This is a genomic window from Halococcus sp. PRR34, assembly GCF_028617175.1.
In the GTDB taxonomy this organism is placed as follows: Archaea; Halobacteriota; Halobacteria; order Halobacteriales; family Halococcaceae; genus Halococcus; species Halococcus salifodinae.
This window is the reverse complement of record NZ_JAQJDA010000023.1, coordinates 1-53,807: the sequence shown is the minus strand read 5'-3', so window position 1 is coordinate 53,807 and position 53,807 is coordinate 1. Positions and strand designations below refer to the sequence as shown.

Genomic DNA, 53,807 nt, shown 5'->3' with positions numbered 1-53,807 from the left:
AATCTTGTTCAAGCACCCATCCACAGCCTTGTCGATTGCGTCGCCGTCAACGTATTCCGCTAATCTACACAAGAGCGACCGCGTCAGACTCACCGAACGCGGAGCGGCCGCAACAGCCCTGCTCGGTCCGGATGGACGCGCCCACCATCCCACTCAGACACGCCTCGATAGCGACCTTACTGCGACCCCACACTCCAGTACAAGTGTAGTGTATGGGGCCGCTCGGGAGGCCCCTACCACCGGCGTCACCAACGCCGACGGCGTGGCGGCCACGGAATGGGTGGCCGAGACCGGCCCCGCAGCCACAGCGGGCTATGTCCAAGAACTCGGTGGCCCCGAGAGTCGACTGAGCGAGCGGGCGATGCACGAACGTCTGCTCGCCGGACGTCGCGTCGAGGGCGTCACGGTCGTCGACGACCCCATCGAGCGTCTCGAGGACGGGCGGGTGAGCTACGTTAGCTGTTTCGACGAGCACGCCCAGACCGTCGTCGAGTGGGGCGGGCCTCTCGTGACCCTGGTACGGATCACGAGCGCCTTACTGAGCGAGCGGATGTGGGAGACGGTCCTCACCCCCGCAGCACTCGGCGCGGATCTCGAAAACGTCTACGAGGGCACGTTCGAGGAAAGCGAGACGATCCTCCGGTTCGGAGCCCAGCTCGGGTGGTTCAGCGAGGATGAGGCCACCTACGAGTCGCTCCGTGAACGCTACGAGAGGGTCCGGCGGCGGCTGCTGTCGCGGGTTAGCACTATCAGGGGAAACCGGTCGACAGACCAGTGGCGTGAGTGCTGTCGTGACGCCCACGGGCTTCTTGCGGCCACCACTCAGCTGTATCGTGCGATCGGTGTCGAGCTCACGCTGCACGTCCGGGTTCCCGACACCGCCCAGCTACGCCGGAACGAATCCCAGTATCGGGAGTTCCTCGGGTTTTTCGAGCATACCGTCCCCAAAAACGCCGCCTACGGCATCCACTCGGCGTATCGACTTCTCTACGAGAAGCGCGAGCACAAGCTCAAACACCGCCTCGGGGTCGCATTCGACGACTCTGTCCCTACAGCCGACCTCACGGCAAGTTGGGTCGTCACTGGACCGGCGGCGACGGACTGTCGGGCAGACATCGAGGCGGCGATCGGCGGAAACGCCGAAGCAGTCCGGGAGGCGATCCAGATAGGCGACGAGCAGGGAATCGGGTTCGAGGTGCCGGTCGTCGAGGGGAACGGATACGCCGCGATCCGGAGCGTCGTCGAACGCCAGTGCGCTCGGAAGGGTTACACTGCGACTACATCACGGGATATCCGCCGTCTCACCCGAATCGGCATGGCACTGCTCGGAACGCAGCCGGGGCGGTGTTCGCCGTACGCCGTCGCCGAGGCGGTGCTCTCGATGCCGCCCGCCCGCGCCGGCGAGCGAGGGCTCGCGGCGACGGATATCGCTGCGGGACTAGCCACCCTCTCGGCCGCCCGGCTCGTGCCGTCGCTGCCGCCGACCGCCCGAACAATGCTCCGGACGCTGCTCGCTGCCACCGGGCCGCTCGGTCGGACGGCCGTCCTCGAACGGACCGCCATCTCCGGGCGGTCGTACGATCGTCATATCGGCGTTCTCGCCGGGCTCGACATCTTGTGCCCGACCACCGAAAACGGCCACCGACGATGGGAGCTCACCCTTGAGCCGTGGTGGCTGACAGCTACCACCACCGAAAGCCCGGGCACGGATCGAACGCCCGGAACGTGCGCCGCGAACCAAGAGGCCGAAACTCGACCGATCGGACCGGAACAGCGACCCATCCATCCCGAGTCAAGCACTGCTCCCGATAGCGGTTCGAGAGTGGTGAGACACCAACCAGAATTCCATCGGCGAGCGACCATCGGGGAGCCCCACGAGCATGGCAGGCCAGCGGACGAATCCGACCGCCTCAGCGTCGAGATCGGCGTCGCCCCGGCGGGCGGTCGCCACGAGCAAATCTCGCTCGCATCGGTCACTGAACCCTCCTAAAGCGACTCCGTCACCGCGGACGGCGAGGATAACCCAAACACCGCCGAACCACCGCACGCGATCGCCGACAACGGCCGCCCGGCAGCCCAGGGCCAACGCCCGAGCAAACACACAGCCCCTGCCACGACAGCCGCTCCAAACGACATACGCGAAACCGCCGACCGAGCGATCGCTCAGGAACGCTCCGACTCCTCCAAGTTCGCCGATTGCTCGACGTAGCGGTCCCTGATGTCGGTGATCCAGCTGGGATCGAACGTCGTCTCGACCTGTTTCGCGCGGCCGTTGCTGCCTTTCGACTCGACCCACGTCTCGACGAGCCCCATCGTTTCGAGATCGGTGAGAGTCTCGCGGATCGCACGGGTACTGATCTGATTGTCCTGTGAGATGAGCCGCGAGTACGAATCACGAACCTGTTCGGTCGTCACCGGTTGAACGACCTCGCCCGTCCGGGTGTTGGCCCAAGCGGCGGCTCCATGTAGCACGAAAAAGTGATGAGCTGGGAGGCTCAGGAGCTTCTCGACGGTCGATTCTCTGTCGGTCGTCTCGATGTTGGTGTCGAGGCAGTCTTCGGTGACCTGCGTGAGCCCTTCGTCGTTGGCCGTTTCGCCGGCCTGTCGAAACAGTGTCAGCGTCTTTCGAGCGTCACCCCATCGTGTGGCGGCCGTACCGATTCCGTAGTGGGCAACCCTCTCGAGAACGGCCCCCTCACGAAAGGCTCGCTGGAGGCGCGGCCTGACGATCGCCTGGAGCTTCGCTTGATTGTACGGTGGGAAAAACACTTCCTCGTCGCTCATTGCACTCTGGACCCGGCTGTCGACCCGGAGGTCGACATCGATCAACTCGTTGCTGAGGAGCCACGCCGAGAGCTGGATGTCCCGTTTGAGCTTACTCTCACCGCGTAACAGCCGATAGAAGAAATCGTTCGGGTCGTGTGGAGATGTCAGCGATGAGCTTGCCAGTGCCGTCGGGTCGGACCTCCGAAATCCAGCCGTCGGTGATTGCGACGGTGGTCCCGGCGTCCTCGCAGCGCTCAAAAAATCGTTGGTAGATGCTGCCGAGTCGCGCCAACCACGAGATCTCCCAGACCACGACGTACTCGTACTCACCAGTATCAATCGCATCGCTGAGCTCGGAGAACTGCTCGCGGTCGGGATCCGAACCCGAATAGCCGAGGTCGGCGTAGCGGTCGACGTCGTCCGGGCCAACGTCGTGGTCGTCGAGCCACCCGTTGATCGCATCGCGCTGGTGGGTGGTCTCTTGGGTATCGGTCGAGGCGCGAATGCAGGTGGCGTAGCGGGCCATTTGTGGGCCGTCTTTGCTTCGAGTGCTCAATATATAAAGACCAGAATTTGTTGCAAGCTGCAATAAGCCGCCTGCGTCATTGCAGGGGATGGTAGGAACTCGGCCGGTGTCGCGTGTCAAATGAATAGCGAGAATCGATTCACACCTTGGTGTCACAAACTTCTGGGCGATATATTGGCGAACCAACTTCTACGATATAGCGACATACAATGCCCTCGCCATTTCGTCCTCCCGACAGTTTTATGACTTTCTGTGACTTTCTATGACACAGAGGTCGATACGAGATGCCAATCAGTCGAGACGAGTTCGAGCACGATCCGACCGAGAGTATCCCCTTCGGGCCGAGTACGCAACCCCGAACGGTTCTCCAGTTCCTATTGGAGCACCCCGAAACAGCCTATACACAGACAGAACTCGCCGACGAGACCGGGATTCAGCGCGGGAGTCTTGGGAAAGTTCTCTCACGGCTCGAAAGTCACGATCTCGTCCGCCACCGCGACCGCTACTGGATCATCGCTGACGATGACCGGCTTGCGTCAGTCTCAGCAGCCAGTACTGGACTCCAGTCGGTTGCCGACACCTACGATGATGACTGGTACGCCCAAAACTCCGATTGGGCCGACGACTTTGACCCCGAACAGGATGCATGGACGCCCACCGATCATGACACTTCCACTGACACCGAGGATGATGGATGATCCCGCCGCGTGGCACGGTCGTCACGGCTACTGACCCGTTCGGTGAGACACCAATCCGGCCGTTTGTTCTCGTCTCGGATGCGACGACGAGTCATCCATTCCCGGACAACGAATCCGTCGGGATCGTCGTGACAACGACTCAGCGAGAGCAGGCGATCCCGATTTCGGCAGCGTTCGATGAAGGTGGGTTGCCGCGTGAGAGTTTCGCGTCACCGTGGAATCCAGTTACCCTCAAAGAAGAGATGCTACGCGATGCGTTCGGGCATATCGCCACCGAAACGGTCGATCAGATTGCGGACGAAGCCGCACAATACATCCAGACTAACGAATGACCGACGACATCCCTATCTCGACGACGCCGAAAACCGTTCCGCTGACCACCAGCACGCGGTCGAAGCGTGTGAGCATGCGCTTGACGGACGATAGCACTCTTGACATCCTCCCCGCCCTAAAGGGCGAGGATTCCCCGAAGGGGATATTGGGGTTGCGCGTTTCCTCGGCACTCAAGTTCCCGTTCGGGAGGTGCCTCACAGGTTGCCGCCCAATTGTGACCGAGGGCGTGCGTTCCAGCGCGTACAGCCGTGTCAAAGCGGCCTTCCCACCCACACACGGTGGGCGTCAAAGACGGCAGGGTATTCAGCCTGCTGGGGAGCACGGTTCGACTCAGCCGAACTGTTAGCCCGTGCATGGTTCTCCCTCTCTCATGGCGATGTTCGACGCCGCGTTCAAATCTGCGTGTCGTTCGTACCCGCACGACGAACACGCGAAGTGGTCGCCGTCGCGGTCGCCGCGTTCACCACACCGAGAACAGGTCTGGCTCGTGTACGCGGGGTCAACGCTTTCGACACGGATACCCTCACGTTCGGCCTTGTAGGTGATGAACCGGCGAAGTTGGTCAAAATACCACGAGTGGACACCCGACCATCCTGTCCGGTCGCGTATCCCTTCGAGGTCTTCGAGACGAATCAGCGGATTGTCGAACTGTGCGGCGAACTCCACGAGGCGTTTCGAGAGGGTGTGATTCAGGTCACGGATGCGGCGGTGTTCTTTGTCACCCACGCGGTTACGAGCACGAAGTGCTCCCGCTTCCGCAAGCGAATCGCGCAGGGAACGAAACTTCCGCCGAACGTATCGTGCCTCTTTGCCCGAAACCAGCATCGACTCGTCGGAGTCGGGTTCGTGGACGGCGAGGATGTGCCGCTCACCAATATCCACACCAACAGGCGTCTCACCGTCCATTTCGGCGTCGTACTCGACGGTGAACGAACAGAACCAGTCGTCGCCACGACGGTACACTTGTAGCCGTGACCGCTCGGCTTCGCCATTCACGAGGTGTTCGACGGGTTCGCGGATGTGGTCGTGTACCTCGATAGGAGTGTACCACCACTGGTTGATGCAGGGGAATCCAACGACGACCGAACCGTTCTCGGTGCGGTCAATCTCCCAGTTCTGATTGTTCGTGGCGAAGGGTTGTGCTGCCGTGTAGGTGAGCGCACCGTCGCGGCTGTGATCGGCCTTCGCTTCACGGATGGCTTGATTCTGGATAGCTGAGTATAGCGGCGAGTCGATGCTTCCGGTCGTGATGGATTTGCCGAACTCGTCGGATTCCCAACCGTCGATGAGGAACTGCTTCACATCACGGTATTCGTGCATGGCCTGTTGCCACTCGCGGCGGCGCTTTCGCGTCGGGCGCGAAAACTTCGCCGTCACGGCCATTACAGTTGTAATTAGAGACGATGTTACTTAATACTACTTCGGCGGTTGGGAATGGCTGCCGTTTCGAGCTGATTCACGACCGGTGCCGTACCGGTCACAGGCCCGACTCTCGTGCGGTTTCGGTGTGGTCAAAGTCGAAGTGTTCCTCCGCGTGTCTTTCCACGGCTGATTGAAGCCACCACCGCTTGCACCCGAAAAACCGCACGACTGCACCAACTTCGAGGGAACCATGCTACTCGCTCAGCGGCAACCGCCGAAGTAGTATTAAACGCTACGACCAATATCCGGTCGCACGGCACACGGGAACCGGCGGTTGAACAGCCACAGAATCAGCTTACGGCGCGTATCCCCGCCGTGAACGGCGAGGCTTTGCGCCTGTGTTTCACGTAACGACCGCGTCGAGAGCTGATCGCCCGACCGGCTCGGGAACGCTGTGGGATGTTCCGCTATCGGTCGCGGAGGTAGTGCCGGAACAAGCGAACCGTCATGGCATCGAATGCGAGAGTCGCGGGCGGTGGATCTCACCAAGGCGGTCAAGCGCGGATGCCCCTTCCTCAACGAGCGCGGACGTTCCGACATCGGTCGGAACGGAGCGTGGCGTAAGGAGGGGAGAAGCGCAACGTGACCTTCCGAAAACGCCGAAAACGAAAGACTTAGGCCGTCTGCACCCATTCTCTCGGATACTGCTGTCCTCGCATACGTCGGGGTCAGTAGGAGTCTCCGTAGGCAGACTCCTGCGGTGCGAGGCCGTTCGGCCTCGCATCCTGAACTCGGGCGCGCACGCTGTTTTGGCGTGCAATCACCGGGAATTAAATCGGCGTGAGACAAGCGGACACGACGCGAAAGCGCGTGTCGCATACCTCCGTCCGCAAGGGCGGTGTTCCGTGCGTGGTTCGCAAGACGGGGCGAAAATCCTTCGCCCCGTCGCCACGGGTGGAAAGGCTGCCGTGCAACCGAGCCACGTCCATGCACGGGGATTGGGGCGCAATGGCGGTGCGGGAAAAGCCCCGTCCTCAAGGAGTGACCGACCGCCGCAAGGCGGGAGGGAGCGAGTAGGGCGGGGTAGTTTACTCGGAAAGTCTACTAAGTACATCCAGTACAGAGGAGTCGTTCCCTCGTCCTCGAATCATTGACTTGTATCTCGACTTCATAGGCGATTTCTCCACAGCCATCACACACATGAGGAACGTCGTGCGAGAGCCACTCCTCTATCACCACGTGCGAAAGACCACACGCGGAACAGATCGCTGCCGCTGGGGTGTCTCGAAGTTCTTTGATCCCGAAATCGTGCTCACGTTCTGCACAGGCCTCCGAAACCGGATCGTTCGATTTGCCTGATTCGATACGCTCGTATTGGTCGCCTTCTGCTATCGTCTGCGCGTTCAAGTCTGTGAGTTCGAAACCGTGCTGGACGTGTGCGATCATCCCGATTTCTACCGATCCCATCGGCCCAAGCCCAAGAATCCGTATCGGAAGACCTCTGGGCCCACGATACTGAGCCCCGATGAACGTCTCATCGAGATATTCTATTGCATCATCTGCATGAGTTTCGAACTCATCAAGTAGCCCCTCCCGTTCAAACTGGTCCGCGAGCCGGAGCCCAACGTTTGCAAGACTGATCTTCGTTAGAGCGGAACCTGGACCATCAACCACCCGGAGTTCGAGGAGATATCGTACTGCCTCCAGTGTCTGTTCATCCTCCTCGGCCATCTGATAGACCTCCATAAGCTTGCTGAGCGCTCGTTCGATGCGGCCTGCACTGGCGATATCAAGTGCATCTTCGACGACTTCGCGTTTATACTCACGAACCTGTGTAGAAGATGCCACATCCATCTTCGCTGGGTGGTGTAGCGTCCCTCGACGGGCGGATGCGACGTAATGCCGGGTCGAGAGTCGATGTTCCGCCTCTTGGAGTGCGCTTCGGAGTTCAGAGAGCTTGATCGAATCGGAGAGCGGCTTGCGCTCGATTCGGACACGGACCTCCGACTGTTCTCGCCATTCATTACGTTCCTCATCAAGCACATCCCAGCAGTAACTCTGGAGAACACACCAGTAGAGTTCCTCCCAATCACGGTCACAAATCACAAGAACGACCGGAATGGACGCCTGCAAGCAATCTTCTATGAGAAAATCTGTGTCGAGATCATGCCAAACTGACTCTTGATCGTTAAACTTCTCAGACGATTTCAGTTGTACATAAAATGGCGAGGGGAGCACCTTGTTCCCGTGCTTATCTCGTGAATCGGTCTCAAACCCCTCAGTTGGACGGACTTCAAAATCGAACGCGTAATCCTCATCCAGCGAATTCACGACCCATCTCGACAGCGTCATCTGCAACCGTCCCCGCGAGTACCGCTCTAATTCGTGTTTCCGATCCTTTCGTTTCCCCATGTCCAGTAGACACATTCGATACCCCTGAACACTGCGGTAACGTTAGACAGCTCAGGTATAAATACTGCCATCTACTGACTCGGTTGGAGATGCAGGTGATCACCGGCGGAGCCACATCAGTCTCGCCAAGCATCTCCTGATCCACGAAGACAGCGAATAGCCATACGAACAGGATGTCATAGAACTCTCCACACACCTCAGTAGGATCCCGAGAAACGGTGTATAAGAAGCAGTCAATATCGCCGCCATTCAGAAATGGCGACAGTAGATCTCTCGGCCGATAGCTGAAATCCGTGCCAACCGTTCTATGACATCGCTGAGAAACCCGCTGCGTGAATAATCGACGAGGAACGTGATAATCGTTCGGGTCGATCTACGGTACTATCGCTGAACGTCATAATCCACAGGGGGCGAACGAGTCGAACCTATCCATTCCACCGGATGGTACACCGTGAAACGCTTTACCATCCGCTCATCGCTCGTCGCTTGGCCGGAGAGAAACACCTATGCGATCCTCAGGCTCTCACCTCCGCTGGATTGTCTGGCTTTGTGCTGGTGCGGTGCTCCATCATGACTTCTTCGCTTGGAGTCTGGACGCGTGAAGCGGAAAGACATCGCTACGGACTTGCAGCCACTGACCTGCGGTCAGCCGGCTGCGATTCCACTTCTCCTGTTCCTTCGCATCCAAGGTCAGTCACCCTCACACGCTCTACTGTGCATGTCATAGATCGGCCTTTGTGACTCCTTGACGTACTTCACGTTCCAGTGACTTCAGCGGGGTTCTCATGGAGTCACCCTCTAGAGGTGTTATCTCTGAATCGCGACCACACTGACTGCGTCTCAGACATCGTTTCTCAGGCTGCTGGTGAGGTGGGTGACGGATTCTGTGGCCTCCGGTAGTTTTCCTGTCAGCCGTTGTGGCCGGTGTCGATTGTCGGGGACCTCCTCTGGAAACGACGGTGGATCCTGTAAACAACGACGCGTCGCCAGCCGCTCGGAACCGTTCTGTGGGTGCGACGTTTGAGGCGAACGCCGTCTGTGGACCTCGGGTGTTCGATTGGAAGCACCGATTATTATGGTGCTTGAACGACAGATTCGACACTCAACGTTCACACACGGTTCTACCAGCTGACATGGTTCGAGGGGTTCGCTACTGGTCGCTTAGCGACTAGTCCAGTGTTCACAATCGGCCTCAATCCCCGCAAGAAGCACTGGTGCGGGTGAATCGGATCCGAGTGTGAAGACCGGTTTTGGCTACTGATCGACCCTTGCGGAGGGATCATCGAACAGTGCGGCCGATTCTGAGACGGCCGTTCGCAGGCAGTTGAGGTCCTCAAGGAGTGGTTTTGAGAATCGGTGTTATCTGCCTGCCGATGCACGCAACCGCTGGACGATCGCCGATCGCACTCACACACTGCACACCGAAACGAAAACCACCAGACGGTAACCGTGTGCGAACTTTTGGCTGGTTCGAGTCCCGCCGCTTGAATGATTGCAATACTGGATCGATCGAGTCCTCAGGACGCTTCAAGGCATCTCGCAGGCGCTCTAAGACGGATTTCGCCGATCGGCCGTTGGATTGGTTTGGTGTGCGCGGTAGCGGTGATCCGGTTCACACTCGCATTCACGAGTAGTACATTGTCTTCCTTGCGGGCGGAAATACTATTGTGAAACGGTCAGCAACGGGTGAGAACGCACGAACAAAACTCTGCGTGTCGCTCACCGAGTCAAGACGACTGTGACTCGTATGTCAAGGATTCATCTGTTCGACTGAGCGGCCATCCAGAAGAGATCATCGAATGGGGATCACAGATGCTAGCTCGCCTCTCTGAGTGGACTCGGTCATGGATACAGGAACATGGAACTTCCCCAAAGACCTATATTACTCTGGGACGACGGTGGCATATGACCGATCCCGCCCCCGAAGAGTTCTCCAATGTCAACGAGGCGGTCGGGGAAGACTGGGAAGCCGAAACTACTCCCTACGAGCGTGTCCGTGAAGTCATCACCCGTACATATACCCCGCTTTCTGCCGATACCGTGGCCGGGGACGCACGAACGTCGCCGAAGACCGCACGAAAACACCTCAACGCCCTCGCTGACGAAGGGTTCGTTGCCACAGACACCGGCGAGAGCGGTGGAAGGTACTACCGTCGGTCACCGGAGTCGCTCGTGGTCGAGCAGGCAGCCGACATCCTCGCCGGCGTCTCAACCGACGAACTGAGGGGACGTGTCTCGGAGATGCGCGAGCGCATCAGCGACTTCCAGGCCGATTACGGCGTCGAATCGCCCGAGGAGTTGGTAATCGACCGAACGAATCAGGCTCTCTCCCAAACTGCGGCAGACCACGAGGAGCTCGATGCCGACGCGATCCGGGAGTGGCAGACGACGCGCCGGAACCTCGCGTTCGCCAACGCTGCGCTCTCGATCGCCAACGCCGAACGCTTCGTCGACGGAGAGTCACGCTCGCCCGACGAGAGCGTTCCTGTCCAGTAAATGGGTGGAAACACGGAGGCGGATGAATCGCATTCGCTCAGAGGGCCGATTGACCGGCCAGCCCTGATCGCTATTCGTGACGTGTTCACCGCCGAGGAGCCGCTCGCAACCGCGCAGTTGGACGACTTTCTCGATCCGAATACGCTCGAAGTACGGTTTGATGACGGTCTCTGTGGAGCCGAGACCGCACGACTCGACGTCCAGTGGACGACACGTGACAACTACAAATTCCACTACACGGATTCTCAGGGAGTGAATCTTCGTTGGGGCAAACATCCCCACGGCGGCGACTACGTTCGTGTGAACGGGCTCGAGCACTATCACCCACCACCCGATGCATCCTCCGATCGCAATGCCGTTGAGGACTCCTGTATCACGCAGTCGCCAGAACCACTCGTCACTCGTGCAGTTTGCAAGCTCTGGTGGGTGGCCTACCACGCGGACTCGTTGTCCCCTCTCAATGCGGGGAAGAATCCTCCCTAACAATAGGTGGTAGTACGAGCGTTTCATTCAGTCCACCGTAGACGAAGCCGTTCGCACCATCGGTACCGAGTGGCCCCTGAACAACGAACCCGTACTACCTGCTGACAACACCCCCTGTCCCTCGCTTCCTCGTTACTGGTCCGGCATACTGAGCTACGACAGCTCGTGGCCACAGTTCGGACAGAACGTCTCGTCACCGTCCAGCAGGTGCAGACACTCGACGCAGATCCGGTTGCTCGGGGACGTAGCGATATCCTCCAGAAAGTCCATGGCTGTCCGCGATTCGGCACCCGGGCCGTAACCATGAGCATAGCCGGGAAGCGTCGAGGCCCACTGGACGGTTCCCTCGTCATCGACGACAGCGATGTTCCCGGCGATGTCGAGCGTGCCGTACCGTTTGAATCCCTCCGATGGGGTCGGCTCAATGGTCCGGTTCAGCTCCCGATTCCGCTTGAGATCGCGCTCGTAGACCTTCTCCGGGGAGGAATATTGCACGTCGCCAGGGAAATCCGCGATCGGTCCGTGCTGTTCGTCAATACGGTCGATCTCGACCGTAATGGCATACTCGTCGTGAAGCGTTCCCAGCAGTCGGAGCGTATGCTCGTGCCACTCCCGGACGTCCGCATCGGCGTAATAGCGTACGTTCATCGCTCCAAATCAGTCTCATCTGCGGCCGTGATGCGATCCGAGAGGCTTGCGGCCAGCCACTCGTTGGCGAGATCGCTGGCATGATCGATCATTTCCTGGTGGTCCATCTCCTCCGTGCCGAAGGACTCGTAGACGCGCCACTGCTCCGCGGTTGGGTCGAACACGAGCACATGGGTCTTCGCTTCCATATTCAGCAGAAACGCTTCGATCGCTCCGGGTGTCGAGCCGGGAAACCCCATCGCGCCACGGATCTTTGGGTTGTCGTTCTCACCGATCTGCTTGACGATGTCGTCCGTGATCGGCTGGCTCGGTAGAGACGAGAGAAATGTGGGTGAGGTGTCCGAATTATCGGTCATACGTCTCGTTTCGTGGAGCTGTGTCTTGAATCCGTGGGCTTCGCTCTGTTGCTCATCGAGCGATACTCCTGTCGCCCACTACGGGCCGGGCGTGCATTGACCGTTTTGGGGAGCACTGACAGTAGGCAAGCGGAAGCCCACGACTACAGCCCTGTCTCTTACCCATAAGTCTCAGGAGTGCAGTTCGTATCCCTCCGCCCAAGTCTGGAGTTTCTTGAGGCCTTTCCACATCGTCTCCCAACCAGGGGGAGGATCAGAGCCACGATCGAGGTAGCCGCCCACCTTTGCAACTGCAATTGCGTACGCTTTGGCTCCGTTGGCGGTCAATTCTGGAAATTTCGTTTCCAGAATTGTCCGCTCAGTCTCAGTCAAGAGTACATCAGGTGAGGAGTTCGATTCTCCCCGAGCAAACTCTCGCAACTCCAGGACCTTCCACGCAATTACCGAGTAGACACTCATCAAGACCTCCATACGCTCCCACGTTTCGAGGCGGCGTTCTTCGATCCGGCATCCGGTTTTCAGCACCTTGTGCCAGTCTTCGATCGTCCATCGAGCACGGTAGTAATCTACCACGGTCAGCGAGTCACTCAACTCAGCGACCGATTCAGTGGTGAGCAACACCCACTGAATCGGATCGTCGTCATTTCCAAGTTCGTCGATTCTCACGACGTGTACCTCCACTGGTGAGGTCTGAGTTGGATGGTTCTGTGGAGGAAGCAACTCACAGGATCCGGCTTTGACGGCTAGTTCAGCCTCTCGGGCTTTTCTTCCACCCCCTTGTTCGATCTGGATAGTCGTGCGGCCTTGCTCAGGGAGGGTTTCGCTCCAGTCCATCAGACGCCCGTCCGTCTCGGACGGCGTCTGAATACAGCGATTCTGGCTCGCACGGATGATGAATCCAGCGTCTACTTCATCCGTTACTTCGCGGTAGAAGGCAAATGCGTCGGCTCCTCGGTCGTGGATGTAAATCGGATAAACCTCTTCGGCAAGCCAGTCACTGGCTTGCCTGTCCCCACGGATCCACTTTTTCTGTTCGCTCTCTAATTCGATCGGCTCACCTTTCCCATTCGTATCGTGTTTGGTGCTGGCCTGTTGGTCCTCGATCAGCGACTGCTGATCAATGACCCCAGTCATGCAGTGTGTCTGTGGATCAACTCCGATCGTCGAGTGAACTTTGACACCTTCGAGATCCGTGGTGGAGTTGCCGATATCGCCGAGTCCTTCCTTCGACGGATGTCTGGGGAAGACAAGTTCAGTTGTGTCAGAGACGACTAAGAGATCTTCCTTGTCGCGGACACGTGAGCGTTGTTCTCGCTTGTGAGCGGAGAGAATCTCGTCTGAGTCCACACGCTCGTTATCGCAAAATCGGTACGTAGCCTTTGTGGAGGCCCAGTCCTCGCAGGCGTTTGGGATCGACTCGGCAGGTGCCCTGCCGAGCCGATCTCCAACCTGAATCAATCGATCAGTGAGACGCTCGTCACCAAAATCGGCTGACCGAAACTCATTCCGAACCCAGCCAGAGACATCCGTTTCACGCAATTCGCCCCCATCGTCTACATCGGGTCGCCAGGTCCGTGAACCACTCTGCATCTTGGCCACACTCTCGACGAACTCGACGATAGGATTTGTGGGTAAGAGACAGGACTACAGCCGTGGGTCCGAGCGCCACTGGCGGCTACATGGCTGGTATCAACCGTCTTCAAGCTCCTCGGCGGCCCGAAGCAACATCCTGCGCCACGTCAACCCATGGTCGTTCTTTACACGTGACAACTGCGCGAATTGAGGTTGGATTTCAGCTTCCAAACCATCGGTCCCACGAATGGTACTGGTTCAACTGGATCGAACCCGACAGGAACGTACTGGTTGGGTGGCACCAAGACGATGACCATCCGGATCTCGGGCCCGTCCCTCGACAGGTGAATCAGGGTGAAACTACGATCGATCACGAATCAGCAGTGTTCATCGATGAGCATCCGATGGCAGTTGTTGAAACTCGATTGCAGCAGTTGCCGGATGCACTGGCTCGAATCGACTGGAACAACGGCACTGCTGTCGGGATCGACTGACCGGCGGGGTTCCGGTTGATCATCGGGGCAACACTGACAGTCCTGCTGTTCAAAGCACTTTGTATGACCAGCTACGTGTTCCGTGTCTGGTTGTTACCACACCCGCCGCTGGAGTTCGAACCCGACGAGGAAGTCTGGCGCGACATCGAGGTAGACGGCTCACAGACGTTGGACGAGTTTCACGAGGTGATATTCGAGGCGTTCGACCGCTGGGAGGCCCATACCTACGAGTTTCTCACCCGCGACGAGGACGGCATCTCCACTCGAAGCTACGTCCATCCCCAACTCTATGATGGCGGGTCAAGCTGGGCACCGATGGACAACGACCAGATCGAGCGATTCATCGAGCAGGCCGTTCCCGAGGATATGTCCGAGGAAGCGAAGGATCGGTTCCGAGACCTACAATCCGACCCACCGTCGGAAGGCAACGCTACCGAAACAACGATCGAGGAGATCGACCCCGAGCAGTTGGGATCGCTGACCTACGTGTTCGACATGGGCGATAGCTGGGAACACTACATCGAACTCCAGGAAACCCGTTCGGGGTCGCTGGATGGTGACTCTGCTGTCGTCGACAAACAGGGCACTGCACCGCCCCAATACCCCGACCTCGACGAGTAATAACGCCTCGTTGGCCGGTCGACGCTCCCGATATCGATTCGGATGGCAATAGCGAGACCACGACCGAAGAGCAGCCGGCCGCGTTCGCACCGCAGACGACAGCCGAGAGCGGGTCCCGCCCCGACCGAGGGTAGATTATTCTATTCTAGGATAGATTTATTGATGTGAGGTGCCAAGAGGTGATATGGCAGACAACGCACCCGGTATCGAAGCGTGGAAAGAACACACGAGCGCGTTCGATAGGGTTCGGTCAGTCGCGGAGGCGGTATCACAGCCTCGATCGGCATCAGCCATCGCAGACGAGGCCCTCGTTGCGGAGAACACGGCTCGCAGCCATCTCGAACGACTCGTCGAGATGAACGTCCTCCTGAAGACCGACCGCGAAGGGACGGCGCTGTACACGCCCGATCCGCTCTACGTCCGGATACGGACGCTCCGTGACCTCCTCGAAGAGTACGACCACGATGGCCTCATCGGGCTCAAATCGGATCTCCAGAAACGAATCGAGACGTGGCGCGAGGAATACGACGTCGACGCTCCGGAAACGCTCCGCGAACGTGCTGGGCAGACCGACCAGGTCGAACGGACCAGCGAGATTCGAACGACTGCAAGCGAGTGGGAACTCACCAGGTATCGCCTCACGATCGTCGAGGATGCCATCGAGAACTACGCGACATACAGCCGCGACGATAGGGCCACGGCGTAAGCCCATGCATGGTGGCGATCGCTCGTACGATTCGGCAGCAGCCTCCCACAGGGCACTTCGTGGGATCCGACGCGAACTCGAACGGCATCCAGCGATTTCGACAGTCCGAGGATTTCCGCCGGACGTACACAACCACGTCGTCGCGGATGTGGAACCCGACCGACTCGGACGAAACGTGGACGATGCCACACTCACGGTGCGCTGGTTCGCAGGCGAGACGACGGATGCCTACCCGGAGTTTTCGTTCCATTACAGTGATGATACGGGGAGGGACTTCGGCTGGCATCACGAACCCAATCCACACGTTGAGGGGTGGGGACACTTCCAAGAGCGGAACAACTCCGAAGTGGAGTATGCCTACGAATCGCACACGTTCTCCTCGAAGAATCCGACGCGAGTCGTTTGGGAGGTGATGTCGCTTCTTCCATCCAGGATATGACATTTTTCCATCGCAAGCCACAGCTGTCCAAACACGGATCGACAGTAAGCGACTCCCGATCGGATCGCTCGAACTCCAGATCGCCGACACGCTCTACCTGGGGGCACGAAAGACATCGAGGACGCCGTCCATTGCTACACGAGTTTCCGGGAAAACCTTAGCACCGCGCGGCTCGAAGAGTGGGTACGACGACTCGACGTGGAGGGTGAGTATGACCGACTCGAACGTGCGTGACCGACTCGATGCGAAACACGAGAACGACCGGGAGCAGCGCATCGAGGCGATCAAGCGGTGGGTAGCGTACATCGAATCGGAGCCACCCGAAGTGTGGGGCCCACAGCAGAACGCGATCGTCGACGACCAGCTCGATGCCGCCCAGAACGCGCACACCTCGGCAGCCCACCAACAGCGCGTCCGTGACGTTGCGGCGGCGATCATCGAAGAGCGTGACGCCGAGGGCGATCGATCCGAATAACGCTCGGTGCACCCGGAAGCGTTTTTCCACCCCACATATCGTGTGAACATGCCCAAAGTCGACGCGAAAGGGTGCGTCGCCCTTCCACGAGAAGTCCGTGACCGCCTTGGAATCACCCCTGGGACCGAAGTCAGACCGGCACCGGAAGCCATCGCAGCCAGCCGACGACCCGTTCGGGCGAAAGCAACGGCGGATGGAGCACGAGCCAGTCGAGCAGCGTGAGTCCGAGGCCGTGGGCCACGACCGAGGGAAGGATCGAGCCGCTCCGGTAGTCGACCGCGCCGAACAGCACGTCGGTCGGCCCCGAGAGCAGCAGTTCGATCGGTGGTTTCGCGGCGTGCTGGAGCGCGTAGAGCACGGGACTGATGAACACGCTCTTCGGACCGAGTTCGCGAACGCCGACACAGAGCAGCCCACGGAAGTACGTCTCGGCTGCGATCACGATCACGAACTGGCCAACGGCGTGCGGGAGAAAGGCCCCAAGCGCCGCGCTCGTCCCCCACATCGGGTAGTACGCCCGCACGGACGGCAGCGACGATCCCACGAGATAAAAGGGGAGCACGAACAGCGCGAGCAAAAGGGTGTTCCGCAGTGCCTCGCGATCGACGCGCCATCCCAATCGCTCGCCGTACAGCCACGCGAGTACACCCGGCCCGGCGAGATACACGATCGCGTCGCGAGCGGTGCGCGCCCACAGTCCGGTACTGCCTGCGGCGTCGTTCCAGGCCATCCACACGATCGCGAGGACGCCGCCCCACAGCAGCGACACCTGCACCCACGAGAGTCGGAACCGCTCGAACGTGCGGACCGCCACGACCTACTCGTCCGCGGTCGGCACCGGCCCGGTGCCGACGACCTCGTCGACGTGGGACTCGAACTCCTGGCGGCGCTCGAAGTACGTCTCGTCGATCTCGTCGAGCACGTCGTCGATCCGCCGTGGCCCGTCCGGCGTCCGGATCTCGGTGTCGCCGATCCGGCGTTCGAGCCGTGATTTCTCCATCCCCCACGTCAGTCGCGAGGTCGCCCGCGACAGCGGGACCCCCTCGATCGATTCGCTCTCGCCGAGTTCGACGACCGGTTCGTCCTCGTCCTCGCCGTTGTCGTCGTCAGCCATACCCCCACTCCCACCGCGGGTGGATTAGTGCTTTCGGACCACTTTTTTACTGCGTCGGGTGCGCTCGCTTCGCTCGCCCACCACTCCTTGTAAAAAACTGGACTAAGAACACCCGCTCACTCGCGCCTCCGGAAGAGCAAGCTCTTCGGTGCTCCCGCTCGCCTTCGGCTCGCGGGAACTCCGGCGCTCGTTCACGGCGAACCGCGCTCGCTTCGCTCGCGCGGACAATACAACCGACCGCAACCCCACGCACCGCCGAAGCCCTCGATCACTCACTCCGTTCGTGATCTCGCCCTTCATCCACCAGGAGAGCGAAGCTCTCCTGAGCCTCGACTCACTCCGTTCGTCGAGACGCCAGGCCCGCCCCGCTACCGCAGCCGCCGGCCACAACCAAACAGCCAAATCGCGAGCTACCGGCCCTCGAACTCCGGCTCCTCGTTCGCCATGAACGCCTCCGCGCCCTCGCGGTGGTCGTGCGTCTCGAACACCGCAGCCTGAGCGGCGGCCTCGTTTTCCATCGCCTGATCGAGCGAGTCGTTCAAGCCCTGCCGGATGAGTCGCTTCGAGGTCCGGAGCGCCACCGTCGGCCCCGTGGCAATCTGCTCGATCAACTCGTCCGCGCGATCGTCGAACGACTCTCCGGGATAGACGTGAGTGAACAGCCCGAGTGACTCCGCACGATCCGCTTCGACGAGTTCGCCGGTGAAGACGAGTTCTTTCGCCGTGTTCTCGCCCACGATCCGCGGCAGGAAGTAGGAGGTTCCCGAATCCACCGCGAGGCCGACCTGCCGGAAGCCGAAGCTGATTCTCGCCTCAGCGCTCGCGACCTGGAGGTCGCAGGCGATGGCGAGGTTTGCACCCGCACCGAACGCCACGCCGTCGATCAGCGCGACCGTCGGCAGCGGGCACTCCGCGACGCGCTTCACCGCACGACTGGTCTCCTGAGTGATCCGCTGAACTGCCTCGTCGAGCGTGGTCTCGCCCGCGAGCCGCTCGGCCATCGCGTTGACGTCGCCACCGGCCGAGAACGCGCCGCCCGCACCGCGAACCACGAGACACCGCGCATCGCGGTCTTCGAGGCGCTCGACCGCGTCGATGATCCCGCGCGCGATCTCGCTGGTCAGTGGGTTGCGCATCTCCGGGCGGTTCAGCGTCAGCGTCGCGACCCCGTCCGCAACGTCGAGTACCACCGGCTCGTCGCCCGTCGGCTCACCGCCCGCTCCGTCGCTCATTCGGCCGCCTCCGCTTCGTCGCTCTCACGCCCGCGGAGCTCGAACTTCTGGACCTTCCCGGTAGTCGTCCGCGGAAGCTCCTCGATGAATGCGACCTCGCGGGGATGTTTGTACTCCGCGAGACTGTCGAGGCAGTACTCCTTGATTTCCTCGCCAGTAACGTCGCTATCGGGTACCGGCACGACGAACGCCTTCACGGTCTCACCGCGGCGCTCGTCGGAGATGCCGACTACCGCAGCGTCGGCGATGTCGGGGTGTTCGAACAGCAGCTCCTCGACCTCGCGGGGGTAGACGTTGTAGCCGCCGGTGACGATGACGTGCTTCTCCCGGTCGACGATGTAGAAGAAATCGTCCTCGTCACTGTAGCCGATATCGCCGGTGTGGAACCACCGTTTGCCGTCGCGTTCGGTGAACACCTCCTCGTTGGCCTCGGGTCGGTCGTGGTACCCAGCCATTACGTTCGGTCCCGCGATCACGAGTTCACCGGTGATCGCATCGAGGTCGGTCTCGTCCTCGTCGACCGGCCCCTCCGCGACCGGTTCGACTGGCTCGAAGTTCTCGTCGACCACCATCGAATCGACCCCCGGCAGCGACTGGCCGATACTGCCGACCCGTCGCGCGTCGGGGCTGTTGAAGTGCGTCACCGGCGAGGTCTCGGTCAAGCCGTATCCCTCGTAGAGTTCGATCCCGAACTGTGCCTCGAACTGCCGGAGCACCTCGACCGGGAGGCTACTCCCGCCCGAGTTCACGAACCGGAGTGACGAGAGATCGAACTCGTCGACGTTCGGCTGGTTGATGACGTCGTTGTACATCGCGGGCACACCCTGCATGATGGTGAGCTCCTCCGAATCGACTAGCCCGAGCGCGGTCTGTGCGTCCCACTCCGGCAGTGGGTAGTACGCCGCGCCGGCGAACAGCGAGGTGTTCATGACGACCGTCATCCCGTAGATGTGAAAGAGCGGGAGCACGCCCAGCGAGCGGTCGTCGGCGGTGGTCCCACCAGGAAGAAGGTCCATCGCCATCCGTGCGTTCGAGGCGAGATTTTGATGGGTCAGGAGGACGCCCTTCGGCTGGCCGGTCGTCCCCGAGGTATACGGCTGGACCGCCACGTCGTCGTCCGCCCGTTCGGCCACTGCGGGAGCGGCCTCGACGAGGAACTCTCCAAACGGTGTCGCGCCCTCGGCCTCACCACCGACGCTGACGACGTGTTCGACGGCTGTGTTGTCGCGGACTTGCTCCACGATCGGGACGAGATCCGAGAGCGTGACGACCACCTCGGTACCGCTGTCCGAGAGGAGGTGATCGATCTCGCGGGATTTGTACTGGGGGTTCATCGGCACCACGACCGCGCCCGCCCGGAGCGCGCCGTGGAAGGCGATCACGAACTGCGGGAGATTTGGAAGATAGATCCCGACCCGATCGCCCGACTCGATGCCCGCCTCCGTGAGCCCGGCGGCGAACGCCCCCGTCCGCGACCAGAACTCTTCGTAGCTCAGCTCGGCCCTGTCGTAGTGAATCGCGGTTTCCTCGGGATGTTCTGTCGCCGTGGATTCGACGTTCGTGACGAGATTTGTCATGGTTTCTCGTGGGACGTGGACGCCCGCCGGCTAAAGCGTTGCCCCGCAACGAACCAGTGGTTGATTCTGTGCCGACGAGAGTTACCGATCGTAATCCCCCAGGAATCCGTTTCGGTGCGGGAGGTCCCCGACTATCCACCGAGGTAGACGTCGTGGATGTACTCGTCCTCGCGGAGTTCTGCCGGTGCGCCCTCGCGGACGATCTCACCGTTTTCGAGCAGCGCGATCCGGTCGGCGTGGTCCATCGCGAAGGTCACGTTCTGCTCGCAGAGCAGGATCGTGACACCGGCGTCCTGGATGCGGTCGAGGCCGTCGCTGATGTCGTCTAGCACCACGGGTGCGAGGCCGAGCGTGGGTTCGTCGAGCACGAGGAGGTCGGGTGAACTCATCAGCGCCCGGCCGATGGCGAGCATCTGCTGTTCGCCCCCGCTCATCGTCCGGGCGTGCTGGTCGGCGCGCTCTTCGAGCACGGGGAAGAGATCGTAGACGAACGACCGGCGCTCGTCGGCGTTCCCGCGTCGAAAGGTGCCGAGCGAGAGGTTGTCGGCGACGCTCATGTGGCCGAAGAGGTCGCGCTCCTCGGTGCAGTGGATCAGCCCCTCGCTCACGAGGTCGCTCGTCGAGCGCGTCGAGACCTCGGTGTCGTAGTAACGAACGCTACCCTCGTAGGCGTGAAACCCAGAGACGGTCTCGGCAAGCGTCGTCTTCCCCGCGCCGTTGGGGCCGATCACCGAGACGATCTCGCCGCTTCCCACTTGGAGATCGATCCCGCGGAGCGCAGCCACCTTGCCGTACGAGACCTGGAGGTCCTCGATCGCGAGCGTGGTCTCGTCTCCGGCTTCGCGGTCGGTTCGCTCGCCGCTGTCGGCCTCGTCCGTTCGCGTGGTGCCGTCGGAATCGCCGGCGGCGTCGGTGTCTGTGCTCATAGCCCTCCTCCGAGGTACGCCTCTTGAACCTCCTCGTTCGCCCGGATCTCCTCGGGCGTGCCCGAGGCGAGCTTCGAGCCGAACCGAATCACGATCGCCCGATCGATCAGCGAGAGCAGCCCGCGCATGTTGTGATCGACCACCACCAGGGTCAGTCCCTCCTCGCGAAGCTCGGTGAGGAGCCCGGAGACGTCCTCGACCTCACCACCGGAGAGTCCGGCGAACGGCTCGTCGATCAGGAGGAGATCGGGATCGGTCGCGAGCGCTCGGGCGAGTTCGAGCCGGAGGAGCCCGGCGTGGGGGAGCTCGCTCGGCGATAATTCGGTACGATCGCCGAGCCCGACCCGCTCGCAGATCGCCCGGGCCTGTTCGCGCAACCCCCCGCGAAAGCCCGACAGCGAGAACAGTCTATCCGGCGTGAGTGCGAGCGCGACGTTGTCGAGCACCGAGCGGTCTTCGAGCGGGCGGAACGACTGGAACGTGCGCGCGAGGCCGCGTTTCACCATTCCGTGGGCCGCAGTGCCGGTGACGTCCTCGCCGTCGTAGTGAACTGTCCCGGCGGTGGGCGGATAGACCCCGGTGACGCAGTTGAACGTCGTCGACTTCCCCGCGCCGTTCGGCCCGATGAACCCGAGGATCTCGCCCTCCTCGACCGCGAAGGAGAGATCGTCGACCGCGGTGAGACCGCCGAAGCGTTTGGTGACGTTCTGGAGGACGAGGAGCCCGTCGTCCGGCCCGTAGGCGTCGCTCGCGGCCTCCGTTTGGGGCTCGCGCTCGGCAGTCGTCGGCCCGTCAGGCTCGCTCTCATCGGTTTGTGCTTCGTTCGTCGCGCGGTCGTTCGTGGCGTCGGCGTTCGATTCAGTACTCATTCGTTCTCACCGCCGTCGAACCGATCGTTCAGTGCGTCGAGTGCGCGCCGATACCGTTCGGCCGTCTGTTCGATGGGGTTCGTCGCGTCGCTGCCCTCGGTGGCTTCGTCGGGACCACGACCGCCATCGGTGGCGACGGTTTCGCCTCCGCGGGCGCGCCGCAGCCCACGCCGGCCGGCTCGGATCGCCGACGGGAAGATGCCCTGGGGCAGGAAGTAGACGATCACCATCGCCAGCAGCGCGAACAGCAGCAGGCTGGCCTCGTTGACACCGACGTCGACGAGGGGAATGGTGGCGTCCTGCTGGTTCAGGAGATCGTTGGTGAAGTAGAAGAACACGCCGCCGAGCCCCGCGCCCACGATCGTCCCCATCCCGCCGAGGATCGCCGCGATCAGCACCTCGATACTCACGATCAGGCCGAGGAGCTGGCTCGGCTGAGGGCTGCCGACGGGGGTGTGGACGAACATCGCGCCTGCGAGCCCGCCGACGGCCGCGCTCAGCACGAACGCGAACACCTTGAACTTCGCCACGTCGAGTCCCGCCGCCGCGACCGCGTCCTCGTCCTCCCGGATCGCGGTCAGTACCGAGCCGAGTCCCGAACGCATGAGGAGGAGGAGCGCAAGCATGACGGCGAGAAAGAGGCCGAGCGCGATGTAGTAGTTCGCGACGACCACCAGCTCGAACTCGTCGGCGGTGACGAGGCTCGCGGGCGAACTCAGTCCGAGCTCGCCGCCGAAGATCCCGCCGTAGACGATGAACGTCTGGAGCAGGATCAGCGGTGCGACCAGGGTCACGAGCGAGAGATACGGCCCGCGGAGTCGGAGTGCGGGCACACCGATCAGCACGCCCGCGACCGCCGCGAGCACGACCCCGGCAGGGATCGAGAGCGTCGGCGGGACACCGTGGCCGAGGTTGAGCAGCGCCGAGGTGTACCCCCCGACCGCGAAGAAGATCGCGTGGCCGAAGCTGATCTCGCCGGTGTACCCCGACACCGTGTCCCAGCTCATCGCGAACAGGCCGAAGTACAGCGCGCCGATGAGCACGAGGAGCTGGGTCGTCGACACGCCGAGAAACGGGAGGAGGGCGAACACCACGACGCCGAGGAGCCCCACGAGATAGCGTGGAGCGAGAAGCGACGCGAACAGCGACGGCTCGTCGGTCGTCGCGGACGGGTTCTCGACCGTCTCGCCGGAGAGGTTTTCGTCCGCCATCTACGCCTCCGCGAGCTCCCGGCCGAACAGGCCTTCGGGACGCACCAGGAGGACGAGCACGAGGATCACGAGACCGGCGAGCCCGCTGAGCCGCGGGTCGATCGCGGAGGTGGTGATGACTTCGAGGAAGCCGATGACGTACGCCGCCACCAGGCTCCCACGAATGGAGCCGAGTCCACCGAGCACCACGATCGAGAACGAGAGGATCAGCGGCTCGCGCCCCATCGCCCAGTTCGCGGTCTGGTAGGACCCGAGAAAGAGGCCGGCCAACCCCGCAAGAACGCCAGCGATCGCCCACGTATAGAGGTTGATCCGGTCGCTCTCGATCCCGACCAGCGCCGCGCCACGCGGGCTCATGCTGGTCGCGAGGATCGCCTTCCCCGTGCTCGTGTAGTTGATGAACGCGAACAGCCCACCGATAAGCACCCACGAGAGCACGACCGCCACCAACAAATTGTTCTGGACAGCGTTGCCGAGGATCTCGGTGTTACCCGCGACGAGCGTGGGGATCGCCCGGGGCTGGCTCCCCTCGACGATCCGGATGACCTCCTCGACGACGATCGAGGCCAAGAGTGTGAGTATCATCACCACGATGACGTTGTCGCTGCGGCGCTCGGCGAACCCCTTGTAGAGGAGCACGCTGAACAGCGCCGGGACCGCGATCGCCGCGAGCACGCCCGCCCAGATCCCAAAGCCCGCCGTCGTGACGTAGTAAGCGGCGAACGCGCCGATCGTGATGACCGCTCCGTGTGCGAGGTTGATGGTCCCGCCGACGCCGAAGATCATCGTAAAGCCGATCGCGACCAGCGCGTACAGCGAGCTGATCACCACCCCGTTGATGAGGATGTTGGCGACATCGACCATCGATCAGATCCAGGCAGGCGGCTGGTAGTCGGCGGTCTTGTACTGTTCGGGCCAGATGACTTCCTGGACCCCGCCGCCGTCCTCGCCCTCCTGCCACTGGAGGAACACCGGGTAGATGGCGTCCTCGCTGTAGATCGGGTCGTGGGGGTGGTCCTCGTCGCGCCCGTAGAACTGAAGGTTGCCCGTCGTCCCGGTGAACGAGGCCTCTTCCATCGCCGACACCAGCTCGTCGGCGTCGGTCGTGCCCGTCTGCTCGACCATCGCGGCGTAGAGTTTGATCGCGTCGTACGCGATGTACCCAGTATAAACTGGATAGCTGTCGTACTCCTCGTTGTAAGCCTCCACGAACGGCTGGGTTTTCTCGGTGACCTCGCTCTGTGGCGTCGCGGAGGTCTGGGTCACGCCGTAGAGACAGGCCCCGTTGACCGACTCGTAGTAGGAAGGAAGCTGCATCGGGACGTGGATGCCCGCAAAGCCGAACGGCCGCTGCTGTTTGGCCCACTGGACGACCGCCTCGGTTCCCGTGTGGGCCATTGCGGTGAACATCCCGCTCACGTCCGCACTCTCGACGTCGTCGAACAGCGGTCCGAAGTTCGTCGTCCCGCTCGCGTAGCGCTGATTGCCCCCCACCTCGACGCCGACCTCGCCGAGGCTCTCGTTGAACAGCTCCGAAATCGGCTCGGTCCACGTGTAGTCCTCGACCATCGCATACGTCGAATTCCAGCCCATCGCCTCGAAGTTGGCCTTCCCGAAGTCGATCATGTTCCGGCCGAGGTCGAGGTCGTTGAGCGGACCCGCCCGGAAGTGGTATTTGAACTGCTCGTAGTTCTCCGCGATCATCGCCGAGACCTCCGTGCTCGCCGCACCGGCCGTAATGTGGACCGTCTGCTGTTGGGCGATGTCGTCCATGATGTTCAGGAGGACCTCGCTGGTGAACACGCCGGTCGTGAGGTCTGCCTCCTGGTTCAGCACGAGCTCACGGTAGCGCTGCTGACCGGTCGACGGATCTTCCTCGGTGTTTCCGACCGCCAGCTCGACCTCCGCGCCCCCGATCCCGCCGTTTTCGTTGAGTTCCGCGACCGCGAGCTCCGCGCCGTTGACGATCGAGCCACCGATGGGATCGTTTTCGGGGTTCGGGGCCAGCGCCCCGATCGTGATCGGACCCTCGATATCGGCGCTCCCGCCGGAGCCACCACCCGATGCGTTGCCGCTGCCGCCGTCGGTCCCATTGCCACCACCGCCGGAGCCGTTGTCACTGGAGCCGGTGCCACCGCTCCCACCGGAACCGTTGTCGCTACCGCCCGAATCGGAGCCGCTACCTCCGGAACCGCCACCGGAGCCGCCGTCACCGCCGGAGCCACCATCACCGCTGGAACCACCGCCGTCGCCGCCACCGAGGCTGAGACAACCCGCAACCGCCGCCCCGACCGCTGCACCGCCGGTCGCCTTCAGGAACGTCCGCCGACTGCTGTCTCCCTCGTCAGCCGAGGGACTGCTGCGTCCATCGTCCGCCGATGGGTCGTTGCCGCTCTCACCGTTCGATTCGTTACCATTGTTAACCATTGGTAGTCCGTGACTAGGACACATTGTTCATAAAAGTTCCGGATGGTGCAGTTCGTGAAGCGACAGGTCGGTGCGTCTTGATTGGCTGGGCCCGAACGGGTTCGGGGTCGGTTGCAGAGAGTCGACAGGCCGGACCCACGAAGGGATGGCGGGTGGCCCGGAATCAGTCGTTCCGCCCCGACCATTGCTTAACAATGATGAGTGTGTTCCGGGATTCGCTGACCAGTGGCGATGGAGTTAACTCCGTGCCGGGTGGGTTCGTCTGTATGGACGCCAGTGAGATCGAGCGTGTCGCGGTGCTCGGCGCGGGCAACATGGGCCACGGCATCACCGAAGTCGTCGCGATCGCGGGCTACGACGTGACGATGCGTGATGTCGAAGAAGAGTTCGTCGACTCGGGCTACGAGGACATCGAGTGGAGCCTCGACAAACTCGACGAGAAGGGCCGGATCGACGAATCCGCCGACGACGTGCTCGATCGGATCGACATCACGACCGACCTGGAGACCGCGGTCGGTGACGTCGATCTCGTGATCGAGGCCGCGCCCGAGCGAATGGCGCTCAAACAGGAGATCTACGGTGAACTCGACGATTTCACACCCGACGACGCGATCCTCGCCTCGAACACCTCGTCGCTCTCGATCACCGAGATCGCCACCGCCGTCGACGATCCCGAACGCGTGGTCGGCACCCACTTCTTCAACCCCCCAGTCAAGATGGACCTCGTCGAGGTCATCTACGGCGAGCGGACGTCGGACGAGACCGCCGAAGCTGCCCACGCGTTCGTCGAATCGCTCGATAAGACCCCGATCTACGTCCGGAAGGACGTCCAGGGGTTCGTGGTCAACTCCGTGCTGGGACCGTTCATGGTCGAGCCGGCGTGGATGGTTTCAAATAGTGAAGCCACCATCCAGGAAGCCGACGCCGCGATGGTCCATCAGCGGGGCTACCCGATGGGACCGTTCGAGCTCGGCGACCTGACCGGGATCGACATCGGCTATTCAGTACGGGAGGAGGCCGGGATCGAGAACCCGCCGCTGATCGAGGAGAAAGTCGAAGCCGAAGAGCTGGGCCGCAAGACCGGCAAGGGCTACTACGACTACGAAGAAGGAGAGGGAGCCGACTACGAACCCGGGGATGGCGAGGGGTTCGATACGCTTCGTGTCGAGGCGCAGATGGTGAACGAGGCCGCGAAGCTCATCGGGCAGGACGTCGCGACCCCGGAAGCGATCGACACCGGAATGCGCCTCGGTGCCGGGTTCCCCGAAGGCCCGTGCCGGCGTGCCGACGACATCGGACTCGATCGGATCATCGAGAAGCTCGAAGCGCTCCACGACGAGACCGGCGAGGAGCGGTTCGCGCCCGCCGATTACCTCGTCGAACTCGGCGAGAGCGGGAAGACCGGCGCGGACGCCGGGCAGGGGTTCTACTCCCACGGCGACGGCGACGAGCGGACGTATCACGACCTGAACTACGAGATCGACGACCGGGGCGTGCTCGCGATCGAACTCGACAGGCCCGAACGGTTGAACGCGCTCTCACAGGACCTTCTGGAAGAAATCGACCACCTCCTTTCCACTACTGATCCCGACGAGCTTCGCTGCGTCACCATCGAAGGCACGGGCGAGCGCGCGTTCTCGGCCGGCGCGGACGTCACCGGGTTCGCCGACACCGAGCCCGCCGACGTGCTCCGGGCGACGCCGACCTACGAGACCGTCGCGGAGTTTCCTCGTCCTGTCATCGCGAAGATCGAGGGGTTCTGCCTCGGCGGCGGCCACGAACTCGCGCTCGCGTGTGACATGCGGATCGCGACCGAGGGCTCCAAATTCGGCCAGCCCGAGATCGGACTCGGCCTGATCCCCGGCGGCGGCGCGACCCAGCGACTCACCCGGCTCGTGGGTGCCGCGCGCGCGAAGGAACTCGTCTTCCGCGGCCACCAGATCGACGCCGCGACCGCAGCCGACTGGGGGATGATCAACCGTGCGGTGCCGGCCAACGAGCTCGACAACGCCATGGAAGAAGTCCTCGCCGACATCGTGAACGGGCCGCCCGTCGGCCTCGAAGTCGCGAAGAAGGTGATGAACGAGGGCGCGGACGCCGACCTCGACGCCGCCCTCACGCTCGAACGCCAGGGCTTCTCGATTCTGATGGGGACCGACGACGTGGCCGAAGGCACCGCCGCCTTCCGCGAGGACCGCGACCCCGAGTTCGAGGGGCGCTGAATCTCTAAATCGAATCGAAAAACCCGCCCAAACGCCGTCTCAGGCCCGTTTCTGAATCTCTTCGCGGAGGAGTTCGCTCACGGTGTCGCCCTCCGCGCGACCGCCGAGCGCGCCCATGCACTCGCCCATCAGCCCGGAGAACGCGCCCATTCCCTCCGTCTCGACCTGATCCGCGTTGCGCTCGACCACCTCGACGACGATCTCGCGGACTTCCTCGTTGCCCGCACTCCCGAGTCCCTCCTGATCGGCTGCCTCCGCCGGCGAGAGGTCGGGGTTCTCGGCGAGCGTCGCGAGGAGGTCGGGCAGCCCCTCCGTCGTGACCTCGCCGGCGGTGAGCAGCGCGAAAGCGTCGAGGAAGCGATCGTCGTCCAGCTGCTCGATCGGCACGCCGTCGCGCCGGAGCTCGGTGACGGTGCTCTCGACGGTTTGGGCCGCGAGCGTGGGATCGACACCCTGCTCGACTGCCGCCTCGAACAGCCCCATCCGCCGGCCGTACGCGACCTGTTCTGCGAGGCCGGCGTCGAGATCGTGCTCTGATTCGTAGCGGTCGACTTTCTCGGTCAGGAGCTCCGGGGGTTCGACGTTCTCGATGTCGAGTTCGACGGGTGGAACGTCGGTTTCGGGGTACATCCGCGCCGCGCCAGGAAGCGGACGGAGGTACTCCGAAGTGGTTTCTTGGACCCCGCGGGTCTCCTCCGGGACGCCCGCGATCGCCGCGCGGGCGCGCTCCGCGACCGCCTCGATCGCCGCCGCGGCTGGTTCGGGATCGGCGGCGACCATCGCCACCGCGTCGTCCTCGCTCGCGTCGACCGCCTCCCGGAGCGCGTCGACCTCACTTTCGGTCACGCCGTAGGCGGGGAGTTCGTCGGTGTGGAAGATGCCGCCGACGCCGTGGCGTTTGGCGTGGTCGGCGAACTCGGTGCCGAGCCGGCGATCGGGCTGGATCTCGTGGCCCACGAGCCCCGCGAACCCCTCCAGTCGAACGGCCATCGCGCGGCCGTCGCCCGAGAGCGCGCCGTCGATCACGCTGCTGTCCGTCCCGGCGAAGACGTCGGTCACGTCCACGGGCTCGCCGACGCCCGCCTCGCGCTCGTCGAGTTCGTCACGGATCGCGAGGAGTTCGACCTGTCTGTGGACCTCTCCCGCCACGATGTCGTCGATGTCGTCGAGACTCTGGACGCCCTTGAGCTCGACGCGCGCACCCTCCGCGATCGAGACGTTGACGTCCTGGCGGATGGTCCCGAGCCCGCGCTTCACAGTACCAGTCGAGCGCAACAACATCCCGATGCGTTCGGCGGCCTCCTTCGCCTGAGCGGGCGAGGTGATGTCGGGCCGAGTGCCGATCTCGACCAGCGGGATTCCCAGCCTGTCGAGCGCGTACCGCACGCCCGATTCGGTCTCGTCGACCCGTCCGGCGCTTTCCTCTTCGAGCATCAGGTCCTCGATTTCAACTGTGCCCGCCGAGGTCTCGATCGCGCCGTCGTCCGCGACGAGCGCCGAACGCTGAAAGCCCGCCGTGTTCGAGCCGTCGATCACGAGCTTCCGCATGACGTGGGCCTGGTCGATCGGCGTCATGTCGAGCAGCGCGGCGATTTCGAGCACCACGTCGACCGCCTCGCTGTCGATCCGTCCCGGCGGCTCGTCGTCGGCTTCGACCAGACAGGTGGAGTCGAACGCGAGATACTCGAACTCGCGCTCGACGCTCGCCTCTTCCAGCGCGGCGACGTCGATCTCGCCGAGCTCGCTCCGCGTGGGATGGAGGTATCGGCGGAACCGATGGGTCGAGTTGTCGGGCTCGCGCCGATCGGTCGGGCAGCCACAGAACAGTTTGGTGTCGGTGTCGAGCTGCTGGTGGATCTCGAGGCCTGCGACGAGACCCAGTTCCTCGTAATCGTGATCATGACCCGGATCGCCGTCGGGATCGTGGTCTGGCTCCGCGCTCATTGGGGCGACCTGCGGCGCGGAGCGACAAAAACCCGTCCAGTCGTCGCGACGCGATGCCGGACGTTGGACGCGGCAAAATCGCGGCGTTCGCGCGGGACTGCCAGTGATTGATATCGAGATCACCAACGGAACTCGTGTGCTTTCGTACATCCACCGATTGTACACGTTTTCATACAGTATTCAGGTCGCGACACTGATAGATTGAGCTCTCCAGTTCGAGTAGTTCGAGCGAGATTTGATTCTCCAGCGTTTGGTGGTTTCTGAGGTGATCGTAGGAGTCGGTGTCGGCAGTCAGCCAGCGTTCGGCGCTTGGCTGACTGCCGTTCCAGGTTTCGTGAAATCGGCCGACACGCATGGTGTAGGTCTGGAACAGCTTCTCGGCGATGTTCCGCTCGGAGTAGTTGAGGTCGCCCAGCAGATCGGTCTTGGCCAGCGCCGTCAGGTAACCCATACCGTCGACGAGGAACTCCGCGTCTCCGAGCGGTGCTCCTCCTTCAATTCGCAGAGGACGTCGTTGCGGGCCCAATCCCGTGATTTTGAGAAAGTCGTGCTTCACGCACGACTTTCGAATCGACATCGATAGCGGCGTAGAGCCACACCTTCTCCTCCTCAGCGAGCTGGATCTGCTTCTCGTCGGCGGCGATACGATCCGGGTCGGCGGTGAAGTCCTGATCGTAGTGGTCGGCGTAGGATTGGTACCAGTGGTGAATGGTGGCACGGGTTCGGCTGACGCCGAACCACTCGCAGAGGTCGCGACACTCCGCCAGCGACGCTGTAGCGGCGTGAGCAGCGCACGCCAGCCTGATCAGCCAGGCTGGCGTCGACGCACCAGCCTGGAAACCGCCGCTTGTCCGGGAGTTTATCGCTGAGAACTTCCGCGTTGAGTACCCGCTCGCACACATCTACCGCGTGATGCACAAGATCGGGCTGTCGATCCAGACAGCCCAGCCGATCGCCTATCAGGCCGACCCAAAAGAGCAGCGACACTGGCACAACCAGTTCAAAAAAAGTGGCCGACGCTGAAGGCAGAGGGCTATCGGATCGTCGCGATCGGTCAGCATTCCAAACGGTCGCAACCAACCAGAAGCCCGATTGATTCGCGGTGAACTCATCCCCAAAACTGCCGGTCTCGGGCGCTCGTGGGAGGGTAAACATGCTCGGAGCCGTCACCGACGACGGCGAACGGTTCGTGGCTCTCACACGGAACCAGTTCAATGCTGAGGTCGCGAAGCACTGTCTCCGGGCGATATGCCACGAGTTCGGCGAAAAGTTCGCGATCGTCTTGGACAACGCGAGCTACTTCATCGCGAACACGCTGGAGAAGCAGGCCGCCGCCGACGGCCTCGATTTCCGCTCCGAACGACACGGAAATCGTAACGGCGTCGAACGTGTCCTCCGCGAGGGAAAACGACGCACCGCCTCGTTCTCGAACTGTTTCAGTCACGCCGATCCAGCAACTGCCGACGAGTGGTTGCGATCGTTCGCCGTCGCATGGAATCTGCGTATCCGAACACTACCCACGAGGTGCTCGTTATCACAGACGACACACCGCTCCGAAAGCTGTCGTGACCGCTCGGAGACGGTCATATGCCCCATCACAGCCGCTCGCGACGCGCCTCCGGCAGCGTTACAACCCCGACCGATGAATCGTCGGTATGACTGACGCCGATCCCACTGGAACGCTCGATCGGGTTGGCCTCACCGAATACGAGGAGGGTGCGCTCACCGAGCTGTTCAGCCTCGGACGGACGACCGCGCCGACGCTCGCCGAGGCCACCGGCATCCCGAAGGCCCGGATATACGGTGTGCTCGACGCGCTCGCCGACCGCGGGTTCGTGAAGGTGATCCCCGAGCGCCCGAAACGGTACCAGCCCCGCTCGCCCGAATCGATCCTCGATCGCGCGGTCGAGAACCGCCGTCAGGACTACGAAGGATTTCGGACGGACCTCGACGACCGGCGCGAGGCGTTCCTCGACGAGTTCGAACCCCGATTCGAGCGAGCGAGCGAGGACGTCACGCCCGCCGAGGAGCTGTTCTCGGTGGTCGACGTCGGCGAGCCGAGCGAGTCAGAAACCAGACGCCTCTACCACGAGGCCCGTAGTCAAATACGGGTTCTCTCGAAGAGCTTCGAGTACCTCGACACCGTCGCGCCGGCGCTCGCCGACGCACTCGAACGCGGGATCGACGTCGACGTGCTCGTGCTCCATCCGGACAACCTCTCGGCATCGAACGCCGCGATTCAGGCCGACATCGTCGAACGACTGCGGAACGAGTTTCCCGATGTCGGACTGCGATTCAGCACCGAACAGCTCCCCTGGCGGGGCACGCTCGCCGATCCGAGCATGGACTACGAAACCGGCACCGCTATCTTGCTCGTCCAGGAGGACGAGATCCCCAACCACCTGCGTCAGGCCGCGATCACCGAGAACGGATCGTTCGTCGCGGGGCTCCAGCGCTACTTCGAGCTGATCTGGGAGTACGAGAGTGTCGGAAAGTACCCTGGCGGACGGTAGGCAAACACCGCATCACGATCGACGGTCGCCCGTCGAGAGTGCTCGTGGTGACTACCGCATGACGTCGATCAACTGGTCGGGCAGATTGTCACGCACCGTGGTTCGGAACCGCTCGGATACCACCGACAGCGCCGTGAAGTACGTCACTGCACCGACGCCTGCGAGTGCGAGTGCAACCGGGATCGACGCGCCGAAGGCCATCCGACCGCCGAGCACCACGATCCCCATCACGGCCGCCGAGAGCCACTGTTTGAGGAGCTCTCGCACCGGAACGGGAACGTCGATGACCGCGGTCAGTGCGCGGTAGCCAACGAGGAGCGAGACCACCGCCGAGATCGCTGTGGCGACCGCTGCCCCGCCCCAGCCGTAGCGCCAGACGAAAACGACGTTGAGCACGAGGTTCGCACCGATGAACACACCGTTGACCCGGAAGGCGGCGTCGGGTCGGTCGATGGCGTTGAGTGCGTTAGTGAACTGGTTGCTGTATCCGTACACCAGACGGGCGATCACGAGAACCACGAGCACCCAGTGACCGCGTGCGAACGCCGGGTTGTAGATCGAAAGGATCGCATCGCCGAGAAGCGCCGCGCCGACGAGGCCGGGGATGACGAACAGCCCGGCATAGGCGAGCGCGTCCTCGACGAGTCCCGACACCCGGCCCGGCCCGTCGGTGCTCGCGATCTGGCTGACTTCCGGGAACAGCGCGTTGCTGATCGCCGTGCTGAACACCGCAAACAGTGAGGCGATGTTCCACCCCACCTCGTAGACTGCGATGAGATCAGTCTGATTCGCCGCCAAAAACGCACCGAGGACGATCGTATCCATCGATTTGAACGCCTGCGTCTCGATACCGCCGAGCCACGAGTATCGGGCGTACGACACCAGCCGCGAGAAATGCTGTCGGGCCGGGAGCGTGATCCCGAGCGGTCTCTCACGCCCGAGAAGCGCGATCCCGGCGAGCGTCGCCACCAACCCGGAGATCGCATAGCCCCAGAACAGCCCCGTGATGCCCAGCCCCACGAACACGACCCCGAGGTGGAGGACGCTCCGCAGCGAGCGTTCGGTCGAGCCGAGCACCGCGGCGACGTGAACCAGATGGCGACCGTTGAGCACCGCACGCAGAAACGAGTAGCCGATGCTCACGAGCAACAACAGCACGATGAACGGCGTGTAGTTCTCGATGGCGTCCGTGATCGGTCGCTCGGGGAGCACGCCCACAAACCGCCACGCCACGACGAGCAGCACCGCCATCACGACGAAGACGGCCAACTGTAGCGTGGCCCCCGCCAGCAGGTAGGCATCGTCGTCACCGGCTTCGCTGAGACGCTTGTTGACAGCCTTGCGGACCCCGAGATCGCCGACGATCTGAAACCAGACCACGACCGAGATAACGACGGTGTAGGTCCCGAAGACGTCGTCGCCAAGGACCCGCACGATGGCCAGTGTCGCCAGAAACCCGACCGCGGTCGAGACGATCTGCGAACCGAAGCCGATGATCGAGGTCTGGCCGATCCGCATCGGTCAGCGATACCCCAGTGCTCGCAGTCGTCGCTCGACGTCATCGCCCTCGGCGGCCGACACCGAGTGAGTGCCCTCGTCGACCACTGTCCGTCGCTCGCCGTCGATGGTCGCCCACGGCACCCTCACCAGCGCCGGCAGTCGAAGCCCCTCGGGGTGGCCGTACAGCCGCAGCGGGAGTGGCCACGCGCGTTCACCGATCGCGTTGCCGTGATCCGTAGTGAGCACGGTCCGCCCGTCGAGTTCCGCTGCGAGGTCCGCCGTGTGTTCGAGCACGAGTTCGAGGTTCTCGGCGTAGGCCGCCCACACCTCGTCACGATCGGCCGTTCCCCGCTCGATGGCCTGCCACGGGTCCTCCGCATCCGGCGACCGGCGTTCGGGGCCGGCGATGCGGTCGGGATGCCAGCCCGTAAACCGACGCTCGTACCCCACGAACGGGTAGTGTGGCTGCATGAAATGGCAGATGAGCCGTTTGTCGGGATGGCGCTCGTGGGCCGCGAGCGTGGCATCCACGACCGCCTCGGGGAGCACGGTTTGCTCGTCCTCGTCGAACGCCGTCCGCCAGACTTCCACGAGCTCGTGAAACGAGTCGCCGGCGGCCAGCGAGACGTGTGGGTTGGCCGAAACGTACACCGTGTCACCGAACGACTCGTCGGCGAAGTTCCGGCGAACCCACTCGGCGGTCATGCTTCCACGGCTAGTGACGCGGCGGTAGTCGTCGAACGCATCGGCGCCGGCAACCGTTTCGAACAGATCGGCCCGGCAAGCATCGAGCACCACGAGCGTATCCCACTCCTCGTCCATCACCCCGATGCCACCGTCGCCCGGATGAACCCGCGTCTGGAACGGCCGGACGATTCGCTGGACGAGACGGTCCTTCCACCACTGTCCATCGTCGTAATGGGTGGCGAGTTCGTCGACAGCGTAGCGAACGAGCCGCCGGGCGTTCATCGCTCTCGCCCCGTCTCGGATGGGTGAGAACGTCTTCGTTCTCTCGGTCGGGCGACAACCATCGGCGACGGCCATGCGCTCGGCGCTCGCGGTCCCGGAGCGTCAGCCATCGATGCCGTCGGCCTCGACGGTTCGGTACAGCTCCCGTCCGGAACGAAGGTCCTCGGCGTCGTCGATTTCGACCCACGGGCCGACTGGCGCGACGCAGCCAACCGAGACGTCGCCGAACAGTTCGGCAAACGCGCGCTCGTACCACTCGCCGAGCGCCTCGTTCTCGATGAACTCACCGAGCGTCTCGACCAGCCGTCTCGCGCTCTCGGCGTCGAACTTACAGAGGCCGATGTACTCGCCGTCGGCCGCAGCGAGCTCTTTGCCGATGTCGACGACCGTTCCGCCGTCGATGGCGACGGTCATCTCCTCGTCATCGAGTGACTTCTCCTGATCGATGACCAGCGTCGGCCCTGTGGCGGCGACGAGGCGGCCAACGGTCTCCGGCGAGAACAGCGTATCGGCGTTGACCAGCGTGAACCCGTCTGTAAGCGTTTCGCGCGCCAGCCAGAGTGAGTAGAGGTTGTTCGTCTCGGCGTAGCGCTCGTTTTCGATGTAGTCGATCTCGAACGCCGAGACGTCAGCACAGTAGTCGCGAATCCGTGCGGCCTCGTGGCCCACGACCATCGTGACGCGGCGGTAGTCGTTCGCTCGAAGCGCAGCGAAGATGTGGCCGAGAATGGGCTTTTCGCCGACTGACAGCAGTGTCTTCGGTGTATCGTCAGTACGGGGTTGCAACCGTCTCCCCATGCCTGCCGCGAGCACGACGGCGTGGTCGTTCTCGGTCATTGTCCCTCCCATGTCGGTGTCGGTTTATATGACTGTGGAATCCCGGAGACGGCGTGCCGCCGGCGCTCGGTCCGCGGCTGCCAGCAATCGTCAGGCGATACGTTACTCTCCGGCCGAACGCACGAACGAGTACACCCGCTCTGCGGCGTTCCCGTCGGGATCGTCGAAGAACCGATCGCGCACCCGTTTCCGCTCGGCAGCGTACGGATCGTCGTCGCCGAGCGCCGTGGTAATCGCCGTGTGGAGCTCAGCGCCGTCGGTCGCCACGGGGCCGGGCGTCACCGTCTCGTACTCGAAGTACAGCTCCCGGTCTCGGGCCACGTACCGTTCGAGATCGTAGGGGAAAAACACCAGCGGGCGATCGAGGAGCAGGAAATCGAAATAGAGCGAGGAGTAATCCGTCAGCAGACAGTCGACGTGCTGGAGCATCGCGTGAACGTCGAGCCCCGCCGGCACCGCAACGATCCGGTCGTACGCGCCGTCGTCGAAGGCGATCTCGGTACTCGGGTGGAACTTGCAGAGTAACACTGCCCCCTCTTCGGCGAGGAACGCATCGAGTGCGGCGAGATCGATGTCGGCGTCCGCGATCGGGTTGCCGCCGGTTTCCCGCCACGTCGGCACGTACGCCACGACGTCGTTGTCGGCCCGTAGCTCCCGTAGCCGCGAGAGCATCGTCGGATCGGAGCCGATGTCCGCCCCGGAGACGGTCCCGAAGAGCGCGTCGTTGCGCGGGTAGCCGAGAGACACGACCGACGCCTCGCTCGTGGCAAACGCCGAGGCGAACTTCGGAACGAGACTCGCAGCGGTGGTCACGACGTCATCGTAGCTTCGATAGAGCAGCCGCGTTTTGAGTCGGTTCGCCCACCCCATCCGCTGGAGATAGTAGCTGTCGTCGAGCGAAACCCGCTTCAAGGGGACGCCGTGCCAGAGGTTGACCGCTCGCGCACCGATCGCACACGACATCACGACGTCGTTGAGCGAGTGGGTGAAGAAGACGGTGCCGGCGCGGAGCGTGACGTACTTCCCGTACAGCGTGTCGGCGTGGTGGGCCTCATAGCCGCGTTCGCGCAGTTCGCCGACGATGTCCCAGCGGCGAGAGAGCCACACCGGACGAACCTCGTCCGCGTGTTCGTTTGCGGCGTGCAAGAAGAGATATTTCGAGTTCTCGGCAAAGCGGGTCCCGCCGTTACAGCCGAACACCCAGAGCCGTTCGTCGCGCGGCGACACCAACCCGAGCGCGTAGAGTAGCCCCTTCAGCAGGCCACCGAAACACGCCGTCACGAGCCGACGAACCCCGGCGAGACGGGCGTCCGATGGCCCGTCGTCGCGCTGGCGTTCGGAGTGCATACCATCGCTTCTCCGCGAGCGGGAATTGGGCGTTTCGCTTCGCTACCGACGAGCAGGGCAGCTCCGACGGCAATCGAACGGCCCCGTTCGGCCGTCGATCCACCCACGAGAGAGCCGTCGGGATCGGAACAGTGTAAACCCCGCCGCCCGGTTGAGTGACGAGAACCGTGACGGACGCCATCTCGCTGCCCGATTCGCTGCGGACCGGCCCCGGGCCGCTGGTGTCGGCCATCGTGCCGACCTACGGCGACGCCGAATACCTTCCGGAGGCTCTCGAAAGCATTGCGGCCCAGACGCACGAAAACATCGAACTCATCGTTGTGGATAGTTCTGGCGTGGCGTGGCTTCGCGATCTCGCCGCCGACACCGTGGGCTTCGAGTACATCCACGAGGAGCCGCGCGGGCTCGCGGCGGCGCGAAACACCGGCCTCGACGCGGCCACGGGCGACGTGATCGCGTTTCTCGACGCCGACGACCGCTGGCGACCGAAAAAAACCGAACGACAGCTCGCGGCGCTCGATGCGGGTGCGGACGTCGTCTACGCCGACGTGTATCTCCGCCAAGCGGGACGCACGCGCTACCTGTCCGCACTCCCCGTCCAAAACCCCGACAGCCATCACATCGACTTTCTCTACGAGGGTGGGGTGCCGATGCCGACGGTCGTGGCCCGCCGGGACTGCTTCGTCGACGAGCGCTTCGACGAGCGCCTGCCGGCGGTCGAGGATCGCCACCTCTGGGCGCGGCTGTTCGCCCGCTACACGCCCGCCCGCGTCGCTGAGCCGCTCGCGTACTACACCCGCCGCGACGACTCGATGAGCTCCGATATCGAAACGATGTACGAGGCGGAGCGTGACGTGATCGCGGACCTCTGTGAGCGGCTGCCATCAGTCACGTCCCACCGGACGGCGCTCGAACGCAAGGCGCGGTACAAACGCGGCAAACGACTGCTCCGCGCCGGCGACGCGACAGCCGCCCGTACGGCGCTTCGAACGGCGTTTGCGGCGGATCGCACCGACCCGCGGACGCTCACGCTGCTGGCTGTCTCGTTGCTTCCTTTCGGGCATCGTCGGCTGCTGGAACTGCTCGAAGCCGTACAGGAACGATTGCGATAGCTCACCGATAGCCGAGGGCACGCAGTCGGTCTTCGACGGCTGCCGTGTCGGCCTCCCGTGGCTCGACCGACGGTTCGTACTCGCCGGTGTCGCGGCCGGTCGTCTCGGCCCACGGGACGAGTCTGACGCTCGGGAGGAGCACGTCGGAATCGTGGCCCCAGAGACCGAACTCGCCGAAAGCGTTGCCGTGGTCGGCGGTGATGGCGACCCGTTCGGCGTCCATGTTCTCCAAGAGAACCTCGATGTCGTCGAGCACGTACCGAAGATTGTCGCGGTAGGCCGCCCAGACCTCCTCGGCGGGGATCGTGTAGCCGGCTTCCGACCACAGGCTACCGAACGATCCCTCGCCGAAGTCGTCGGGCGTGCCGAACGATCCGAGGTTGGGGTCCGGCACGAACGGTGCGTGGGGCTGCATGTAATGGACGACCATCTGCTCAACCCCGTTGTCCTCGCGGCGTCGCCACGTGTCGATTGCGCGATCGGTCAGCGGCCGCGCGGGGATCGTGTGGTACTGTTCGTCCCATGCGTACTCCCACACTTCGTCGAGGAGCGCGAACGAATCATCGTCGAGCGCACGGGCGAACGGGTTCCCGGTGACGTATGCCGTCCGCGCCATCTCGTCGGCGTACTCCGGCGTGAAGTTGCGCGCCAGCCAGTCTTCGGACATGCTCGCCCGTGAGCGGAAGGTGCCGATCTCGCCGAGGAACTCGTACTCGTCGGCGACCTCGTGGAGCAGATCGGTGCGGCAGGCATCGAGCACCAGCAGCACGTCCCAGTCGGGTTCGTAGATCGGCCGGCCGGGGTTGCCGACGGCCTCGACGAGGCGCTGATTCGCGACCACGAACACGTCTCGCCACGCGTCCAACAGCCCCTCACGTGCGCCGTCCAGTCCGTTCCGTCGCGACTCCTCGATGGCGTACCGACCCCACTTTCCGAGCCAGTACGCGGGCGATCGCTCCATTGGGAGGAGGGCACGGCCGACGATCATGAGCGTTACGTTCGCGGTGCCGGCATGCCTGGGACTGGGAGGGATCGTTGTCACTGTTTCCCGGTAGCCGCCGGCCCCGTACCGATGGCGTACCGAAATGACGGACGACAGTCCCTCTCACCATCCGAACAACCGAGTCCTGCATCGGTTCATCGCCCGATGTTCAGTCACGGAAGGACAACGAACCGAACACAATGGTGCATATCGCGGCGAGAGCGCCAAACCGGGGGCCACTTCCGCTACTAGTTGCTGACTGTGATGGCCCCGACGGAGGCAAGACAGCCGACCATCAGGATCACGATAGAATCGTTGACGGCCGGAACAGGACTCCGGCGGAAGCGTTCTCGCTTCTGTCAGACAGGGATAGTCGATTGCACTATCCTGGTACTGAGACTCAGTGTCGTGAGATGATTTTCCCCCTCGCCTCGGCTTCTCTCGTCGGTTATCGGCCCTCTCCTCTCGCCACGCCTTCGAGTACCTTCCCGTACGTCGCCGCCACCCGCTCGTAATCGAACCTGCGAACGAACGTCCGGAACGCCTCGGTGGCTCCCTTCTCGTCGTCGGCTCCGTCCTCGTCGCTGGCTCCACCATCGCCCGCTCGTCGCACGGCCCGGGCGATGGCCGTCGGCGTCGGGTCGCAGAACGTGACGTGCTCGCCGAAGCGCTCCTCGGCGCGGCCGCGAGCCTGCACGACGCCCAGCCCCGCTGCCGCATATTCGAGCACTTTCAGCGTGTGTGGGTCATCAACCAGCGAGATTCCGACGTCCGCGGCGTGGAGATAGCCCGGCACCGCGTCGTGATCGACCGTTCCGAGAAAGACGACGTTCTCGCACTCGCGGGCGGCGCGCTCGACATGCTCCACCAATGATCCCGCACCGAGCACGACGAGCGTCCACCCGTCCAGGCGCTCGATCGCCGCGAGCAGTTCGTCGATGTGGTAGATCGGTTCGAGACCGCCGACGTAGATCGCCACTCGGTCGTCGGCGTCGATCCCCACGGTGGCGAGACGGTCGCGTGCGCGCTCGACGCTTGCCGGGTCGGGATCGGCGAACCGATCGTACGCCACCCCGAGGTCGGTTGCGGTTGCGGCGCGGGCGTACCGCCGGACGCGATCTCGTTCCTCCTCGTAGACGTAGAGAGTGTGATCGGCGAGCGTGAAGGCGACGTTTTCGGCGGCCCGGACCGCGAACGCGAGTTCCGAAGAGTGAGTGTCGGCGAACTGCCGGATGGGATCGATGTGGTCGACCACGAACGGCGTTCCGAGGAGTTTCAGGACGACGCCGGCCATCGCGCCCGAGCGCGTCGTTCCCACGACGACGTCGTAGCTGTCGCGTTCGCGGAGCGAGGCGAGGAGCGTTTGCGGGGTAGTCCCGCGGAGCGTCACGTCGATCCCGTCCTTGCGGAGGTGTTCGGCGATCCGCCGCCGCCCGACGCTGATGTCCGCCGGCTTGTCGGGTGTGAGCCACAGCACTCGCAAGGCCGTACTGCCCTCCCGCTCGCCGTCGGGGTTCGTCATGCCGCCGACCCGAGATCGTTGGGATACTGGGTGAGTCCGTAACAGTAGCCGATCCCCACCAGAGCAGTGAACGCGACCAGCCCGACCAGCCTGGCTGCGTGCTCGCGTGACGGCTCACGGAGGAGGCCCCACAGTCGACCGGGGAAGAACTCGACGAGGAGTCGGCCGAGAAACGCGCTCTCCTCGCCCGTCGAGTCGGCGACGAAGGTCTCCATCGCTCGCTTTGAGTACCCCTGCCAGAACGCGCGGTCGGCGAGCCACCCCGGCCGGGTGCGATACTCGAACACCTTGTGTGCCACTCGTGCGTCGGGGACGTAGTAGACGCCGTGGCCGTACTCGCGTTCGAGGCGGGCGCAGAGCTCGGTTTCGCCACCCTGGAGGTTCGCATCCCCCTTCCGACCGCCGATGGCTGGATCGAACCCGCCGAGGTCGAGGAACGTGTCGCGGTCGAACGAGATGTTCGAACCGAACGTGTTCCGGACTTCGCCCGCCGCGGTCTCGTCACCGTCGGGGCCGAACCCGCGATGGGTGACGCCAACGAGCCAGAAGAACTCCGCAGGGAGGAAGGCCGGTCGGCCAGCGACCCACTCGGGGGTCATCCGTCCGCCGACCGCGGGTGCGCCGGTGCGCTCGTAGGCCCCGACGAGGCGCTCGACCCACTCGGGGTCGGCCCGGACGTCGTCGTCGACGAACGCGACGACCTCACCCGAGGCGAGCTCTGCGCCCGTGTTCCGACTTTCGAGCAGTCCCCGGTTTGCGTCGTTGCAGTGGATCACGACGTCCTCGCGCTCGCCGTACGCTTCCCGCACTCGCTCGGCAAGGTCTGGTCGCCCGTCGACCACGATCACGAGCTCCACGGGTGAATGGGTCTGGTCGAGGACAGTGTCGGCGGCCTCACTGAAGACATCGAACTGCGCCGGATCGTACGTACAGAGGACGACCGAGACCCGCATAGCGCCCTCTCGAACGGGCCAACGGATAGCCGTTTCCGTTTGCGGAACCGCCGCCACCGCGCGCTGTCGGCGGCGTTCGGGATAGTGACCCGCGTTCCGGATGCCGGTCCGCGTGCCGAATCCGACCATGATTCGAGCGTGAGCAAGCTTTATCCAGCGCCGAACTCAGGAGTGAATAATGTCGTCGCGTCTTCCCACCGGGATCGACCTCCTCGACCAGCGCCTCGGCGGCGGCATTCCGCCGGGAAGCATCGTCGCGCTGACCGCGCCGCCAGCGAGCCAGGCCGAACTCCTACTGTATGAGTTCATGGCCCCGCGCGAGACGCTGTATCTCACGCTCGACCGAACGGAACTCGCCGTGGCCGACGCGCTCGGACGGACATCGATCGACACCGGCGATCCGACGATCCAGTCCGTCGCCGCGGACTCGCGGGTCGATCACGCCATCGAGCTGTCCGGGGATCTCCCCGAGCGCTCGACGCTGATCGTCGATCCCCACACCGTGCTCGAACGTGAGGACCGCCCGCGTTTTCGGGAGTTCATGACGCGACTCCGCCGCCACGTCGTCGACACCGAAAGCGTCGCCGTGCTCCACTGTCTCGACGGCCGGAACGTGCCGGCGCTACGCGACACCACCGCCCACATGGCAGACGTGATCCTCCGGCTGACCGCCACCACCGCCGGCACGGCGGTCGAAACCAGACTCGCGGTCCCCAAGTTCCGCGGCGGACGCGCGCTCACCGAGACCCTCAAGCTCCAGCTCACCGATCGCGTCGAGATCGACACCAGCCGCGACATCGCCTGAGATACCGGTTCCATCACCGAACGACCGACTAACGGGGAGAGCGCAGCGCAACTCGGAGTCCCATCGATCGGGTCGTCGATACGTTTCCCAGTCAGTAGCTCGACAGCTGCAACGAACGACGAAGACCGATGACGCGAACGGTTCAGATCGTCGACGACGCTGGAATCCGCGAGCGACTCCGGTTTACGCCCGAGAAACACGATTTCGGGGTCGCGACGAGGTCGATACCATCCTGCCGGTGGTGTTGTTGACGGCGGCAGAATCCCGTGAAGAGATCGATGATGCGGTCGACGTGGCCGATCACGTCGAGAAGCCGTTCCGGGCGAACGAGGTCGTCGACTGCGTGCAGCGCGTGCTGGGAGAGTCGGCGTCGGACTGGGGAAAATCGACGGCTCCGGGGAATACGGTCGTCGAAAGAGTACCGCTGTTGGACGATTACTCGTCGACGTCGCCGAGCTCCTCGGTGATCTCGTCGGCGTCGATGTCGGCGTCTTCGAGCTCTTCTTCGATGGCTTCGAGGTCGGCCTCCTCGCCACCGCCGCCCATACCGCCCATCATGCCACCCATGCCGCCCATCATCCCGCCGGAGCCGTCGATGACCTCCTCGACGATCACGCGGTCGAGATCGAGCCGGTCGATGAGGTCGCCGAGGATCTGCTGTTTGCCCATCATCCACTGCTGGTCGAACTGGAGCTGCTGGGACTGCTCGATGTAGAGCGTCTCCTTCTCGACGGTCTCGGTCTCGAACTCGGGTTCGGCTTCCTCGTCGTCGTCCTCGTCCGCCGCCTCGTCGGGTTCGACCATCCGCTCTTCTTCCACTTCGTCGACCTCGATCCGCATGTCGAGGTCGGCGTCGAAGTACATCCCCAACATTCCCTCGGCGCGCTCGATCCGGTCGTCGACGGTGTCGAGCACTTCGTACTCGTACTCGACGTCCTCGCCCGCGAGGGGGTGATTGAAGTCGACGCGCGCGCGGCCGCCGATGATGGTGTTGACGTGGCCGTGCTCGCCCTCGATGTCGACGTGGCCGCCGGGATACCGGTCGTCCTCGGGGATCTTCTCCGCACTCAGCGTCCGGACCTCTTCCTCGTCGTACTCGCCGAACGCCTCGGCCGCGGGCACGGTCACGGAGCCGGAGTCGCCGGCCTCGCCCCCGATGAAGTCCTCCTCGACGGCGTCGAAGAGATGGCCCGCACCGACCGCGATCACGCGCGGCTCGAAGGTCTGCTGCTGGTCATCGACGCCTTCCTCCTCGGCGACGTCTGGATCGGTAGTGTCGACGAGCTGGTCGTTCTCGACCGAGCGGGCGGTGTACGCGAGACGGACGAAGTCTCCCTCCTGGATGCCGCTCGATTCGGCATCGTCGGCATCGCTGGGCTCGTCGTTCGGTTCGGCGGCCTCGGGCTGATCGTCGGTCATGTGCGCACTCACACCCGTTCGACGTTTAAGAACAACGTTTCGAGTTCGGTAGCTTCGAGCAGACGAATCGAAACGCTCCGACGACGAGCGGCGGAGATCTTATTATATTCAGGCGTGTCTACTATGGTATGGTTGATACTACCACCGCGAGCCAGACAGTCTCACGGGAGGACGTCGCGGGAGAGTTGGAATCGCTCGCGAACGAGCTACGTGACACCGAAAGCGAGATCGATGTCGCCGTCGGCAACAAGTCGGTGACGCTCAGCCCGGACGAAACGGTCGAGTACGACATCGAAGTGAGCGAACGGGAGCCGATGATCGGCGACAAGCGCGAATCGATCAGCATCGAGGTGAGCTGGAAAGCGGACGAGTAGTCCATCGCGGCGCTCATGTAGCGGAGGCGAGTGGCACCCGCCAGAGGCTACCGAATGTACGAAGTCGAACTCAAGGTCCGTGCCGCCCACGAACCGGTCCGGGAAGCGCTCGTGGCCCGCGAGGCCACGTGCCTCGGCACCGTCGAGCAGAACGACACTTACTACCACGCACCACACCGATCGTTCGCCGAAACCGACGAGGCGCTCAGACTCCGCCGCGAGACGCGGGAGGAGAACGTGGAGAACCCAGAGGACGTGGAAGGCACAGAGGAGAGCACGGCCCACCTCACCTACAAGGGGCCGCTCGTCGACACCACGTCGAAGACCCGTGAGGAAGCCGAAACCGTCGTCGACGATCCCGAGGCGGCCGAGACGATCGTCGAAGCCCTCGGCTTCTCGCCCGCCGCCAGCGTGCGAAAACACCGCGAACGGTTCGCTCTCGGGGAGTACACGATCGCGCTCGATAGCGTCACGGACGTGGGACAGTTCGTCGAGATCGAGCGCACCGTCGAGACCGAGGCCGAGATCGATGCCGCTCGCGACGGCGCGCGCGAACGCCTCGCCGACCTCGACCTCGATCCCGACGACCAGCTCCGAACGTCGTATCTCGCCCTCCTGCTCGATGCGCGCGGGACGGCGGACGAGCAGAACGAGCGTGACGGTGGCAATAACCCACGATAATCCTCCTGTGCGCAAAAGTTTCCGTAAGTTATAGACCGGCCGGCCGCGAACCTCGGTCATGACCGAACGGAACATCCGGGTCGAGGCGCTTGACCGGCCCGCAGTCGACGACCAGACCGTGGAGATCGTCGAACGAAAGGGCATTGGCCACCCCGACTCGCTCTGTGATGGGATCGCCGAGAGCGTCTCGCGCGCGCTCGCGGCCGCGTATCTCGATCGGGTGGGGACGATCCTTCACTACAACACCGACGAGACCCAACTGGTGGCGGGCAACGCCGCGCCCGCCTTCGGCGGCGGCGAGATGATCGAGCCGATCTACATCCTGATCGTCGGCCGCGCGACCAGCGAGTACGAGGGCACGAAGATCCCGACCGAGCCGATCGCCCTCCGGGCGGCCCGCCAGTATCTCGACGCCCACGTTCCCCACCTCGACGTCGGCACCGACGTGATCCTCGACGCGAAGCTCGGTGAGGGCAGCGGCGATCTCCAGGACGTGTTCGACGACGGCAGCGTCCCGATGGCGAACGACACCAGCTTCGGGGTGGGCCACGCGCCGCTCTCGGAGACCGAAGAAATCGTGCTCAACACCGAACGCCGTCTCAACGGCGAGTACGCGGCCGACAACCCCGAACTCGGTGCGGACATCAAGGTGATGGGCAAACGCGAGGGCGACCGGATCGACGTCACCGTGGCGGCAGCGATGATCGACGCCCACATCGCAAGTCTCGGCGAGTACACCGACGCGGTCGCGGGCGTGCGCGAGTACGTCACCGACCTCGCCCGCGAGTACACCGACCGTGAGATCGAAGTGCGAGTGAACACGGCCGACGACTACGACGAGGGCTCGATCTACCTCACGACGACCGGGACTTCGGCCGAACAGGGCGACGACGGCTCGGTGGGCCGGGGGAACCGCGCGAACGGTCTCATCACCCCGAACCGCTCGATGTCGATGGAGGCGACCTCGGGGAAGAACCCCGTCAACCACATCGGGAAGCTCTACAACCTGCTCTCGACCGAGATCGCCGAAAGCGTGGTGGACGAGGTCGACGGCATCCGCGACCTCCGGGTACGACTCGTGAGTCGGATCGGCCAGCCGGTCGATCAGCCCCACGTCGCCGACGTTCACGTCAGCACCGAATCCGGCGTCGCGATCGGCGATGTGGAGAGCAAGGTCGGACGGATCGTCGACCGCGAACTCGCCGACCTCACCGACGTGACCCGTCGGGCCGTCGACGGTGAGATCGCGACGTTCTGAGCCGACGGCCGACCGTCATCCCACAGCAGGACGCAATACACAAGAGCGTCGAACCCTTCCTTCGAGGCATGTCGAACGAACCGGCAGCCACGACGGATGATGTCCCCGAAACCGACGAGGAGTGGCGTGAAGTGCTGACCGACGAGGAGTACGAGATCCTGCGCGAGCAGGGCACCGAACCCAAGTTCAGCGGCGACCTCCTCGACCAGAGCGAAGACGGAACCTATCTCTGTGCGGGCTGTGGAACCGAACTGTTCTCTTCGGACACCAAGTTCGACTCCGAGACCGGCTGGCCGAGTTTCTCCGAGGCGATCGACGAGCACATCGAACTCCGCCGGGATACCAGTCACGGAATGGACCGGACGGAAGTTGTGTGTGTCGAGTGTGGCGGCCACCTCGGCCACGTCTTCGACGACGGTCCGGAACCGACCGGCAAGCGCTACTGCATCAACTCCGCGGCGCTCGGCTTCGACGAGAACGAAGCGTAACCGACTCGTGGCCATCCGCCGACACCACGTCTCGTTTCGGTCTCGGTGAAGAAAATCGATCGTGGCGATGACTCACGTGTATCCGAGTGCCAGCGTTTCGATCCCTCGGGTCGGGTTGAGATACCACGGGGAGTCAGTCGCTCGTGTCGCCATCGGGGTGAGCAAGCCCACTGCCGTCTGTCGTCGCCGATTGCTGGTCGAGGAACGTCACGAGTTCGGCCTCGGTGACTGGCTGTGACCCGATGTCCAACCCAGCATCGCGGGTGATCCGAACCGTACTCGGTGGGTGGAGGTTCGCCTCGGTCAGTAAATCCTCGTCGTAGAACACCTCGCGGGGGCTCCTGTTGTCGATGACGTTTCCTTCAGACATCACACAGATACGATCGGCGATCTCGGCCGCGATATCGAGGTCGTGTGTCGAGAGGACGACGCTGATACCTTCCGCGTGGATCCGACGGATGCGCTCGACAACCAAGCGCGACCGCTCGGGGTCGAGACCGGCGAACGGCTCGTCGAGAACGACGACGCTCGGTTCGAGGACCAGCACCCCAGCGAGTCCAACAAGCCGTTTCTCGCCCCCGCTCAGGTAGTGCGGGATACGCCCTTCGAGGTGGCCCGCGTCGACGGTCGCGAGCGCCTCACGGGCTCGTTTTTTCGCGTCGTCGGCTGGGAGACCGTTGTTTTGCAGTCCAAACATCACGTCGTCGAGGACCGTTGGAGCCACGAGCTGCGAATCGGCATCCTGGAAGACGAAACCGACCTCCCGGCGGGCGTGAGCCGTGTCGTTTCCGGTGATTCGCCGACCGGTCACACGGAGTTCACCCTCGTCAGGTGTGAGCGTCGCGTTCAAGTGTTCGAGTAGCGTCGATTTCCCCGAGCCGTTGGCACCCACCAGTGCGACGACTTCGTCGGCGTGGACGGCGAATTCGACGTCGTGCATTCCGATAGTGCCGTCGGGATAGGTGTGGGATTCACACCACAGCGAGACGAGCGGTTCGTCGTCCGTCCCCGTGCTCCGTTCGAGGGGCTCGCTGTCGATGGTCTCAGTCATATCGCCACCACCCCGTAGGCGATGACGAGCGCGTACACGACGACGACGGTGAACATGACGACGACTGCCGCTGCTTCAAGCACTGGTGGTCGACGCACGTCACCGTAGAGGGTGATGTCGCCGTCGTAGCCACGAGCTTCCATCGACGTGACGAGGCGTTCGGATCGCTCGATGGCGGTCAGCATCGTCATGCCGAGGATTCGGGCGTAGAGTCGCCTGTTGGCCCAGAAATCGCTCAGGTTCGCGCCACGAGAGAGCGCGGCTTTCACGAGATCTTCGAGCGTTTCGAGCATGACGAACGTGAAGCGGTACGTTAACAGCGTCACCTGATCGATCGGAGTGGGAAAGATCTTCCCGAGCAGGTAGGCGATATCGTTGTATTTCGTTGTCATCGATGCCGTGAGCGTGAACGTAACCACCGTGAGCGACCGGCAGGTCAGCTCGGCGAACAACGCCGCGCCCTGCCAGGTGACGGACAACTCCCCCAGTGGTGTGGCGAGCGCGCCGAGAATCGGACGGCCAGGTTCGAGGAAGGCGAGTGGCCCAGCGACCGAGACGATAAACAGCATCGGCAACGTGTACCAGAGGACGAGTCGGCGGTAGGGAAGCCCGGCGAGTCCATAGATCACGAGGGTGGCGGCATACAGCCCCGCGAGAACGGCGAGCGCGTCGACGACCGTGACCGCGAGGACGAGGACGGCAACGACGCCGAGTTTGGTCCACGGGTTCACGCGGTGAAGCGGTCCGTCGCGACGTTCGGCGTAGGCAGTGATGAGCCGCGGGTCGGGGACGTGATTCGAGAGGGTCGTCATCCACTCAGACCGTATCTCGTCCGCTATCGGTGTCGCGGTCGCCGTCGCTCTCGCTTCGGTAGCGAGTGGCGTAGACGTACAGCCCGATGCCGACACCAGCGAACAGGACCACGAGTGCGGCGTACTCCAGAACGAGCCCGCCCTTCCGAATGGGGCCGGCGATGACGATGCCTCGACCGAGATCGACGAGTGGTCCACTGCCCTCACGTGCGCCCTGCTGGAGCGTACTTGCGAACCGCTTGGCGTAGGGGAGCGCGCCACCAGTAGAGGTGAAGCCGTAGAGGCCAGCGGCCAGACAGACCACGAGCAATCCCGCGAGACCGCCGTACTGTTTCCAGCGCTGCATCAGGCACCGACCCCTGTGGAAGTTTCGCGCTTCTCGCGACTCGCACCGGGAACGAGGTCAGGTCGAACCGACGCAAGGAACTGGACGATGAATCCAGTGAGAACCCCCTCGATGATGGCGACGCCGAGGTTGATCCCGACCATCCCAGCGACGGCGATGGTGAGATCCGAACGAGGGAGTGCGCTGCCGTTGACGCCACTGATGACGATGATCGCGCCCATGAGGATCGCACCCACCGAGAGTCCGATGGTGGCCGCGCTCGCGCTTGCAGGGAAGACATCCCAGTCCATGCGCAGCAGGGTTCGGAAGGCGTAGTAGGCGACGATCGCCTCGCTGGCGTTGACGATGACGTTCGCGCCGAGTAGGCCGACCGCACCGTGACCGAGCGCTGCGGAGAAGACGTTGACCACGAGCGCGATGAGCGCTCCCAGCAGCGGCCCGGCAAGAATGCCGACGAGGCCGGTCAGATTCATGTGAATCCCACCCCAGATAGGGAGATTGAGCTGGAAGACCGCAAAGCTCGCCGCTGCACCGATGCCAGCAAGCGCGATCTGGTTGGTCTTGATACCACCCTTACGGATGCGATACGTGACGACCGCGAGTAACCCGGCGCCGAGGACGGTCCAAAGGGCGAGTGCCCACAGAGGGAATGACCCTTCCCCGAGGTGGATGTGTGCCATATCGACTGCTAATCTGACCCATCAATATAATAATCTTGCGTACTGAATGGGGCTCGGTTAGCAAAAACTGCAAATGATACTGATTGGATTAGCATTTGCTGCATGACACACCCGTTCGCGGTGAAGCGCGGAGCTCCAGACCGCAGCGGCAATCGACCAGCACGTCGTCTTTCACCACAACGTCTGTCGGTTGTGTGATGACGAATTCGACGGCGCTGCCGAACCTCGCGACCACACCGTACTCGACCACTAACGAGGAGCGCCGTCCCGATCGAACTGATCGCTACCGACCGACGTTTTTGCAGTGCTAGGGGTTCCGCTCCCGCGAGTTACTGATGCAATCAATCAGGCAAGCGTTTCGGCGAAGTCTTCGACAGGGTTGACCGAGTAATCGACCGAAACGGTGTCCTGTGTTGTCCGGATCTTGCCGCCGAAGTCAGCTTCTCCACCTCAACCAGACCGCGCCTGTGCTAGGGTTTGGTTGAACTGTCATACATCCCCTCGAACGTATGCTCGCCACTGGGAACAGCAGTATTTATTAACTTCTAAATATTGGTTAATAGCAGCCATGGGTTCGGACATGTATCGACAGCAGATCCTCGACCACTATCGCAACCCACGAAATTACGGAGAGCTCGACGACGCCACGTTCTCACACGTCGGCGAGAACCCCCTGTGTGGGGATACGATCCGTATGGACGTCAAACTCGACGAGACTGAAGAGATCATCCACGCGGTCCGATTCGGCGGCGAGGGCTGTGCGATCAGTCAGGCGAGCGCGAGCATGCTCTCTGAGGAGTTAGTCGGCATGACCCTCGACGAACTCGGTGCGATGGACCGGGACGATATTACCGAAATGCTCGGTGTAGAGGTCACTCCGATGCGCCTCAAATGCGCCGTCCTCGCCGAAAAAGTCGCCCAGGATGGAGCCGAGATTTATCGTGGCGAGAAAACCCAAGCGAAGACCACCACGGAGTAATCGCCCTCACAATGCAAACGCCTGTGAGCTTCGGTGCTGACAAATCGGGAGAAACCCATCGGAGATCGTCGCCAGTACTGATGACTGGATTCCTCCTCTGGAGGCGTCCACACTACTGATACTCTCTTCGACACCATGCAGGAGTATCTCATCGTTGGTGGTGGCATCTACGGAACGTGCATCGCACGCTGGCTCCTCGAAACGGAAGGACTGACTCACGACGACATCACCATCATCGATCCTCACGACGAACTGCTCGCTTCCTTCGAGGGAAAGGCCGCCGCCTGTGGGATGGAGTATCTCCGGTCACCATACGTCCAGCATATCGGTACGAAATCGTTCGGGATGAGAAAATATGCGGAAGAACACGGCCGAATCGACGAGCTCGTCTCGACACACGGCAACCCGCGTCGGCCTTCAGTCGGGCTGTTCTTCGACTACGCGCGTCGTGTCATCGAGGAGAACGGGTTGGAAGCGATGCATCATCAAGCCAGAGCGACAGATATCTGCCGCGATAGTGGCCACCTCGTCGTTGAAACGGATGCGGGGAACCACCATGGCGAACGGGTCGTCCTCGCTATTGGCCACGGCGGAGCGTACGACGTGCCCGAGTGGGCTGCGGACCTGCCGGACGAGGCTCCTGTGCATCACGTTTGGGAGGAGGGGTATGACGAGTCACGCGTCAAATCCTACGACGGCGAGACCTACGTCATCGGGGGCGGAATTACCGCTGGACAGGTCGCGCTCGATCTTGGAGATGCCGGCGTTGAAGTGACGCTGCTCTCGCGGAGCAGTCTGCAAGTCGAGGCGATAGAGTGCGATCCCCAGTGGATCGGGTGGTCGTACATTCAAGATCACCTCCACCGGCTCCCGTCCGGATCGGCGGCGCGGCAGCGGCTCGTGAACGACGAGCGGTTCGACGGAACCGTGCCACCATACCTGATGGACGATCTCAGGGAGGCGGAGGAGGAGGGCTTGCTGACACGGGAAATCGGGGAAGTCAGAACCGCCAGAGACACTGAGGGTCGTATCGTGCTGTCACTCGAGAATGGATCGGTCAGAACCAACGTTCAGGTCGTTCTTGCGACTGGGTTCGCGGATATACGCACCCACCCTCTCGTCGAACGAATCACAGCGATCCCCTGTTTGACGATCGGAGACGAGGGAATGCCTGTTCTCGATGACGAGACACTCGAATGGATCCCTGCCGACGGCTACTCCGGCTCGAACGTCTACGTCGTCGGTGCACTCGCGACCTCCGTTATTGGTCCGTTCGCCTACAACATCGCCGGGGCGAAACGAGCAGCCGAACGGCTCGTAGATGATGACAATGGGCAGTGATTCCGGGAATCCGCTGCTATCGAAATCAGACGTTCGAACCGCGATTTTTCATATTTGTGACTGTTGTTCGAAACTGATTACGGTGGAAGACTACACATGGCGGAGAGTCTTGATCGGCGTTGGAGCGGCGGGTAGCACTACCATCGCCGGATGTTTCGACGGCAGCGGAGCCGGGGAGGGCAACGAGACTGGCAACAACGGAACTGATAGTACCAACAACGGAACCAGCAGTGGGCCGACAAAGGCTGGAGTTCCGTCGAGGCCATGAAGAGTATCGACCTCCCGACGAAGGCGCTCGACGCGCACTAACGAAGATGACCGAGACAACACTCGGAGACGACCGAAATGAACCGTATCGCTCAGAGATGTGTCAACTCTTCAGCCTGCATCTGGATGGAAGGGTGAACGCTCGTATCCTCGGCTACTCTCTCCAGGTCTGTGATGGCTCCGCATTGACCAAGTGTATTCACTGCTCTGCGCCGATACGACCCGTTGAGACCACCTGTTACCGCGATGATGCGGAGCTGGGTGGCCGCACCTTCCTCGCCGAGTTCGTCAATCGCGTCCATGCGAGCTTCGTGTGATACGTTCTTACTGAGTACCCTTCGGAAGAGCGAGCGTGGAGACGACATGATCAATCTGCGAGACCCACCTCCTCAGCGTTCTCGTCAGCAGGTTCGGCGTCCTGCTGCGTCGATTCCACATCGTCTCCGTCGAACTCGAACACCGGAAAGCGATCTTCGAAGAGACTCCAGTCAGCAGTCATCTCGTCGTCGGTCAGCGTGGCCGCCTCGAGATCTTCGGTGAATGCCTCGTGGTCCATCTCGCTACCGATGAGCACGAGCTGACTCCCTCTGTCGCCCCACTGGTCGTCCCAGATCGCCTCGATTTCAGGATGAGCTTCAAGATGAGTTTCGCGCTCCTCTTCAGGGAGTGACGCGACCCACGTACCGGCTGGTGTGATCCGGATGGACTGTCCAGCGATGTCCAACCCGAGAGCCATGTCCTCGCGGCCCGCGAGCCAGAAGTGTCCCTTCGATCGAACGACGTTCTCGGGGAACGAATCGAGCAAGTCGGCGAACCGTTCGGGATGGAAGGGGCGCCGGGACGAATGGACAAACGACGTAACTCCATGTTCTTCCTCCGCAGATTCGTGGGGTTCGTGGAGCTCCCGTATCCACCCGGCCGACTGACGGGCTTCCTCGAAATCGAACATGCCCGTTCCGAGAACCTCGTTGGGGTCGACCCGTCCGTGTTCGGTGTGAACGATTTCTGCCCGCGGTTGGAGGATTTCGACCATCTCTTCGATCTCGGCAAGCGTGTCAGCGTCGACCAAGTCGCACTTGTTGAGCAAGAGTACGTCACAGAATTCGATCTGATCGACGAGGAGATTGCCGAGGTCTTTCTCGGTATCGCCGTCCATGAGCGATTCCTTCGAATCGAACGTTGCCCAAAACTGGTGAGCGTCGACCACAGTTACTGTCGTGTCGAGTTCATAGTGGTCCATCACCTCGATACCCGTTTCTTCGTAGAACTTCGTCGGGTCGAGATCGGACTGATCGAACCCCATCGTGAGTGTTTGAGCAACGGGCAACGGCTCGGCTACTCCAGTCGATTCGATGACGAGGTGATCAAACTCACAAGTCTGTGCGAGCCTCGCGAGCGTGTCGAGCAGATCTCCGCGAAGCTCACAGCAGATACAACCATCCGATAGTTCGACCAGCTCCTCGTCGTCTTCGGAAATATCGGAGTGTTCGGCGACGCGATCGGCGTCGACGTTCACTTCGCCCATATCGTTGACGAGGACAGCGATATCGAGGTCCGCTCGCGTATTCAGCAGGTTGTTCAACACGGCTCTATTGAATCCGCAGAGGGCAGCGGGATTCACGGTTTGAGGGCCAGTTCGAGGTTGTAGACCGCAGCGGTGAG

51 protein-coding genes and 2 pseudogenes are annotated in these 53,807 nt (G+C 62.8%); 20 read left to right on the top strand and 33 right to left on the bottom strand.

Annotated elements, in window-relative coordinates; all coding sequences use genetic code 11:
• Positions 1 to 1,990, top strand: a pseudogene (locus PHA81_RS18190) (hypothetical protein); the annotation flags it as partial.
• 173 nt (positions 1,991 to 2,163) lie between these two features.
• On the opposite strand, the gene PHA81_RS18185 reads toward PHA81_RS18190, so the two are convergent.
• Together PHA81_RS18185 and PHA81_RS18180 are read right to left on the bottom strand one after the other, a co-directional pair.
• Positions 2,164 to 2,784, bottom strand: a complete 621-nt coding sequence (locus PHA81_RS18185) for a hypothetical protein (RefSeq protein WP_273838028.1) — start codon at positions 2,782 to 2,784, stop codon at positions 2,164 to 2,166.
• A gap of 97 nt (positions 2,785 to 2,881) precedes the next feature.
• On the bottom strand, positions 2,882 to 3,292 hold the full coding sequence (locus PHA81_RS18180; protein WP_273838026.1) for a recombinase family protein: 411 nt from the start codon (positions 3,290 to 3,292) through the stop codon (positions 2,882 to 2,884).
• A 284-nt stretch (positions 3,293 to 3,576) separates the two neighbouring features.
• Here PHA81_RS18180 and PHA81_RS18175 point away from each other — a divergent pair, with 284 nt between their 5' ends.
• Both PHA81_RS18175 and PHA81_RS18170 read left to right on the top strand, forming a co-directional pair.
• Positions 3,577 to 3,990, top strand: a complete 414-nt coding sequence (locus PHA81_RS18175; protein ID WP_273838024.1) for a helix-turn-helix domain-containing protein — start codon at positions 3,577 to 3,579, stop codon at positions 3,988 to 3,990.
• On the top strand, positions 3,987 to 4,322 hold the full coding sequence (locus PHA81_RS18170; RefSeq protein ID WP_273838022.1) for a hypothetical protein: 336 nt from the start codon (positions 3,987 to 3,989) through the stop codon (positions 4,320 to 4,322). The genes PHA81_RS18175 and PHA81_RS18170 overlap by 4 nt, the downstream gene beginning before the upstream one ends.
• Before the next feature lie 343 nt (positions 4,323 to 4,665).
• Here the strand turns inward: PHA81_RS18170 and PHA81_RS18165 are convergent, their stop codons facing one another.
• A complete protein-coding gene (locus PHA81_RS18165; RefSeq protein WP_337958940.1) occupies positions 4,666 to 5,706 on the bottom strand; it encodes a transposase in 1,041 nt (346 codons plus the stop codon).
• A gap of 1,083 nt (positions 5,707 to 6,789) precedes the next feature.
• Complete coding sequence (locus PHA81_RS18160; RefSeq protein WP_273838018.1) at positions 6,790 to 8,097, bottom strand: DUF4365 domain-containing protein; 1,308 nt, start codon at positions 8,095 to 8,097, stop codon at positions 6,790 to 6,792.
• 1,905 nt (positions 8,098 to 10,002) lie between these two features.
• On the opposite strand from PHA81_RS18160, the gene PHA81_RS18155 reads away from it, so the two are divergent.
• Positions 10,003 to 10,593 carry a transcriptional regulator gene (locus PHA81_RS18155; RefSeq protein WP_273838016.1) on the top strand — a complete coding sequence of 197 codons (591 nt, stop codon included), beginning with the start codon at positions 10,003 to 10,005 and terminating at the stop codon, positions 10,591 to 10,593.
• Here the strand turns inward: PHA81_RS18155 and PHA81_RS18150 are convergent.
• The 4 genes from PHA81_RS18150 to PHA81_RS18135 form a co-directional block, all read right to left on the bottom strand.
• Complete coding sequence (locus PHA81_RS18150; RefSeq protein ID WP_273838014.1) at positions 10,558 to 11,103, bottom strand: hypothetical protein; 546 nt, start codon at positions 11,101 to 11,103, stop codon at positions 10,558 to 10,560. The two genes, PHA81_RS18155 and PHA81_RS18150, sit on opposite strands and share 36 nt — an antisense overlap.
• A 126-nt stretch (positions 11,104 to 11,229) precedes the next feature.
• Positions 11,230 to 11,724, bottom strand: a complete 495-nt coding sequence (locus tag PHA81_RS18145) for a zinc ribbon domain-containing protein (protein ID WP_273838012.1) — start codon at positions 11,722 to 11,724, stop codon at positions 11,230 to 11,232.
• Positions 11,721 to 12,080, bottom strand: coding sequence for a hypothetical protein (locus PHA81_RS18140; protein ID WP_273838010.1), 360 nt, complete (start codon positions 12,078 to 12,080; stop codon positions 11,721 to 11,723). The genes PHA81_RS18145 and PHA81_RS18140 overlap by 4 nt, the downstream gene beginning before the upstream one ends.
• Before the next feature lie 171 nt (positions 12,081 to 12,251).
• The gene (locus PHA81_RS18135; protein WP_273838033.1) at positions 12,252 to 13,670 is read right to left on the bottom strand and encodes an IS4 family transposase; all 1,419 of its coding nucleotides are present in this window, start codon (positions 13,668 to 13,670) and stop codon (positions 12,252 to 12,254) included.
• Positions 13,671 to 14,209: 539 nt separating this feature from the next.
• Here PHA81_RS18135 and PHA81_RS18130 point away from each other — a divergent pair.
• The 4 genes from PHA81_RS18130 (at position 14,210) to PHA81_RS18115 (ending at position 16,387) form a co-directional block, all read left to right on the top strand.
• On the top strand, positions 14,210 to 14,767 hold the full coding sequence (locus PHA81_RS18130; RefSeq protein WP_273838006.1) for a hypothetical protein: 558 nt from the start codon (positions 14,210 to 14,212) through the stop codon (positions 14,765 to 14,767).
• Between the two features lie 184 nt (positions 14,768 to 14,951).
• Positions 14,952 to 15,473 carry an ArsR family transcriptional regulator gene (locus tag PHA81_RS18125; RefSeq protein WP_273838003.1) on the top strand — a complete coding sequence of 174 codons (522 nt, stop codon included), beginning with the start codon at positions 14,952 to 14,954 and terminating at the stop codon, positions 15,471 to 15,473.
• A 175-nt stretch (positions 15,474 to 15,648) separates the two neighbouring features.
• Positions 15,649 to 15,912: a hypothetical protein gene (locus PHA81_RS18120; protein WP_273838001.1), complete on the top strand. Its 264-nt coding sequence runs from the start codon at positions 15,649 to 15,651 to the stop codon at positions 15,910 to 15,912.
• A gap of 211 nt (positions 15,913 to 16,123) precedes the next feature.
• Complete coding sequence (locus PHA81_RS18115) at positions 16,124 to 16,387, top strand: hypothetical protein (protein ID WP_273837999.1); 264 nt, start codon at positions 16,124 to 16,126, stop codon at positions 16,385 to 16,387.
• 130 nt (positions 16,388 to 16,517) lie between these two features.
• Here PHA81_RS18115 and PHA81_RS18110 read toward each other — a convergent pair whose 3' ends face one another.
• The 9 genes from PHA81_RS18110 to PHA81_RS18070 form a co-directional block, all read right to left on the bottom strand.
• Positions 16,518 to 17,201 carry a CPBP family intramembrane glutamic endopeptidase gene (locus tag PHA81_RS18110; protein ID WP_273837997.1) on the bottom strand — a complete coding sequence of 228 codons (684 nt, stop codon included), beginning with the start codon at positions 17,199 to 17,201 and terminating at the stop codon, positions 16,518 to 16,520.
• Positions 17,202 to 17,204: 3 nt separating this feature from the next.
• Entirely contained in the window at positions 17,205 to 17,501 is a 297-nt protein-coding gene (locus tag PHA81_RS18105; protein WP_005038567.1) for a DUF5789 family protein, read from the bottom strand.
• A 410-nt stretch (positions 17,502 to 17,911) separates the two neighbouring features.
• A complete protein-coding gene (locus PHA81_RS18100) occupies positions 17,912 to 18,733 on the bottom strand; it encodes an enoyl-CoA hydratase-related protein (protein ID WP_273837995.1) in 822 nt (273 codons plus the stop codon).
• Positions 18,730 to 20,310, bottom strand: coding sequence for a long-chain fatty acid--CoA ligase (locus PHA81_RS18095; RefSeq protein ID WP_273837993.1), 1,581 nt, complete (start codon positions 20,308 to 20,310; stop codon positions 18,730 to 18,732). Before PHA81_RS18095 ends, PHA81_RS18100 begins: the two co-directional genes overlap by 4 nt.
• A 131-nt stretch (positions 20,311 to 20,441) precedes the next feature.
• The gene (locus PHA81_RS18090; RefSeq protein ID WP_273837991.1) at positions 20,442 to 21,236 is read right to left on the bottom strand and encodes an ABC transporter ATP-binding protein; all 795 of its coding nucleotides are present in this window, start codon (positions 21,234 to 21,236) and stop codon (positions 20,442 to 20,444) included.
• Complete coding sequence (locus tag PHA81_RS18085; protein ID WP_005038573.1) at positions 21,233 to 22,105, bottom strand: ABC transporter ATP-binding protein; 873 nt, start codon at positions 22,103 to 22,105, stop codon at positions 21,233 to 21,235. Before PHA81_RS18085 ends, PHA81_RS18090 begins: the two co-directional genes overlap by 4 nt.
• On the bottom strand, positions 22,102 to 23,316 hold the full coding sequence (locus PHA81_RS18080) for a branched-chain amino acid ABC transporter permease (protein WP_005038575.1): 1,215 nt from the start codon (positions 23,314 to 23,316) through the stop codon (positions 22,102 to 22,104). The genes PHA81_RS18085 and PHA81_RS18080 overlap by 4 nt, the downstream gene beginning before the upstream one ends.
• Positions 23,317 to 24,180 (bottom strand): branched-chain amino acid ABC transporter permease, encoded by an 864-nt coding sequence (locus tag PHA81_RS18075; protein WP_273837989.1) that lies wholly within the window; start codon positions 24,178 to 24,180, stop codon positions 23,317 to 23,319. It abuts the gene before it with no gap.
• A gap of 3 nt (positions 24,181 to 24,183) precedes the next feature.
• Positions 24,184 to 25,743: an ABC transporter substrate-binding protein gene (locus PHA81_RS18070; RefSeq protein WP_273837988.1), complete on the bottom strand. Its 1,560-nt coding sequence runs from the start codon at positions 25,741 to 25,743 to the stop codon at positions 24,184 to 24,186.
• Positions 25,744 to 26,009: 266 nt separating this feature from the next.
• On the opposite strand from PHA81_RS18070, the gene PHA81_RS18065 reads away from it, so the two are divergent.
• Positions 26,010 to 27,965 (top strand): 3-hydroxyacyl-CoA dehydrogenase NAD-binding domain-containing protein, encoded by a 1,956-nt coding sequence (locus tag PHA81_RS18065; RefSeq protein WP_049909756.1) that lies wholly within the window; start codon positions 26,010 to 26,012, stop codon positions 27,963 to 27,965.
• Between the two features lie 39 nt (positions 27,966 to 28,004).
• On the opposite strand, the gene gatE is transcribed toward PHA81_RS18065, so the two are convergent.
• Positions 28,005 to 29,909 (bottom strand): Glu-tRNA(Gln) amidotransferase subunit GatE, encoded by a 1,905-nt coding sequence (gene gatE, locus PHA81_RS18060; protein WP_273837984.1) that lies wholly within the window; start codon positions 29,907 to 29,909, stop codon positions 28,005 to 28,007.
• 169 nt (positions 29,910 to 30,078) lie between these two features.
• The gene (locus PHA81_RS18055; protein ID WP_273837982.1) at positions 30,079 to 30,360 is read right to left on the bottom strand and encodes a hypothetical protein; all 282 of its coding nucleotides are present in this window, start codon (positions 30,358 to 30,360) and stop codon (positions 30,079 to 30,081) included.
• Positions 30,361 to 30,710: 350 nt separating this feature from the next.
• Between PHA81_RS18055 and PHA81_RS18050 the strand changes: the two genes are divergently transcribed.
• From PHA81_RS18050 to PHA81_RS18040, 3 genes and pseudogenes are all read left to right on the top strand, one after another.
• Positions 30,711 to 30,932 carry a winged helix-turn-helix domain-containing protein gene (locus PHA81_RS18050; protein ID WP_337958941.1) on the top strand — a complete coding sequence of 74 codons (222 nt, stop codon included), beginning with the start codon at positions 30,711 to 30,713 and terminating at the stop codon, positions 30,930 to 30,932.
• A 79-nt stretch (positions 30,933 to 31,011) separates the two neighbouring features.
• Positions 31,012 to 31,416: pseudogene (locus tag PHA81_RS18045) on the top strand (transposase); the annotation flags it as partial.
• Positions 31,417 to 31,564: 148 nt separating this feature from the next.
• A complete protein-coding gene (locus PHA81_RS18040) occupies positions 31,565 to 32,422 on the top strand; it encodes a helix-turn-helix domain-containing protein (RefSeq protein WP_005038586.1) in 858 nt (285 codons plus the stop codon).
• A 51-nt stretch (positions 32,423 to 32,473) separates the two neighbouring features.
• Here the strand turns inward: PHA81_RS18040 and PHA81_RS18035 are convergent, their stop codons facing one another.
• The 4 genes from PHA81_RS18035 to PHA81_RS18020 all read right to left on the bottom strand — a co-directional run bounded on the left by PHA81_RS18035 (position 32,474) and on the right by PHA81_RS18020 (position 37,075).
• On the bottom strand, positions 32,474 to 33,940 hold the full coding sequence (locus tag PHA81_RS18035) for a polysaccharide biosynthesis C-terminal domain-containing protein (RefSeq protein ID WP_273837980.1): 1,467 nt from the start codon (positions 33,938 to 33,940) through the stop codon (positions 32,474 to 32,476).
• A gap of 3 nt (positions 33,941 to 33,943) precedes the next feature.
• On the bottom strand, positions 33,944 to 34,891 hold the full coding sequence (locus tag PHA81_RS18030) for a hypothetical protein (protein ID WP_273837978.1): 948 nt from the start codon (positions 34,889 to 34,891) through the stop codon (positions 33,944 to 33,946).
• A 102-nt stretch (positions 34,892 to 34,993) separates the two neighbouring features.
• The gene (locus PHA81_RS18025; protein WP_005038591.1) at positions 34,994 to 35,728 is read right to left on the bottom strand and encodes a phosphocholine cytidylyltransferase family protein; all 735 of its coding nucleotides are present in this window, start codon (positions 35,726 to 35,728) and stop codon (positions 34,994 to 34,996) included.
• Positions 35,729 to 35,830: 102 nt separating this feature from the next.
• Positions 35,831 to 37,075, bottom strand: a complete 1,245-nt coding sequence (locus PHA81_RS18020; RefSeq protein WP_005038592.1) for a CDP-glycerol glycerophosphotransferase family protein — start codon at positions 37,073 to 37,075, stop codon at positions 35,831 to 35,833.
• Positions 37,076 to 37,242: 167 nt separating this feature from the next.
• Here PHA81_RS18020 and PHA81_RS18015 point away from each other — a divergent pair, with 167 nt between their 5' ends.
• Positions 37,243 to 38,187, top strand: coding sequence for a glycosyltransferase family 2 protein (locus PHA81_RS18015; RefSeq protein WP_005038593.1), 945 nt, complete (start codon positions 37,243 to 37,245; stop codon positions 38,185 to 38,187).
• 1 nt (position 38,188) lies between these two features.
• Here PHA81_RS18015 and PHA81_RS18010 read toward each other — a convergent pair whose 3' ends face one another.
• The 3 genes from PHA81_RS18010 to aglG all read right to left on the bottom strand — a co-directional run bounded on the left by PHA81_RS18010 (position 38,189) and on the right by aglG (position 41,644).
• Positions 38,189 to 39,148 carry a hypothetical protein gene (locus PHA81_RS18010; protein ID WP_241430220.1) on the bottom strand — a complete coding sequence of 320 codons (960 nt, stop codon included), beginning with the start codon at positions 39,146 to 39,148 and terminating at the stop codon, positions 38,189 to 38,191.
• A 469-nt stretch (positions 39,149 to 39,617) separates the two neighbouring features.
• The gene (locus PHA81_RS18005) at positions 39,618 to 40,691 is read right to left on the bottom strand and encodes a glycosyltransferase (RefSeq protein WP_005038595.1); all 1,074 of its coding nucleotides are present in this window, start codon (positions 40,689 to 40,691) and stop codon (positions 39,618 to 39,620) included.
• Positions 40,688 to 41,644, bottom strand: a complete 957-nt coding sequence (gene aglG, locus PHA81_RS18000; protein WP_273837972.1) for a glucosyl-dolichyl phosphate glucuronosyltransferase — start codon at positions 41,642 to 41,644, stop codon at positions 40,688 to 40,690. Before aglG ends, PHA81_RS18005 begins: the two co-directional genes overlap by 4 nt.
• A gap of 178 nt (positions 41,645 to 41,822) precedes the next feature.
• Between aglG and PHA81_RS17995 the strand changes: the two genes are divergently transcribed.
• Positions 41,823 to 42,449: a hypothetical protein gene (locus tag PHA81_RS17995; RefSeq protein ID WP_005038597.1), complete on the top strand. Its 627-nt coding sequence runs from the start codon at positions 41,823 to 41,825 to the stop codon at positions 42,447 to 42,449.
• Positions 42,450 to 42,884: 435 nt separating this feature from the next.
• On the opposite strand, the gene PHA81_RS17990 is transcribed toward PHA81_RS17995, so the two are convergent.
• Entirely contained in the window at positions 42,885 to 43,868 is a 984-nt protein-coding gene (locus tag PHA81_RS17990; RefSeq protein ID WP_005038598.1) for an FKBP-type peptidyl-prolyl cis-trans isomerase, read from the bottom strand.
• A gap of 128 nt (positions 43,869 to 43,996) precedes the next feature.
• On the opposite strand from PHA81_RS17990, the gene PHA81_RS17985 reads away from it, so the two are divergent.
• The 4 genes from PHA81_RS17985 (at position 43,997) to msrB (ending at position 46,669) form a co-directional block, all read left to right on the top strand.
• Entirely contained in the window at positions 43,997 to 44,242 is a 246-nt protein-coding gene (locus PHA81_RS17985; RefSeq protein ID WP_005038599.1) for an amphi-Trp domain-containing protein, read from the top strand.
• Positions 44,243 to 44,296: 54 nt separating this feature from the next.
• Positions 44,297 to 44,923 carry a class IV adenylate cyclase gene (gene cyaB / locus PHA81_RS17980; protein ID WP_005038601.1) on the top strand — a complete coding sequence of 209 codons (627 nt, stop codon included), beginning with the start codon at positions 44,297 to 44,299 and terminating at the stop codon, positions 44,921 to 44,923.
• Between the two features lie 58 nt (positions 44,924 to 44,981).
• Complete coding sequence (locus PHA81_RS17975) at positions 44,982 to 46,181, top strand: methionine adenosyltransferase (RefSeq protein WP_273837963.1); 1,200 nt, start codon at positions 44,982 to 44,984, stop codon at positions 46,179 to 46,181.
• Positions 46,182 to 46,249: 68 nt separating this feature from the next.
• Positions 46,250 to 46,669: a peptide-methionine (R)-S-oxide reductase MsrB gene (gene msrB, locus PHA81_RS17970; RefSeq protein WP_005038603.1), complete on the top strand. Its 420-nt coding sequence runs from the start codon at positions 46,250 to 46,252 to the stop codon at positions 46,667 to 46,669.
• Positions 46,670 to 46,802: 133 nt separating this feature from the next.
• Here the strand turns inward: msrB and PHA81_RS17965 are convergent, their stop codons facing one another.
• The 4 genes from PHA81_RS17965 to PHA81_RS17950 are packed head-to-tail and all read right to left on the bottom strand — an operon-like array spanning position 46,803 to position 49,558.
• On the bottom strand, positions 46,803 to 47,720 hold the full coding sequence (locus PHA81_RS17965) for an ABC transporter ATP-binding protein (RefSeq protein ID WP_005038604.1): 918 nt from the start codon (positions 47,718 to 47,720) through the stop codon (positions 46,803 to 46,805).
• A complete protein-coding gene (gene cbiQ, locus PHA81_RS17960) occupies positions 47,717 to 48,532 on the bottom strand; it encodes a cobalt ECF transporter T component CbiQ (RefSeq protein WP_005038605.1) in 816 nt (271 codons plus the stop codon). Before cbiQ ends, PHA81_RS17965 begins: the two co-directional genes overlap by 4 nt.
• Positions 48,533 to 48,536: 4 nt before the next feature.
• A complete protein-coding gene (locus PHA81_RS17955) occupies positions 48,537 to 48,878 on the bottom strand; it encodes a hypothetical protein (protein ID WP_005038606.1) in 342 nt (113 codons plus the stop codon).
• Positions 48,878 to 49,558, bottom strand: coding sequence for an energy-coupling factor ABC transporter permease (locus PHA81_RS17950; RefSeq protein WP_005038607.1), 681 nt, complete (start codon positions 49,556 to 49,558; stop codon positions 48,878 to 48,880). Before PHA81_RS17950 ends, PHA81_RS17955 begins: the two co-directional genes overlap by 1 nt.
• 559 nt (positions 49,559 to 50,117) lie before the next feature.
• Here PHA81_RS17950 and PHA81_RS17945 point away from each other — a divergent pair.
• Complete coding sequence (locus PHA81_RS17945) at positions 50,118 to 50,537, top strand: iron-sulfur cluster assembly scaffold protein (protein ID WP_206536819.1); 420 nt, start codon at positions 50,118 to 50,120, stop codon at positions 50,535 to 50,537.
• 135 nt (positions 50,538 to 50,672) lie between these two features.
• Positions 50,673 to 51,878 (top strand): FAD/NAD(P)-binding protein, encoded by a 1,206-nt coding sequence (locus tag PHA81_RS17940; RefSeq protein ID WP_005038609.1) that lies wholly within the window; start codon positions 50,673 to 50,675, stop codon positions 51,876 to 51,878.
• Between the two features lie 359 nt (positions 51,879 to 52,237).
• Here the strand turns inward: PHA81_RS17940 and PHA81_RS17935 are convergent, their stop codons facing one another.
• Both PHA81_RS17935 and PHA81_RS17930 read right to left on the bottom strand, forming a co-directional pair.
• Positions 52,238 to 52,447, bottom strand: coding sequence for a hypothetical protein (locus tag PHA81_RS17935; RefSeq protein ID WP_005038610.1), 210 nt, complete (start codon positions 52,445 to 52,447; stop codon positions 52,238 to 52,240).
• A 65-nt stretch (positions 52,448 to 52,512) separates the two neighbouring features.
• On the bottom strand, positions 52,513 to 53,766 hold the full coding sequence (locus PHA81_RS17930) for a GTP-binding protein (protein ID WP_273837955.1): 1,254 nt from the start codon (positions 53,764 to 53,766) through the stop codon (positions 52,513 to 52,515).
• Positions 53,767 to 53,807: the final 41 nt, after the last annotated feature.

Bases quoted from the DNA above. Each gene is read 5' to 3' on its own strand.
- PHA81_RS18185 (WP_273838028.1), bottom strand. From the start codon at position 2,784: ATGAGCGACGAGGAAGTGTTTTTCCCACCGTACAATCAAGCGAAGCTC.
- PHA81_RS18180 (WP_273838026.1), bottom strand. From the start codon at position 3,292: ATGGCCCGCTACGCCACCTGCATTCGCGCCTCGACCGATACCCAAGAG.
- PHA81_RS18175 (WP_273838024.1), top strand. From the start codon at position 3,577: ATGCCAATCAGTCGAGACGAGTTCGAGCACGATCCGACCGAGAGTATC.
- PHA81_RS18170 (WP_273838022.1), top strand. From the start codon at position 3,987: ATGATCCCGCCGCGTGGCACGGTCGTCACGGCTACTGACCCGTTCGGT.
- PHA81_RS18165 (WP_337958940.1), bottom strand. From the start codon at position 5,706: ATGGCCGTGACGGCGAAGTTTTCGCGCCCGACGCGAAAGCGCCGCCGC.
- PHA81_RS18160 (WP_273838018.1), bottom strand. From the start codon at position 8,097: ATGGGGAAACGAAAGGATCGGAAACACGAATTAGAGCGGTACTCGCGG.
- PHA81_RS18155 (WP_273838016.1), top strand. From the start codon at position 10,003: ATGACCGATCCCGCCCCCGAAGAGTTCTCCAATGTCAACGAGGCGGTC.
- PHA81_RS18150 (WP_273838014.1), bottom strand. From the start codon at position 11,103: ATGAAACGCTCGTACTACCACCTATTGTTAGGGAGGATTCTTCCCCGC.
- PHA81_RS18145 (WP_273838012.1), bottom strand. From the start codon at position 11,724: ATGAACGTACGCTATTACGCCGATGCGGACGTCCGGGAGTGGCACGAG.
- PHA81_RS18140 (WP_273838010.1), bottom strand. From the start codon at position 12,080: ATGACCGATAATTCGGACACCTCACCCACATTTCTCTCGTCTCTACCG.
- PHA81_RS18135 (WP_273838033.1), bottom strand. From the start codon at position 13,670: ATGCAGAGTGGTTCACGGACCTGGCGACCCGATGTAGACGATGGGGGC.
- PHA81_RS18130 (WP_273838006.1), top strand. From the start codon at position 14,210: ATGACCAGCTACGTGTTCCGTGTCTGGTTGTTACCACACCCGCCGCTG.
- PHA81_RS18125 (WP_273838003.1), top strand. From the start codon at position 14,952: ATGGCAGACAACGCACCCGGTATCGAAGCGTGGAAAGAACACACGAGC.
- PHA81_RS18115 (WP_273837999.1), top strand. From the start codon at position 16,124: ATGACCGACTCGAACGTGCGTGACCGACTCGATGCGAAACACGAGAAC.
- PHA81_RS18105 (WP_005038567.1), bottom strand. From the start codon at position 17,501: ATGGCTGACGACGACAACGGCGAGGACGAGGACGAACCGGTCGTCGAA.
- PHA81_RS18100 (WP_273837995.1), bottom strand. From the start codon at position 18,733: ATGAGCGACGGAGCGGGCGGTGAGCCGACGGGCGACGAGCCGGTGGTA.
- PHA81_RS18095 (WP_273837993.1), bottom strand. From the start codon at position 20,310: ATGACAAATCTCGTCACGAACGTCGAATCCACGGCGACAGAACATCCC.
- PHA81_RS18090 (WP_273837991.1), bottom strand. From the start codon at position 21,236: ATGAGCACAGACACCGACGCCGCCGGCGATTCCGACGGCACCACGCGA.
- PHA81_RS18085 (WP_005038573.1), bottom strand. From the start codon at position 22,105: ATGAGTACTGAATCGAACGCCGACGCCACGAACGACCGCGCGACGAAC.
- PHA81_RS18080 (WP_005038575.1), bottom strand. From the start codon at position 23,316: ATGGCGGACGAAAACCTCTCCGGCGAGACGGTCGAGAACCCGTCCGCG.
- PHA81_RS18075 (WP_273837989.1), bottom strand. From the start codon at position 24,180: ATGGTCGATGTCGCCAACATCCTCATCAACGGGGTGGTGATCAGCTCG.
- PHA81_RS18070 (WP_273837988.1), bottom strand. From the start codon at position 25,743: ATGGTTAACAATGGTAACGAATCGAACGGTGAGAGCGGCAACGACCCA.
- PHA81_RS18065 (WP_049909756.1), top strand. From the start codon at position 26,010: ATGGACGCCAGTGAGATCGAGCGTGTCGCGGTGCTCGGCGCGGGCAAC.
- gatE (WP_273837984.1), bottom strand. From the start codon at position 29,909: ATGAGCGCGGAGCCAGACCACGATCCCGACGGCGATCCGGGTCATGAT.
- PHA81_RS18055 (WP_273837982.1), bottom strand. From the start codon at position 30,360: ATGGGTTACCTGACGGCGCTGGCCAAGACCGATCTGCTGGGCGACCTC.
- PHA81_RS18040 (WP_005038586.1), top strand. From the start codon at position 31,565: ATGACTGACGCCGATCCCACTGGAACGCTCGATCGGGTTGGCCTCACC.
- PHA81_RS18035 (WP_273837980.1), bottom strand. From the start codon at position 33,940: ATGCGGATCGGCCAGACCTCGATCATCGGCTTCGGTTCGCAGATCGTC.
- PHA81_RS18030 (WP_273837978.1), bottom strand. From the start codon at position 34,891: ATGAACGCCCGGCGGCTCGTTCGCTACGCTGTCGACGAACTCGCCACC.
- PHA81_RS18025 (WP_005038591.1), bottom strand. From the start codon at position 35,728: ATGACCGAGAACGACCACGCCGTCGTGCTCGCGGCAGGCATGGGGAGA.
- PHA81_RS18020 (WP_005038592.1), bottom strand. From the start codon at position 37,075: ATGCACTCCGAACGCCAGCGCGACGACGGGCCATCGGACGCCCGTCTC.
- PHA81_RS18010 (WP_241430220.1), bottom strand. From the start codon at position 39,148: ATGGAGCGATCGCCCGCGTACTGGCTCGGAAAGTGGGGTCGGTACGCC.
- PHA81_RS18005 (WP_005038595.1), bottom strand. From the start codon at position 40,691: ATGACGAACCCCGACGGCGAGCGGGAGGGCAGTACGGCCTTGCGAGTG.
- aglG (WP_273837972.1), bottom strand. From the start codon at position 41,644: ATGCGGGTCTCGGTCGTCCTCTGTACGTACGATCCGGCGCAGTTCGAT.
- PHA81_RS17995 (WP_005038597.1), top strand. From the start codon at position 41,823: ATGTCGTCGCGTCTTCCCACCGGGATCGACCTCCTCGACCAGCGCCTC.
- PHA81_RS17990 (WP_005038598.1), bottom strand. From the start codon at position 43,868: ATGACCGACGATCAGCCCGAGGCCGCCGAACCGAACGACGAGCCCAGC.
- PHA81_RS17985 (WP_005038599.1), top strand. From the start codon at position 43,997: ATGGTTGATACTACCACCGCGAGCCAGACAGTCTCACGGGAGGACGTC.
- cyaB (WP_005038601.1), top strand. From the start codon at position 44,297: ATGTACGAAGTCGAACTCAAGGTCCGTGCCGCCCACGAACCGGTCCGG.
- PHA81_RS17975 (WP_273837963.1), top strand. From the start codon at position 44,982: ATGACCGAACGGAACATCCGGGTCGAGGCGCTTGACCGGCCCGCAGTC.
- msrB (WP_005038603.1), top strand. From the start codon at position 46,250: ATGTCGAACGAACCGGCAGCCACGACGGATGATGTCCCCGAAACCGAC.
- PHA81_RS17965 (WP_005038604.1), bottom strand. From the start codon at position 47,720: ATGACTGAGACCATCGACAGCGAGCCCCTCGAACGGAGCACGGGGACG.
- cbiQ (WP_005038605.1), bottom strand. From the start codon at position 48,532: ATGACGACCCTCTCGAATCACGTCCCCGACCCGCGGCTCATCACTGCC.
- PHA81_RS17955 (WP_005038606.1), bottom strand. From the start codon at position 48,878: ATGCAGCGCTGGAAACAGTACGGCGGTCTCGCGGGATTGCTCGTGGTC.
- PHA81_RS17950 (WP_005038607.1), bottom strand. From the start codon at position 49,558: ATGGCACACATCCACCTCGGGGAAGGGTCATTCCCTCTGTGGGCACTC.
- PHA81_RS17940 (WP_005038609.1), top strand. From the start codon at position 50,673: ATGCAGGAGTATCTCATCGTTGGTGGTGGCATCTACGGAACGTGCATC.
- PHA81_RS17935 (WP_005038610.1), bottom strand. From the start codon at position 52,447: ATGGACGCGATTGACGAACTCGGCGAGGAAGGTGCGGCCACCCAGCTC.